This window comes from Amycolatopsis sp. SID8362 (genome assembly GCF_010550475.1).
Taxonomy (GTDB): domain Bacteria; phylum Actinomycetota; class Actinomycetes; order Mycobacteriales; family Pseudonocardiaceae; genus Amycolatopsis; species Amycolatopsis eburnea.
Window position 1 is genome coordinate 1 of the sequence record NZ_JAAGNB010001603.1, and the last position, 41,645, is coordinate 41,645.

Here is a 41,645-nt window from a genome sequence, read left to right on the forward strand (position 1 = left end):
GGGGCGCTGGCGGGCGGGGTGGGGGTCGCGGCCTTGGTGGGGGCGGTCGCGGGTGCCTACCCGGCGGTGCGGGCGGCTCGGCTGCCGCCGACGCAGGCACTCGCCTGAGCCGGTTCCGCGCGGGGCCGGGATGCGGCGAAGTCGCGGTGGTGTCTTGAATGACTCATTCAGGTCTTCGGAGGTCCTGAATGACTCATTCAAGACACCCCGGGGCCGCCCGGTGCCGGTGCCGTGGCCGGGATGTAGTGAATGACTCATTCATGTCGCCGGAAGACATGAATGAGTCATTCACGTCACCCGGACCCAGGGCCCCGGCAAAGTCGGGCAGCACGGCCGATCCGCCCATCCGCGATGTCATGAAAGGGTCGTTCATCTCGCCAGACGACATGAACGCCCCTTTCATGGCATCCCCGCTCGCCGGCGCGACTTTGCCGGGACCCTGTCACCCGGACCGCGCGATGACACGGAATGGCCGGTGGCGGGTTACACATCCCCCGACATTCAGCACGTTGGAAGATCTCCCGCCCCATCGCCCCGCGTTGAATGGGCGCCGGGACGGGTGATCGAAGGGGTGGTGGGTCTGATGCGAGTCGAGGCGAACCGGCGGGATTTCCTGCGGTGGCTGGCTACGGCGGGCGCCGGGCTGGCCGCCGCCGGGATCGCGCCCGCGGTGTTCGCGCAGGAGGCCGCCGCGGCCGGGAGCGAGGTCGTGGTCGTGACCGGGGTGACCGTCGTCGACGGGACCGACGGGCCGGCCCGGCCGAACTCCGCGGTCGTGCTGGTCGGGGAGCGGATCGCCTGGGTCGGGCCCGCCGCCGAAGTGCCGCGTCGCGGGACAGCGCGGGTGATCGACGGCCGTGGCCGGTTCCTCGTGCCCGGGCTCTGGGACATGCACACGCACGGCATCGAGCTGGAAGACGTGTGGCCGCCGCTGTTCCTCGCCAACGGCGTCACCGGGATCCGCGAGATGCAGGGCTACGACGAGAACCGCGCCACCCGCGACAAGATCGTCCGCGGTGAGCTGCTCGGCCCGCGGGTCGTGCTGGCCAGCGCGATCCTCGACGGCCCGGTGTCGCTGCTCGGCCCGCCGATCACCCAGGTCGCGAACGCCGAAGAGGCGCGCGCGGCGGTGCGGACCGCCGCGGCGCAGGGCTCGGACTTCATCAAGGTCTACTTCTACCTGCCCCGCGAGTGCTTCACCGCGATCGCCGACGAGTGCGACCGGCTCGGCCTCACCTTCGCCGGGCACTGGCCGTACCGGATGGGGCAGCTGGAAGCCGCGCGGTACGGGCAGCGCAGCTTCGAGCACTCCTTCGGGCTGCCGATCGCGACCTCGGGCCGCCGCGACGAGTTCCTCGCCCGCCTCGACGCGAAGCCGTTCGACCCGGCGGCCCCGCGCGACTTCTTCAACCTCGCCCGAGAACTCGACCGGCAGGCCGCCCAGGCCTACGACCCGGCCACGGCCGGGCGCCACTTCGCCGGGCTCAACGCCGTCGGCAGCCGGTTGACCCCGACGTTCGCGGTCAACCGCGTCATCTCCAAGCCCGCCGACGCCTACGCGCACGACGAGCGGCTCAAGTACATCTCCCAGGACATCCGCGCCTACTGGGCCGACCGGGTCCGGCTCTTCACGCCGGTGACGCCCGAGCAGGTAGCCCAGCAGGAGGACTACTTCCAGGCGCAGCTGCGGCTCACCGGCGAGGCGTACCGGGCAGGCGTCGGCATCCTCGGCGGGACCGACTGCCAGAACCCGTACGTCTTCCCCGGCTTCAGCCTGCACGACGAGCTGGAGTTCCTGGTCGAGGCCGGCCTCACCCCGAAGCGGGCGTTGCAGACCGTGACCCGCGACGCGGCCGCGTTCCTCGGCCGGGCGGACACCTTCGGGACGATCGGCGCCGGCAAGGCCGCCGACCTGGTGCTGCTGGACGCCGACCCGCTCGCCGACATCGGCGCGGTCCGGCGGATCGACACCGTCGTCACCGCGGGCCGCGTGCTCGACCCGGCCGCGCGGGCCCGGATGTTCGCCGACGCCGAGGCCGCGGCGAGCCGTCCACCCGCGGCGAACGCCAGGTCAGTGCGCTTGCCGGTGCGCGGCTGCTGCTGAGCGCCCGGTAATCTCGGCCGGTCGAGGACTGGTTCGAGGGGGACGCGGTGGCTGGGCGGAAACTGGCGGCGGTGCTCGGGGCACTCGAACTCGCCGCGATCGTGCTGGTTCTCGTCCTCAAGCGGTTCGACGGCCTCGACCTGGAGGTCTACCTGGGCGGTGCCAAGGCGCTGGCCGCGCAGGGCTCGCCGTACGACGCCTGGGTGCCGACCACGCACCAGATCCTGCTGCCCTTCACGTACACGCCGTTCGCCGCGGCGGTGTTCCTGCCCGGCACGCTCCTGCCGTTCGCCGTGACGATGAAGCTGGTCAGCATCGCGTCGATCGTCGCGACCGGGGTCGTCGCCTACCTCTACGTCGCGACGCTCAACGGCTCGCTCACCGACTCCTCCAAGGTCACCGGCCGCGCGGTGGCCGCGCTGGTCGCGATCGGCGCGCAGCTGGCCGGCGCGCTGCTGGAGCCGGTGCGCTCGACGCTCGGGTTCGGGCAGATCAACGCGCTGCTCATGGTGCTGGTGGTGCTCGACGTCCTGCTGCCCGGCGAGCGGAAGCGGACGAAGGGGCTGCTGATCGGCGTGGCCGCGGCGATCAAGCTGACGCCTGCCGTCTTCGTCGTCTACTTCCTGTTCCGCCGCGACTTCAAGTCGGCCGCGCGGGTCGTCGGCGGCTTCCTCGCGGCCGGCGCGCTGCTGTGGCTGGTCCGGCCGTCGGCGTCCTTCACGTACTGGACGAAGCTCGTCTTCGACGCGGGCCGCATCGGCGGCGTCGACTACGTCGGCAACCAGTCGCTGAAGGGGCTGGTGACGCGGCTCGGGCTGCCGGAGCCGGCGGGGAACATCGTCTGGCTGCTCGCCGCCGTGGCCGTGATGGCCGTGGTCGCGGTGGTCATCGTGCGGGCCGGGGAACCGGTGCTCGCGCTGACCGCGTGCGCGCTGGGCGGGCTGCTGGTCTCGCCGATTTCCTGGACCCACCACTGGACCTGGTGCGTGCCGATCCTCGTCCTCGCCGGGTGGTACGCGTGGCGCTTCGACCGGGCGGTCCGGTGGGTGGCGGCCGCGGTCGTCGTCGCGGGAGTGGCGTTGTTCATCGTCGGCCCGATGTGGTTCGCCCCGCGGCCGGCGCCGTCCGCGAGCTGGTGGCTCGCCACCGAGTCCTACGAACTGTTCGGCCTGCTTCTGCTGGCCCTCGCCGCCGTCGCCGCACCCCGCCTGAAAGCCGTGAAGGCCTCCTTACCGGTCGAAAATGCCGGTAAGGAGGCCTTCACGGACGTCTGACGGTCAGGACAGGCGCTCGACCACGTACTCGATGCTCTGCGTGAGCTTCGTGATGTCGTCCGGGTCGATGGCCGGGAACAGGCCGACGCGCAGCTGGTTGCGGCCCAGCTTGCGGTACGGCTCGGTGTCGACGATCCCGTTGGCGCGCAGCACCTTCGCCACCGCGGCGGCGTCGACGTCGTCGCTGAAGTCGACCGTGCCGACGACCTGCGAGCGCAGGTCCGGGTCCTTCACGAACGGCGTGGTGTAGCTCGTCTTCTCGGCCCACTCGTACAGCCGCGACGACGAGTCCTTCGTGCGCGAGGTCGTCCACTCGAGGCCGCCCTGGCCGTTCATCCACTCGATCTGCTCGGCGAGCAGGAACAGCGTGGCCACGGCCGGCGTGTTGTACGTCTGGTCCTTGCGGGAGTTGTCCAGCGCCGTGGTCAGCGACAGGAACTCGGGGATCCAGCGGTCGCTCCCGCCGATCTCGCCGATCCGCTCGACCGCGGCCGGGGAGGCCAGCGCGATCCAGAGGCCACCGTCCGCGGCGAAGGACTTCTGCGGCGCGAAGTAGTAGACGTCGAAGTCCTCGGCCTTGACCGGGAGACCGCCGGCGCCGGAGGTGGCGTCGATGGCGACGAGCGCGCCGTCGCTGCCCTCGGGGCGGCGGACCGGCACGGCGACACCGGTGGACGTCTCGTTGTGCGCCCAGCCGACCAGGTCCGCACCGGCTTCGTAGGCGATGTCCGGCGCGCTGCCCGGCTCGGCCTTGACGACGATCGGGTCGGCGAGGAACGGCGCGCCCTTGGTCACGGTGGCGAACTTCGAGGAGAACTCGCCGTAGGTGAAGTGCTGCGCGCGCTCGCGGACCAGGCCGAAGGCGGCCGCGTCCCAGAACGCCGTGGTGCCGCCGTTGCCGAGGATCACTTCGTAGCCCTCGGGCAGCGAGAACAGCTCGGACAGGCCGGCCCGGACGCGCCCGACGAGGGACTTGACCGGCTTCTGCCGGTGCGACGTGCCGAGGTAGGTGGAGCCGGACTCCGCCAGTGCGCTCAGCTGCTCGGCGCGGACCTTCGACGGTCCGCAGCCGAAGCGGCCGTCGGCCGGCTTGAGGTCTGCGGGGATGGTCAACTCAGCGTCGGTCATGTGGCCAGTCTCTCAGGTCGGGATGCAGCAGCTAACACAGGTGGTCAGGTGTCCGACATGTGGAATCGATGAAGCCTCGTTGGTACTTTTTCGCCTGGTTCGCGGTGGTGGCCGCGGTGCACCTCCTCGTCGAGGGGTGGACCGGCACCACCGCCATCGGGCTGCCCGTCGGCTTCGCCGCGACGCTGGTGCTGGTCTTCGTCCCCCGCCTGCCGCGGTGGGCGACCGGCGAGGAGCGCCCGGAGCGCGTCCGGCGCGTCCGCGTGCGGAAGCGGTCCTGGGTGCCGGTGCGGCTGCTGGCCCGGACCGCGGCGGCGTGGACGGCCGGTGTCGTCGCCTCAGCGGGGGAGGTGGCGGCCATCGTCTTCGATGGCGGCTGGCTGCCGTGGCTGGTGCCGGTCCCGAGCCTGCTGGTCGTGCTCGGCCTGGTGGGGTGGCGCTCGGACCTCGCCGAAGTCGCGCGCTGCCTGAAGAGCGACCACTGGACGCCGGTCGCGGCCGCGGCGTTCGTCGTGCGGCCCGGCGAGCCGGTCGACGGCTGGGCCGTGCTGCCCGGTGACGTGCGGATCAAGTTCCACCTGCGCGCGGTGCCGCCCGACGTCGCCGCCGAACTGGCCGGCCGGCGCCGGCTGTGGCTGGCGGGGTGGCCTTCTCACGACCTCGTCGTCGGCCTTCCGGACGGCGACGGTTACGCCGTCGGCCTGGTCGGGGTCCACCGAGGTGGGGGTAAAAACGCCGTTACCGCGGAGCCGTCGACACGGTAGTTTGCCCGTCATGACGACTGTGCAGCAGAGCTTCCCGGTGCCACCCCAGGCGCTGTGGAACGCGCTCCCCGCCGGGGTGACGGCGATCGGCGGGCAGGGCCCGTTCTACGACGCCCAGCGCGGCTACGTCACCTGCCGCACCGGGATGACGTTCCTCAGCTGGGGCCAGGTCATCACCGCGATGGTCTCCCCGGCAGCGCAGGGCGCCACGCTCACCATTCAGACCCAGCTGAAGTTCGGGCTGTTCGACTGGGGCGAGGGCAAGCGCATCGCCACCCGGTTCGCCGCCGCCGTCGCGTACGCGGCGGGCGCCCCTGCGCTGACGTGAGGGCCCCGCTCACCACCACGCTGGGGGTGTGAGCGGGGCCCGGTCCTCAGCGCCAGTTCTCGACGCCGCCCGGGACCGGCGCGGCCGGGTCGTACGGCGTGCGCGTGAAGACGAACGTCGCCAGGTCGAGGTGGGTGGCCACGCCGTCGGCGTTGCGGCCCACTTCGAGCGTCTCGCCGGAGTAGTAGCCGTCGAGACCGACGTAGGTGTCCTTGCCGGTCGCGCGGAAGCGCGAGCTGCGCCCGGCACCCTCGACCGGCGCCAGCAGGAGCTGCCCCTCGCCCTGGACCCGCAGGTGGTACGGCGTCGGGCCCCAGTGCCAGAGCCCGGTCAGCGCCAGCAGTTCCGGGTCGACGGCGGTGGGCTCCCACTCGGCGGCCACGCGGGGTTCCAGCTCGTCGGTCGTCGTGATGAGGTCGAGGCAGAGCTGGGTGATGCCGACCCCGGACGTCGAGTTGGTGAGCACCAGCGCGCCGGTCTGCGCGGCCGGGTCGACCAGCGTGACGGCGAGGAAGCCGGGCATCGAGCCGGTGTGCCCGGCCAGCCGGCGGCCGCCGTAGCGCACGAGCATCAGGCCGAGGCCGAAGCCGGTCGTCCACACGTCGGTGTCGTCGACGGTGATCACGGTCCGCATTTCCTCGATGGTGTCCGGGGACAGGACCCCGCCGCCGTAGCCGCCGAGGAACGCCGTCCAGCGGCCGAGGTCCTTCGCCGTCGACCACAGCTGGCCGGCGGGGGCCATCGCGCCGGCGTCCGGGCTCGGCTCGGGCAGGAGGACGTCGGCGAAGGGGTGCACGGCGAAGCCCTCGGCGTGCGCGCCGGTCGGGTGCGGGGTGGTGCGGGTCATCCCGAGCGGGCCGAGGACCTCCTCGTCCAGCACGGAGAGCCAGCCCTTGCCGCGGTGGCGCGAGACGAGCTCGCCGAGCACGCCGTAGCCGACGTTCGAGTAGTGGAACCGCGCGCCCGGCCGGTGCTTGGTCGCGCCCTCGGCGAGGCTGCCGACGAGCGCGTCCCAGTCGGCGCCCGGCGTCCGCTCCCACCACAGACCCGGCGATTCGGACGTCAGGCCGGAGGTGTGCGACAGCAGCTGGGCCACGGTGGCGGCCCCGAACGGTGTGCCGGGGACGTGCTTTTCGAGCGGGTCGTTGAGGTCGAGCAGGCCTTCGTCGCGCAGCCGCATGACGGCGGTGGCGACGAGGGTCTTGGTGATCGAGCCCAGCCGGTACTGCGTGTCGGTCCCGGGCCGCGTGTCCCCGACCCGCCCCCGGCCACCGGACCAGACGATCTCACCGTCCCGCACCACAGCGGCAACCAGCGACGGCGCCCGGCAGGCGGCCTGCTCGTGGGCGATCCGGCGGAGCAGGGCGTGTTCGGTCGACTCAAGCATGGGGGCATTCTGCCGCGCGGAGGCGGGAGAAGCAGGTCCCGGGGTTCAGCCGAGCAGGTTCCGCGACATCGCCGTCGTCACCGCCGCTGTCCGGTCGGACACGCCCAGCTTGCCGAAGACCCGCAGCAGGTGCGTCTTCACCGTCGCCTCGCTGATGTGCAGCGCGCGGCCGATGTCCGCGTTGGTCCCGCCCTTCGCGACCAGCCGCAGCACCTCCACCTCGCGCGCCGAAAGCGGTTGCGGCTCGGGGTTGCGCACCCGGTTCACCAGCTTGCCCGCCACCGACGGCGCCAGCACCGTCTCGCCGCGGGCTGCCGCGCGGATCGCGTTCGCCAGTTCCGTGCGGGACGCGTCCTTCAGCAGGTAGCCGGACGCGCCGGCCTCGACCGCGCGCAGGATGTCGGCGTCCGTTTCGTACGTCGTGAGCACGACGACCCGTCGCGTCGGCCGGTCGCGCAGGATCCGCTTGGTGGCGCCGACGCCGTCGAGGCCGGGCATGCGCAGGTCCATCAGCACGACGTCGGGTTCGGCGACCCGGTCGAGCGCGACCGCCTCGTCGCCGGAGCCCGCTTCGCCGACCACCGTCAGGTCGGGTTCGGCTTCGAGCATGCCGCGGAGGCCTTCGCGGACGACCGGGTGGTCGTCGACCAGCAGGACGCGGATCAAGCGGGCACCTCCAGGGTGAGTTCGGTGCCGCTGGGGCCACTCCGGACGCTCAGTCTGCCACCGACCTGCTCCGCGCGGGATCGCATGCCCCGCAGCCCGAACCCGTCGGCGTGGTCCGGGTCGAAGCCGGCGCCGTCGTCGCGGACGGACAGCCGGACGGCATCGTCCACAACGGACAGCGTGACCGATACCGTCGACGCGGCCGCGTGCCGGCGGACGTTGTTGAGCGCTTCCTGCGCGCCCCGCAGCAGGACGACTTCGCCGGCCATCGGCAACGCGGGCAGCGCACCGTCCACTTCGTACCGCACGGCGAGGCCCGCCTCGTCCGCCAGCCGGTTCGCCTGCCGCCGGACGGCGTCGACGAGCGAGCCCGAGGTGAGGTCGGCCGGGGCCAGCGCGGCGACCATCCCGCGGGCCTCGGTGAGGTTGTCGCGCGCGGTACGGGCGGCCAGCTCCGCGTGCCGCCGCGCCGCGGCCGGGTCGGTGTCCACTTCGGACTCGATGGCCTGGGCGAGGGTGACGATGCTGGTGAACCCCTGCGCGAGGGTGTCGTGGATTTCCCGCGCCAGGCGTTCGCGTTCGGCCGCCGTGCCCGCCTCCCGGGAGAGGCGGGCGACTTCGGCCTGGCTCGCTTCGAGCCGGGCGATCAGGTCCGCCCGCGCCCGGCTTTCCTCGATGACGTGCAGGATGAACTTGCCAGAGAGGATCCCGAAGACGATCAGGATCGCGGTCATCGGCAGCAGGATGTGCAGTGTCGGCCCCCGCAGCCCGTCGTTGACGACCGCCGACGCCGGGCTCAGCAGGATGGCCACCGTGGTGAACGCCGCGGCCGGGCGGAACTCGAGCGTCGAGAACAGCAGCGGGCACACCATGAACAGGATGAAGCTGGCCGTGGTGGCGGCGAACACCGAGACCCCGACCAGCACCAGGACCACCACGGCGAGCGTCCACCGCTGCGGGAGGTGGCCCTCGTCGCGGACCACCCCGCGGCCCCACAGCAGGTACGTCAGCGCGAGCGCGGTGAGCGCCCCGACCGCGACGGCGGTGCGCAGCGGATCGGCTTCGTCCAGCACCACCAGCACCGTCGTGGCCAGGTACGCCACCGCGAAGAGGATCTCCCAGAGCCAGTTGAACCGGTCCCAGGCGTCCTTCACCTCGCGTCGGTCCACCGGAACGTCAGCCGCGCCAGCACCGCGCCCACCACGCACCAGATCCCCAGCACCAGCGCCACCCGCGGGAGCTCCCATGACCCAGCCATCTCCATCCGCACCGCGGCGTCCGGCAGGAACACCGACCGGAAGCCCTGGCAAATCCACTTCAAGGGGAAGAACGAAGCGATGTCCACCATAACTTTCGGCAGGTTGGTGATCGGCGAAACGAACACCCCCGAGATGAACTGCAGCACCAGGTACAGCATCTGCACGATGGCGACCGCGCCGTTGGTGGACTTGGCGAGCGCGCTGATCGCGATCCCCAGGAGCGTGCAGGAGACGATGCCGAGCGCGAACACCCACAGCAGCGTCAGCCACTTCTCCGGCGCGGTGGGCAGCTTCAGCCCGAACAGCAGCACGGCGACCGCGGCCATCAGCACGGTCTGCGCCAGGCTGGACACCGCGACGAGCACCATCTTGCCGATGAAGTAGGACGACGACGGCATCGGCGTGCCGCGAAGGCGTTTGAGCGCCCCGGTTTCCCGGTCGGCCGAGACGCCGGTCGCGATGCTGTTGAACGACGTCGAGACGATGCCGGAGCCGATCATCCCGGCCGCGAGCAGCTGCCCGGACGTGACGCCTGCCAGCGCGGTCGGACCGTCCAGGATGGACCCGAGCAGGATCATCAGCACCGCGGGCAGGGAGAAGGTGAAGACCACCTGTTCCTTGTGCCGGAAGAACTGCCGCAGCTCGGTGCCGCCGCGGGCCAGCCCCAGTGACAGTGGGCCGGGTAGGGCGAGCGTGGTCATGCCTTGTCTCCGATCAGGTCCAGGTAGATGTCCTCCAGGCTCGGCCGCGTCACGGTCAACCCGGCGAGCTCCCTACCCCCAGCGGAGAGCTCGGTGACGAGCTTGGTCGGGTACGCGGTGCGCTCGACGTGCTCACCGCGCTCGTCGGTCCACCGCACGGTCGCCTCCGCGGCGGCGCGGCCACCGAGGTTCTGCGGGGTGTCCTGCGCGACGATCTCGCCGCGCGCGATCACCGCGACGCGGTCGGCGAGCGCCTCGGCCTCGTCGAGGTAGTGGGTGGTGAGCAGGATCGTCGTGCCTTCGGCGGCGAGGTCGCCGATGAGCGTCCAGAACTGCCGCCGCGCCTCGGGGTCGAAGCCGGTGGTCGGCTCGTCGAGGAAGAGCAGCTCGGGCCGCCCGACGATGCCGAGCGCGACGTCGACGCGGCGCCGCTGCCCGCCGGAGAGCGACTTGACCCGCGCGCCGGCCTTCGCGGTGAGCCCGACCTTGTCGATGACCTCGTCGGGGTCGCGCGGGTCGGGGTAGTACTTCGCGAAGTGCCGCACGGTCTCGGCGACGCTCAGCTCGGCGGCGTCGTTCGCGGTCTGCAGGACGATGCCGATGCGCGACCGCCAGGCGCGGCCGGCCTTGCCGGGGTCCGCCCCGAGCACGGTGACCTCGCCGGCGGTGCGCTGCCGGTGGCCTTCCAGGATCTCGACGGTCGTGGTCTTCCCGGCGCCGTTCGGGCCGAGCAGGGAGAACACCTCGCCCGGGGCGATGTCCAGGTCCAGCCCGGCCACGGCCAGGTGACCGGGGTACTGCTTGCGCAGGCCGCGCACGCTCACTGCTGTGGTCATGGCTCCAGCGTGGTCGACCGGGGGCTTGATCGGGAGCAACGCTCAGCTGAATCCGGCTGTCCACCGTTCGGTGGACACGGTCGTCGACCGCCGCCGCTTGGTTCCACGGGAAACCACGAAAACGCTGTCATACAAGCAAAAACCCGAACTTCTCGACACGCGTAACCGCCGCGCGGGTGAACACGGCTGTTGACAAGTTGTCTAACATGACAGGATGTCTCACAAGTGGGTGACCGCCAGCGACGGTGTCCGCCTCTCCGTCCACATCGACGGCCGGGAAGACGGGCCCACGGTCGTGCTCGTGCACGGCTACCCGGACAACAGCTCGATGTGGGGCGGGGTGGCCGCCGAGCTGACGGCGAAGCACCGCGTCGTCACCTACGACGTGCGCGGGGCCGGGCAGTCGGACAAGCCGTCGGGTCGCGCGTCCTACCGGCTGGACCAGCTGGCCGACGACCTGCGCGCGGTCGTCGAGGCGGTGCAGCCGACGGGCAAGGTGCACCTGGTCGCCCACGACTGGGGCTCGATCCAGACGTGGCACGCCGTCACCGGCGACGGCCTGCGCGGCCGGGTCGCGTCCTACACGTCGATCTCCGGGCCGAGCCTCGACCACGCGGGCGCCTGGTTCCGCGCGCAGCTCACCCGCCCGACGCCGAAGCGCCTCAAGAACGCGCTGAGCCAGTTCCTGCACTCGTGGTACATCCTCGCGTTCCAGTTCCCGCTGGTCCCGGACGTGCTGTGGCGCACCGGCCTGCTGGGCAAGCAGATCCAGCGCATGGAACCCGACGCGGCGCCCCCGGACAAGTCCGACGGCCTGCACGGGCTCCAGCTCTACCGCGCCAACATGTTCACCCGGCTTTCGCGGCCCGCGCCGAAGCCCGCCGACGTCCCGGTGCAGGTGCTCGCCCCGACCGGCGACGCCTACGTCACGACGCCGCTGCAGACCGAGGTCGCCCGCTGGGTGCCGGACCTGCGGATCCGCCGGGTGGTCGGGACGCACTGGGTGACCCGCGCCAAGCCCGCGGTGGTCGCGCGCGCCGCCGCCGAGCTGATCGAGTACGCCGAGACTGGCGCCGAAAGCCGGGGCCTGCGCCGCTCGCGCGTGGGAGCCGGGAGGTTCGCGCACAAGCTGGTCGTCGTCACCGGCGCCGGCAGCGGCATCGGCCGGGCCACCGCGCTCGCGTTCGCCGCCGAGGGCGCCGACGTCGTCATCACCGACATCGATCCCGCGACCGCCGCGGAAACCTTGAAGCTGCTGGAAGACCACGGCGTCGCCGAGTACACAGTGGACTCTTCGGACGGCGAAGCCGTGCACCGCTTCGCCCGTGAGGTCCGCGAAAACCACGGCGTCCCGGACATCGTGGTCAACAACGCCGGCATCGGGATGTCCGGCCCGTTCCTCGACACGTCCGTCGAGGACTGGGAGCGCGTCATCGACGTCAACCTGTGGGGCGTGATCCACGGCTGCCGCGCGTTCGCGCCGATGCTCGCCGAGCGCGCCGAGGGCGGCCAGATCGTCAACCTCGCTTCGGCGGCCGCCTACCTGCCGTCGAAGATCCTGACCGCGTACGCCACGACGAAGTCCGCCGTGCTGACGTTGAGCGTCTGCCTGCGGGCCGAGCTGGCCGAGCACCACATCGGCGTCACGGCGGTGTGCCCGGGCATCGTGAAGACCAACATCACCAACACGACGACGTTCGTCGGAGTGTCCGAAGAGGAGCAACGCCGCCGGCAGAAGGAAAGCTCGAAGCTCTACGCCCGGCGCGGGTTCGGGCCCGAAGGAGTCGCGCGCGACATCCTGCGCGCCGTGGAGAAGGACACGGCGATCGCACCGTCCACTCCGGAGGCGAAAGCCGCGCTGGTCCTTTCGCGACTGACGCCGGGATTGCTGCGCGCGGCGGCGAAACTGGACCTGACGCCGTGAGCCGCCCGCGGCGGATGTCGCCGCAGGCCCGCCGCGACGACCTGATCCAGGCCGCGCTCGACCTGTTCGGCTCGCGGGCGCCGGAACTGGTCACAGTGGACGACATCGTCGCGCGCGCCGAGGTGTCGCGGCCGTTGTTCTACCGGTACTTCCCGAACCTGCGCGAGCTGCAGGTGCAGGCCCTGCGCACGGTCACCGACGGCCTCATCGACGGCCTGGCCGGCCTCGAGGAGGGCCCGCCCGAAACCCGGCTGCGGGCGGCCGTCCGCGGACTGATCGACGTCGCCGACCACTACCGGGCCGGGTACATCGCGTTGCTGCGCAGCGGGTCGGTGATCGCGACGTCGGACACGGACGCGGCGATCGACGAGGTCCGCAACCGCGCGGTCGCCCTGATCCTGGACGCCCTCGCCGTCACGGACCCGTCGCCCCTGCTCTCGCTCACGCTCCGCTGCTGGACGGCGGTCGTCGAGGGCGCCTTGTTGTCCTGGCTCCAGGAGCGCACGGTCCCGCGCGAGCACCTGGACACGTGGCTGGTCGACCAGCTCACGGCCATGCTCGCCGCCACCTCCGCCCACGAAGAAGCGGCACTTTCCCTATGAAAGTGATGTGGAGGAAGGCCCTCCGGATCACTTTCCCTATGAAAGTGCCGCTTCCGTCGTAGCGTGCGTCAGTGCTTGGTGACCAGTTCCCAGCCCTCGACGTCTTCGGGGGTGCGGGGCGCCGGGCCGACGTACTTGGCCGACGGGCGCACCAGGCGTCCGGTGCGCTTCTGCTCCAGGATGTGCGCGGCCCAGCCGGCGGTGCGGGCCGAGCTGAACATCGCGGGCATCATGTGCGGCGGGACCTGGGCGAAGTCCAGGATCACGGCGGCCCAGAACTCGACGTTGGTCTCGATCGGGTGATCCGGACGCCGCTCGCGCAGCTCCGCCAGCGCCGCCTGCTCCAGCGCGGCGGCCGCCTCGTAGCGGGCCGCGCCGAGCTCCTGGCACGTGCGGCGCAGCACGCGCGCCCGCGGGTCCTCCGCGCGGTAGACGCGGTGGCCGAAGCCCATCAGGCGTTCCTTGCGGTCGAGGATGCCCTTGACCAGGCCCGCCGGGTCGCCCGAGCGTTCGACTTCTTCGATCATCGGCAGCACGCGCGCCGGGGCGCCGCCGTGCAGCGGGCCCGACATCGCGCCGATCGCGCCCGACATGGCCGCCGCGACGTCCGCCCCGGTGGAGGCGATGACGCGGGCGGTGAAGGTCGAGGCGTTGAGGCCGTGCTCGGCGGCCGACACCCAGTACGCGTCCAGCGCCTTGACGTGCGCCGGGTCCGGCTCGCCGCGCCAGCGGATGAGGAACCGCTCGGTGATCGAGTGGGCCTCGTCGACGCGCGCCTGCGGCACCGCGGGCTGGCCGATGCCGCGCGCCGACTGCGCGACGTACGACAGCGCCATCACCGAGGCGCGGGCCAGCTGCTCGCGGGCCTCTTCGTCGGTGATGTCGAGCAGCGGGCGGTAGCCCCAGATCGGCGCGAGCATGGCCAGCGCGGCCTGGACGTCCACCCGGACGTCGCCGGTGTGCACCGGCAGCGGGAAGGGCTCGGCGGGCGGCAGGCCGTGACCGAACCGGCCGTCCACGAGGAGGCCCCAGACGTCACCGAAGGTCACCTTGCCGGCGAGGTCCTCGATGTCGACGCCGCGGTAGCGCAGCGCACCGCCGTCCCGGTCGGGTTCGGCGATTTCGGTGTGGAAGGCGACGACGCCCTCCAGACCCGGTCGGAAGCCGTCGTCGGGTTGGCCGGACGGCTGTGGCTTGCTGATCGTGGAGGTAGTCACTGTTTCGCGGAACCTTTCGGTGCGCTTTTTTCCCCGTCTTGGTGGTGGTGCACGCGCGGACGGAAATGCGCACGGAACGCGCGCGCCATCGCACGGATGGATAGACCTTGCTCCCTCGATCGCCACGGGGCAATCGAAAGAAGCGGTGGTTTCGGTCACGATTACGAGAACGATTCAGTCACCGAGGCCGTCCGGCGGGAGAATTTTCACCACTCAGTGTGACGAAGCCCAGGTTAAAGGTATGTTTCCGAACCAGGCGCCGCCCTGGTCCGGGTGATAGACCTAGCGGATGCACCTCAGTCCGCAGGAGCGCGACAAGCTGCTCATCCACGTGGCGGCGGACGTCGCGCGCAAGCGGCTGGACCGCGGCGTCCGGCTGAACTACCCCGAGGCGGTCGCGCTGATCACCGACCACGTCCTCGAAGGGGCCCGCGACGGGCGCACGGTCAGTGAGCTGGTCGCGAGCGGCCGGAGCGTGCTCTCGCGTGCGCAGGTGCTCGACGGCGTGCCCGAAATGGTGGACTCCGTGCAGGTCGAAGCCACGTTCCCGGACGGCACCAAGCTCGTCACCGTGCATGACCCGATCGTGTGAAGGCGGACCGATGCACCCAGGTGAGATCATCCCCGGCGACGAGCCGGTCGAGCTGAACCCCGGCCGCGCGCGCGTGCGGCTGCTGGTCCGCAACCTCGGCGACCGGCCGGTCCAGGTCGGCTCGCACTACCACTTCGCCGCGGTGAACCCCGGCCTGGAATTCGACCGCGATCTCGCCCGCGGTCATCGGCTGGACGTCCCGGCGGGGACGTCGGTGCGCTTCGAACCCGGCGTCGAACGCGAAGTCGATCTCGTCCCGCTCGCCGGCGCGCGCCGCGTTCCGGGGCTTCGGTCCGAATTCTCGGGGGAGTTCTGAAATGCCGCAGATCGACCGCGAGCGCTACGCCGAGCTGTTCGGCCCGACCACCGGCGACCGGATCCGGCTCGCCGACACCGACCTCCTGATCGAGGTCACCGAAGACCGCTCGATGGGCCCCGGCGGCTCCGGCGACGAGGTGCTCTTCGGCGGCGGCAAGGTCATCCGCGAGTCGATGGGCCAGGGCACGGCGACCCGCGCCGAGGGTGCCCCGGACCTGATCATCACCGGCGCGGTGATCCTCGACCACTGGGGTGTCGTCAAGGCCGACGTCGGCGTGCGCGACGGCCGGATCGTCGGCATCGGCAAGGCGGGCAATCCGGACACGATGGACGGCGTCGACCCGGCACTGGTCATCGGGCCGTCGACCGAGGTGCTGGCCGGCAACGGCAAGATCCTCACCGCGGGCGGCATCGACTGCCACGTCCACTTCATCTGCCCGCAGCTGGTCGACACCGCGCTGGCCGCCGGATTGACCACCCTGGTCGGTGGCGGCACCGGTCCCAACGAGGGCACGAAGGCCACCACCGTCACGCCCGGCGCGTGGAACCTGGGCCGGATGCTGTCCGCCATGGACGGTTACCCGATCAACGTCCTGTTGCTGGGCAAGGGGAACACCGTCCGGCACGACGCCCTGCGCGAGCAGCTCGCGGCCGGCGCGGGTGGCTTCAAGCTGCACGAGGACTGGGGCACGACGCCCGCGGCCATCGACGCCTGCCTGACCGTGGCCGACGAAGCCGGTGTCCAGGTGGCGATCCACACCGACACGCTGAACGAGGCCGGGTTCCTGGAGTCCACTGTGGACGCCATCGGCGGGCGCTCGATCAACGCCTACCACACCGAAGGCGCCGGCGGCGGGCACGCGCCGGACATCATCCAGGTCGTCTCGCTGCCGAACGTGCTGCCGTCGTCGACGAACCCGACCCGGCCGCACACGGCGAACACCCTCGACGAGCACCTCGACATGCTGGTCGTCTGCCACCACCTCAACCCGTCGGTGCCGGAGGACCTCGCCTTCGCCGAGAGCCGCATCCGGCCGACCACGATCGCGGCCGAGGACGTCCTGCACGACCTGGGCGCCATCTCGATGATGAGCTCGGACTCGCAGGCGATGGGCCGGATCGGCGAGGTGATCATCCGGACCTGGCAGACCGCGCACGTGATGAAGCGCCGCCGCGGCGCGCTGCCCGGCGACGGCGCGGCCGACAACCTGCGGGCCCGGCGCTACGTCGCCAAGTACACGATCAACCCGGCCATCGCGCACGGGATGGAAACCGAGATCGGCTCGGTCGAGGTCGGCAAGCTCGCGGACCTGGTGCTGTGGGAGCCGAAGTTCTTCGGCGTCCGCCCGCACGTCGTGCTGAAGGGTGGCTTCCCGGCGTGGGCGGCGATGGGCGACGCGAACGCGTCCATCCCGACGCCGCAGCCGGTCCTGGCCCGCCCGATGTTCGGCGCTTCGATCGGGGCGGCGCTGAGCCTGCATTTCGTCGCGCCGTCCGCTTTGGACAGCGGCCTGCGCGAGACGTTCGGCATCACGCGGCCGCTGGTCGCCGTGTCGAACATGCGCGCGCGAACGAAGGCGGACATGGTGCTCAACGACGCCACGCCGGACGTCCGCGTCGAGCCGGACAGCTTCGCGGTGCACGTCGACGGCGAGCTGGTCGAACCGCAGCCGGTGACGGAACTGCCGATGGCGCAACGGTACTTCCTCTTCTGATGGACCTCTCGGCACTGATCCTCGCGGACTCCCGCTTCCCCGGCGGCGGGCACGTCCACAGTGGCGGGCTGGAGGAAGTCGTCGCGCGGCGGCTCGTGACGTCCGTGCGTGACCTGCCCGGCTTCCTGTCCGGGCGGTTGCGGACCGCGGGTTTCCTGGCCGCCGTTTTCGCCGCCGCTTCGGCGCACGCGGCCGTCGACGGCGGTGATTGGTCGCTTTTGGATGGTGAGCTGGACGCGCGCACCCCGTCGCTCGCGCAGCGCGAGGCGTCCCGGGCTCAGGGGCGCGGTACCGCGCGAGCCGGGCGGATCGCCTGGCCGTCTCCCGTGCTGGACGCGCTGCTGGCCGCGACCCCACGGCCGCACCACCCGGTGGTGCTCGGCGCGCTCGTCGGGGTCGCGGGCGGTTCGCCGTACGACGCGGCGATGGCGGCCGCGTACCTGGCGGTGAGCGGGCCGGCGAGCGCGGCGGTGCGGCTGCTGGGGCTGGACCCCTTCGCGGTCAACGCCGTCGTGGCGCGGCTGGACCTCGCTTCGGTTTGTACGGAAGCGGCGGCGGTGGCGGGGGACGACCCGGCGTCGCTGCCGTCGCCGGGCTCGCCCGCGTTGGATCTGTTCGCCGAGGCGCACGCCCGGCACCACCAGGAAGAGGTGCGTCTCTTTGCTAGCTGAACACGGACACGGTCACGGCCACTTCCACGAGGTCAACTTCGACCCGACGGCCGCCGACCCCGACCACTACGACGCGGCGCCGACGGCCGGTCGCGCGTACCGGATCGGCATCGGGGGCCCGGTCGGCTCCGGCAAGACGGCGCTGACCGCGGCGCTGTGCCGCGCGCTCGGCGACGAGATCGACCTCGCGGTGGTGACCAACGACATCTACACGACCGAGGACGCGGACTTCCTGCGTCGCGCGGGTGTGCTGGACCCGGCCCGGATCGAGGCTGTCCAAACCGGAGCGTGCCCGCACACGGCGATCCGCGACGACATCACCGCGAACCTCGACGCGGTCGAGCGCCTGGAGGAGAAATTCCCGGGCCTGGACCTGGTGATCATCGAGAGCGGCGGCGACAACCTGACGGCGGTGTTCAGCCGCGGGCTGGCCGACAGCCAGATCTTCGTGGTGGACGTCGCGGGTGGCGACAAGGTGCCGCGCAAGGGCGGCCCCGGCGTCACGACGGCGGACCTGCTGGTGATCAACAAGATCGACATCGCGCACCTGGTGAACGCGGACATGGCGGTGATGACGTCGGACGCGCACCGGATGCGGGGCGAGCTGCCGGTCATCGCGCAGTCCCTTGTGGACACCCCGGACGCACCCGAGGTCGCGGCCTGGGTCCGTTCCCTGCTGTGAAGGCCCACGCCCGGTTGACGGCGTGCTTCGACGGCTCGCGGACGGTGCTGCGCGAGCTGCGCTCGATGGCGCCGTTGACGTTGTTCCCCCGCCGGGGCCGCGGCCCGACAGCGGTGGTCCACCTGGTCAACTCGGCGACGGCCCCGCTGGGCGGCGACGACCTGCTGCTCACCGTCCACGTAGGACCGGGCGCGTCCCTCCGGCTGTCCGGCGTGGCGGCGACCCTCGCCTTGCCGGGCCTGCACGGCGAACCGTCGTTGTCCACTGTGGACGTCGTCGTGGAACCGGGTGGCTCGCTGGAGTACCTGCCGGAGCCGACGGTGGTCACCTCCCGCGCCCGGCACACGGCGGTCTTCCGCGGAGAGCTCGCCGCGGACGCGTACCTGCACACGCGGGAGGTGCTGGTGCTGGGTCGCGCGGGCGAGGCACCGGGATCCTTGACGACGTCGCAGTCGGTGACCCGCGGCGGGGTTCCGGTGCTGCGCCAGACGCTTTCGGTCGGCTCTCCGCTGGATCGGAGCCTGGCGGTGCTGGCGGGCCGCCGGGTGCTGGCGACCGACCTGGTGGTCGGCGGCCCGGAACTCCCGGCGGAGTCGGGCGAGTGGTGGTCCCGCACGCCGCTCGCCGCGGGCGGCACCCTCACGACGTCCTTGGCCCCCGACGCGGTGACGGCGTTGCGCGTGTTCTAGGCCTTGTGGTAACAAAAATTTTCACAAAGTAGCCGAACCGGTAGGATCTGGCAATCCCTCAGGAGGAGGAGTCAACCGGTGGCTCGCACGTACGGCGGCGTCGCACCCGAGCAACGCCGCGCCGACCGCCGGGAGCGGCTGCTCACGGCCGGTCTCGAGCTGTTCACCTCCACCGGCTTCCGGCACACCAAGATCACCGAGGTGTGCGGCCGCGCCGGCGTGTCGACGCGGAACTTCTACGAGGAGTTCACCGGCAAGGAGGACGTGCTCCGCATCCTCCACGACCGGATCAACACCCTCGCGCTCGAACACGTCACGGTCGCGCTCGACGAGGTCGCCGACGCCGACGCCGTGACCCGCATCGCGACACTGCTCGACGTCTTCATCGACACGGTCACCGTCGACCCCCGGCTGCCGCGGCTCAACTACGTCGAAGCGATCGGCGTCAGCGCGGAGCTGGAGGAGCAGCACCAGGTCTGGGTCGACCGCTGGGCGGCCTTCATCGAGACCGAAGCGCGGCGCGCGGCCGAACACGGCGCCGCGCCCGACCGCGACTACCGGCTGACGGCGATCGCCCTGGTCGGCGCGGCGACCGGGCTGCTGCGCGCGTGGCAGGCGCACGAGCCGCCGCTGCCGGTCGAAGACGTCGGCGCCGAGCTGCGCGCGCTGATGCTGGCCGCCATCCTGCGGCCGGAAAAGATCTCGGAACTCCCGGGCAACCCCGGCGCCGCCCCGGACGTGAAGGAGTCGAGCCGGGAGGGGGACCAGGGGGGAAGCCGGCCAACGTGAAGGCCCGTCACCTGCCGCGGACGCGGGTGACGGGCCTTCACGGATTTTACGGCGTCCGGACCGTCGGCAGGCCCAGTGAAACGGGGCCGGCCGTCTGGCAGACGTCGTGGCAGGTGTTGTCGAGCGTGCAGCACAGCGAGCAGATCGGGCCGTCCTGCTTCGCGCAGTCCGCGACGTCCGGCAGCTCGTACGGGTCGCCGCAGACCGAGCAGGTGTGCGTCGCGCGCGGGTCGGCCTCCGGGGTCAGGACGGTGTTCTCCCGCGCCAGGTAGTACTTCCCCTTCGTCGCGACGGCGAGCGCCGGCACCAGCACGACGGCGATGACCAGCGCGAGCAGCGGGCTGAACGCCGCCAGGAACGGCCCGAACGCGCCGAAGTACGCCACGATCGACACCGCCGACGCGACCAGCATCGAGCCGAACCCGACCGGGTTGATCTTGTGCAGGTAGGCCCGCTTGAACTCGATGTAGCGCGGCGAGAGCCCGAGCGGCTTCGCGATCACCAGGTCCGCGCACACCGCGCCGATCCACGCGATCGCGACGTTCGAGTAGAAGCCGAGGATCTTGTTCAGGAAGCCGAACGCGCCGAACTCCATCAGCGCGAGCGCGATCCCGCAGTTGACCAGCACGTACCAGACGCGGCCGGGGTGCTTGTGCAGCACGCGGGAGAAGAAGTTCGCGAACGACAGCGAGCCCGAGTACGCGTTCGTCGTGTTGATCTTGATCTGCGAGACGACGACGAACAGCGCGGCGAACGTCAGCGCCACCGGGCCGAGCGCCGGCTTCACCGCTTCGAGGTACGGCGCGATCGGCTCGAGCGCGTGCGTCTTCCCGACGACGCCGAGCGCGAGGAACGCCAGCAGCGCCCCGCCGATCTGCTTCGCGGCGCCGAGGATCACCCAGCCGGGGCCGGCGGCGAGCACCGCGGCCCACCACGACCGCTTGTTCTCGGCCGTCTTTTCGGGCATGAACCGCAGGTAGTCGGCCTGTTCGCCGATCTGCCCGATCAGCGACAGCGCGACACCCATGCCGAAGCCGAACCCGATCGCGGAGAACCCGGCGCCGGCGCCCTCGGTGCCCGCGAAGTGCGTGAACTCGGCGAACTTGCCCGGCTCGCGGACCAGCACGACGACGAACGGCAGCACCAGGCCCGCGATCCACAGCGGCTGCGTCCAGGTCTGCATCTTCGCGACCGCGCCCATGCCGTAGAGCGCGAACGGCAGCACGATCAGCGTGGCGAGCAGGTAGCCGACCGGCAGCGGGATGCCGAGGGCCAGCTCGAACGCCTGGCCCATGATCGAGCCTTCGAGCGAGAAGAAGATGACGGTGAAGCTCGCGTAGACGAGCGACGTCAGCGTCGACCCGAAGTAGCCGAAGCCGGCTCCGCGGGTCAGCAGGTCCATGTCCACTCCGGACTTCGCGCAGGCGGCCGCGATGGGCACGCCGGTCACGAAGATGACGACCGCCGCGGCGAGGATCGCGAGGAGCCCGGACGTGAAGCCGTAGGAAAGGACGATGCTGGCGCCGATCGCGAAATCGGCGAGGTAGGCGATGCCGCCCAGCGCCGTCGTCGCGACCACGAACGGTGACCATTTCCGGAACGAATGAGCGGCGAAGCGCAGTGAGTAGTCCTCGCGGTTTTCGTTGGCCGCGAGCGGGGCGTAGCGGCGTTTCGGCGGGGCGCTTTCTTCGGCGCTGGACAGGGTGTCGGTCATGCCTGCCTCCGGGGTGGTGGGGAACGGGCCGAAGGTAGGTGCGTCCTGTATCGATCCTGGTCCGGCGGGTAACGCGGGGGTTACGGCTTGTTGTCCTGCGGTTACGGGCTGGTGGCCGCGACGTGGTGGCGGGTGTCACCGTTCAGTGGGTTCCGCTGCAGCTCGCGAGGCCTTAACGTGCCTAGAGCCGAAGTCGACTGATGCCCCGACCGGGCGTGGAGGTTTGGCCGTGATGCCGGGAATCGAGGACCAGGTGGAAGACGCCGTAGTACGGCTTCCGGGAATGCGCGTGGCCTACGACGGCGCCGCGTTCGACGAATCCGCGCTCGCCGCCACGTGGACCGACCAATTGCAGGGCTGGCTGAACCAGGCCGTCGCCGCCGGCATCGCCGAACCGAACGCGATGGTCCTCGCGACGGCGGACGCCGAAGGCCGCCCCTCGTCGCGCACCGTGCTGTGCAAGGGCCTCGACGACCGCGGCGTCGTGTTCTACACGAACTACACGTCGACCAAGAGCCACGACCTGACCGCGACCCGGTACGCGTCGGTCACGTTCCCCTGGTACCCGCTCCAGCGCCAGGTCCACGTCCGCGGCGAGGTGGAGAAGGTCGGCACCAAGGAGACGGCGGAGTACTGGGCGAAGCGCCCGCGCGGTTCGCAGCTGGGGGCGTGGGCTTCCCCGCAGTCCCGGGTGGTCGACGGGCGTCGCGCGCTGGACAACGCGTTGAGCGGGATCGAGCGGCGCTTCGCGGACGTGGAGCACATCCCGGCGCCGCCGCACTGGGGTGGGTGGCGGATCCGGCCGGACCTGGTGGAGTTCTGGCAGGGGCGGGAGGACCGGATGCACGACCGGTTGCGGTACGTGCGGACTGACGACGGGTGGCACGTGGAGCGCGTCGCCCCCTGATCTCGGACGTAGTGAATGACTCATTCATGTCGTCCGACGACATGAATGAGTCATTCACGACATCGCCGGGCCGGTCCGGAAGCGCTGTCACCTGATCGCGGGCGACGTAAATCACGAGACCCGAGATAGTTAGCCGAGCTAAGCTCGTTGGTTGTGACTGGTGAACCGGGGACCATGCCGCCCCGCTCGGGCGTGCGCAAGGTCCTCGGACGCATCATCGTCGACACCCGGCCGCTGAAGATCCCGGCTTTCCGGCGGCTGTGGCTGTCCACTGTGGTCACCGCCGTCGGGACGCAGCTGACCGCCGTCGCGGTGCCGAAGCAGGTTTTCGACCTCACCGGGTCCTCCGCCTACGTCGGGCTCACCGGGCTCGTCGCGCTCGTGCCGCTGCTCGTCTTCGGGCTCTGGGGCGGGGCCGTCGCCGATGCCGTCGATCGGCGGAAGCTGCTCTTCGTCACCAACGTCGGGGTCGCGATCACCTCCGCGCTGCTCTGGCTGCAGGCCTTCGCGAACTTCGGGTCCGTCTGGCTCGTCCTCGGCCTGCTCGCCGTCAACCAGGCGTTCTTCGCGATCAACATGCCGACGCGCGGCGCGGTCGTCGCGCGGCTCGTGCCCGCCGAGCTGCTGCCGTCCGCGAACGCGCTGAACACCACCATGTCGACCTTCGGCGCGGTCTTCGGCCCGCTGCTCGCCGGTGCGCTGATCCCCGTCCTCGGGCTCTCGACGCTATACCTGATCGACGTCGTCGCCCTCGCGATCACGCTCATCGCCGTCTGGCGGCTGCCGTCGATCCCGCCGCTCAACGGGCCGTCGCGGCGCGCCGGGCTCAGCGACGTCGTCGACGGCTTCAAGTACCTCGCCGGGCAGAAGATCCTGCTGGCGTCCTTCGTCGCCGACATCATCGCGATGGTCTTCGGCATGCCGCGGGCGCTGATCCCGGAGATGGCCGAGCGCACGTTCGGCGATCCGCCCGGCGGCGGGCCCGCGCTCGGCTGGCTCTACGCCGCGCTGCCGCTCGGCGCGATGCTGATCGGCCTGTTCAGCGGCTGGCTGACACGCATCCACCGCCAGGGCGTCGCGGTGGTCGTCTCGATCTGCGCGTGGGGCGCGGCGGTCGCCGGGTTCGGGCTCGCGCACTCGCTGTGGCTCGCCGTCGTCTTCATGGCGCTCGCCGGCGCCGCGGACATGGTCAGCGCGGTCTACCGGATGGCGATCCTGCAGGTCGCGACCACCGACGAGATGCGCGGACGGCTCCAGGGCGTCTTCACCGTCGTCGTCGCGGGCGGCCCGCGCATCGCCGACCTGACGCACGGTTGGGGCGCCGCCGCGTTCGGCACGACGGCGGCCGCGACCGGCGGTGGCCTGCTGGTCATCGTGCTGGTCTGCGCCGCGATGTTCGTGCTCCCGGCGTTCTGGCGGTACCGGGCGCCGACCGCGTAGGCCGTTCGGGCTAGGGTGCGGACATGCGTACCGTAGCCGTCGTTTTGGTCGCTTTTGCCGCTTTGACCGCCTGCTCTTCGGGGGACAAACCCACCACCGCGACGTCGTCATCCGCGGCCCCGAAGCCGGCGCCGAGCACGAACGCCGCCGCCGCGTCGCTGGACCCGTGCAAGCTGCTGCCCGCCGCGGCCGTGTCGAAGGCGCTGTTCCTGGACAACCTCACGGCGGTCCCGGGCCCGGTGCAGGACAACGCGGCCAACGGCGGCAAGGCCCGCAGCTGCGAGTACCAGCTGGACGGCAAGGCCGCGGGCGCGCTCGCGGTGACCCGCTACGAGGGCAAGCAGGGCAAGCCGGCCGAGATGGTCGCGTCGATCAAGAAGGCCAAGCCGGCCGCGAAGGACGTCGCCGGTTTCCCGGACGGTGCCGTCTACTACGTCGACGAGCAGAAGACGGCCACCCTCGCCACGGCGGAGCTGGTCGCGGGCACGCCGGTGCTGGTCAACTACACCGGCCCGGCCAAGATGACCCCGGAGCAGATGGCGCCGCTGGTCAAGCAGGCCGTCGACGCGAGCTGATCAGGCCCAGCCGACGAGCTGCCGCTCCGACAGCGTCCCGGTGGACTTGAGCTGACCGAGCGCGGGCCGCGCGATCGCGCCCGGCGTGGCCGGCGATTGGAACCACTCGTCCTGGTCGGTCTGGTAAAGCACGGCGGCTTTGTCCGGGGCCGCCGCGGTCTTGGCGATCCTCGGCTCGGACCGGTCGACGAGCTTGGTGAGCTGCGGCGTTCCACCGGCGAGCGAGAGGCGCATCAGGACGCCGTGCTCGTCCGAGCCGGTGATGGCGGACATCAGCACGGTCGTCGTGTCGAGCGCGGTGACGAACTGGTAGACGGCGTCGGGTTCTTCGTAGACGGCGTAGGCGATCGCGCCCGCCGAATCGGTCAGGTAGGACAGTTCGCCGGCGTGCCGGGCGTCCTTCCAGGTCAGCACTTCGCCCTGCGAGCCGATCGCCCAGTCCTCGACGTGCTGGTCGGAGCTGCTGTTCGGCACGATCTCGGCTTCCTTGACCGGCTGCCCGAGCTGCCGGTAGTCGACGGAGTACACCGCCGTGTCGTCGTCGAAGTACAGCTTCGACCCGGCCGGTCCGAACCGCGGGTTCTGGAACCTGGCCGCCTTCTCGCTCATCGACCGCTCCGGGGCCGGCACGATGCCGGTGCGTTCGTACCGCCGGTCGGCGGCGTTGAGCTTGAAGACGTCGACGCCGTCTTGGGTTTCGAGCGTCGCGTACTGACCGTCGGGCGAGACGAGGTCCAGCTTGGTGGCCGGCCCGTCGAACCGGTTCAGCGAGCTGTCGTACCCGGGCAGCGACAAGGTCGTCTTCGCCGCGCCGGTGGCGGGATCGGCGAAGACGACGTCGTCGAGACCGGTCTCCGCCGAATGCTGCAGCAGGACGACCCCGGACAGGTCGAGCGGCGGCGCTTCCGGCGCCGCGGCGGCGGCCGGTGCGGGCGGGGTGCCGCTCCCGCACGCCGTGACCAGCACCGCGACCGCCCCGGTCAAGGCCGCACTCCACCACTTCTTCGTCACCGCTGAGCCTCCTTCGTCGTGGCTCAGATGTGCCGGGAGATCATCCGGTTCCCTCAGCGGCGCAACGCGGCGAGTTCGACCGGGCTGTGCGCGGAGAACACCTTGACCTCGTCGTGGTGGTCCCGCGCCAGCTCGTGCAGCCGCGCCAGGTTCTCCAGCCGCGGCCGGCGCAGGGTCTGGACGAGGTTCTGGAACGCCGTCAGCCCCGGCGGGCAGTGCGGCGCGACCGGGTCGAGCTGGCCGTGGAAGAAGTACGCGTCGCCCGCGTGCAGGAGCCAGCCGTCGCCGGTGTCGACCGCGACGCCGGTGTGGCCGCGCGTGTGGCCGGTGAGCGGGACCAGCAGGATCTCCTCCGGCAGCCCCTTCAGCGAGCGGACCGCTTCGAAGCCGAACCACGGCTCGCCCGTCTCGTCGTACGTGCTCCACAGCGGCCGGTGCGCGAACTGGGCCGCCCGGTAGCGGTTCTTCTCCGCCGCGTTCGCCGGGGCCGTCGCCGCGCGGTGCTCCTCGGCGCGGACGTGCACGACGGCGTTGGGGAAGTCGGCCAGGCCGCCCGCGTGGTCGACGTCGAGGTGCGTCATCACGATGTGGCGGACGTCGGCGGGGTCGAGGCCGAGTGCCTTGATCTGCGCGACCGCCGTCTCGGCGGCCACGGGCTTGGCGCCGACCATCGTGAGGAACGGACGGCCCAGCCACTCGCCGGGCCGGGTCACGCCCGCGCTGCCGAACCCGGTGTCGACCAGCACCAGCCCGTCGCCGGTCTCGATCAGCAGGCAGTGCGCGACCAGCTCCGCCCGCCGCAGCAGGCCGGGCTCGCCGTCGAGCAGCTTGCCGCCCGCCGGGCGCATCGATCCGCAGTTCAGGTGGTGCACCTTCATACGCTGCTCCTGGTGCTCAGCCGGAGGAAGTCGGTCTCGTCGTGCGCGGCGAAGACGGTGACCTCGTCGCCGTGCTCCTGAACAAGCTGGCGCAGGCGGCGGTGATTGTCCAGCCGGGCACCCCGCACCGTCTCCATGCGGCCTTCGAACCACTTGAGCCCGGGCGGGCAGTTCGGCGCGGCCGGATCGACCTGGCCGTGGAAGAAGTACGAGTCGCCGGCGTTGAGCAGCCAGCCGCTCCCGGTGTCGACGGCGACGCCGGCGTGGCCGCGCGTGTGCCCGGAGAGCGGGACGAGCAGGATCTCCGGCGGCAGGCCGTCGAGCCGGCGCACCGCGTCGAAGCCGAACCACGGCTCGCCGGTGTCCGCATAGGACGTCCATTGTGGACCGTGGGCGAACTGGATCCGGCGGTAGCGGCCGCGTTCGGCGGCGTCACGCGGTTCGGTGAACGCACGCAGCTCTTCGGCGTAGACGTGCACGCGCGCCCACGGGAAGTCGATCAGCCCGCCCGCGTGGTCGAGGTCGAGGTGGGTCAGCACGATGTCGCGGACGTCCGTCGGGTCGAACCCGAGCGCGCGGATCTGCGCGATCGCGGTCTGCGCCGGATCCGGGACGGGGTTCGACTGGCGGACGAACCCGGCGCCGAGCCAGGCGGCGCGGTCGACCGCGGCCGGCGTGCCCATGCCGGTTTCGACGAGCACGAGCCCGGTGTCCGTCTCGAGCAGCAGGCAGTGGCAGACCATGGTGGCGCGCCGGAACAAGCCCGGCTTGCCGTCGATCAGCCCGCCGCCGAGCGGGCGCATGGTGCCGCAGTTCAGGTGGTGGACGCGCATCAGGAGAACTCCCGGTCGAGGGTGGTGTGCAGGTGGGTGGCGACGGCGCGCAGCGGCGCGAGGTCGCGGCGGGTGCGGGCCAGCAGCAGCCCGCCTTCGATCGCGGCGAGCACGACGGTGGCGAGCTCGTCCGCGCGCTCGGCCTGAAGGCCTTGCGCGGCAAAGTAATCCGCGAAGATCGTGTGCCACGACGAGTAGCCGTCCGCGCAGGCTTCGCGGATCGGCTCGCTCGCCGCGGCGGCGTCCAATGCGACCGTCGCGAGTGGACATCCGCGCTGGAAGTCCGACTGGGTCAGGAAACTCGCCAGCGCGTCGATCGCCCGGGTGACGGCGGTCGGCGCGTCGGGCGCGTCGCGGAGGATCGCTTCCAGGATCGCGCCGGTGCGCTCACCGGAAAGCCGGACGGCTTCGGCGGCGAGCTGTTCCTTGCCGCCGGGGAAGTGGAAGTACAACGAGCCCTTGGGCGCGCCGCCCGCCGTCGTCAGCTGGGTGAGGCCGGTGGCGTGGTAGCCCTGGGTCTGGAACAGGTCGGCGGCGGTGTCGAGCATCCGCTGCCGCGTGTCGGTGCGACGGACCATGGCACGACCGTAGCGCAAACTATGACGACCGGTCTAGTGATTTCGCGGATCGGTAAGGTCGTGCCATGGGCAACCCCACCGGTCAGCAGTTCGAGATCACCCGCGGCAACGCGCGCGCCGTCGTCACCGAAATCGGCGCCGGGCTGCGCGCTTTCGAGGTCGGCGGAGTGCCGTACGTCGAGGAGTTCGGCGAAGACGAGAAGCCGCCGAAGGGCGCCGGCCAGGTGCTGCTGCCGTGGCCGAACCGGACCAAGGCCGGGAAGTGGACCTTCCAGGGCGAGGAGCAGCAGCTCGAGATCACCGAGGAGGCACGCGGCAACGCCATCCACGGCCTGACCCGCCACCTCGAGTGGGAGCTGCTCGAGCACGCCGAGTCGTCGATCACCCTGGCCGTCGACGTCGAGGCGCAGCCGGGCTGGCCGGTGCCGCTGCGCGCGACGGTGACCTACGAGCTCGCGCCGCGCGAACTGACCGTGACGCACGAGATCCGCAACGAGGGCGAGCAGCCGATCGGCGTCGGCGTCGGCACGCACCCGTACTTCCGGATCGGCGACGTCCCGACCGACGAGCTGACCCTGACGCTGCCGGCGAGCCGCGTCCGCCCGTACGAGGGCGACCAGCAGATGCCGTACGCGCCGGAGCAGGACGTCGAGGGCACGGAGTACGACTTCCGCGGCGGCCGCGTGCTCGAAGGCGTCAACCTGGACACGGCGTTCGGCTCGCTGTCCGCTTCCGACGGCGAGCACCAGTTCGTGCTGTCCCACGAAGACCGGCAGCTGGTCGTCTGGACCGGCCCCGACTTCCGCTGGGCGCAGGTCTTCACGCCGGACGACCTGGTCGGCCGAGGCCGCGCCGTCGCCATCGAGCCGATGACCTGCCCGGCCGACGCGCTCAACACCGGCACCGACCTGATCGAGCTGGAGCCGTCGGCGTCGTGGTCGGGCAGCTGGGGCATCCGCGTCCGGTGAACCGGCTGGGTCCCGCCGACGCGGGCGAGGTGCTGACGCTGCAGCGCGCCGCGTACGTCACCGAAGCCCGCGCGCACGGCGACCTCGACCTGCCGCCGCTGCTGGAGACGCTCGACGAGACGCGCGCGGCACTGGCGGGCCTGTCCTGGGGCATCCGCGAGAACGGGCGGCTGGTGGCGTCGGTGCGCCTGACGGTGACCGGGCACGTCGGCGTGATCGGCCGGCTCGTCGTGGCGCCGGACCGGCAGGGCGCCGGGCTGGGGAGCGGGCTGCTGCGGTTCGCGGAGTCCTCCGCGCCCGCGGAGGTGACGGTTTTCCGGCTCTTCACCGGGTCGAACAGCGTCGGCCCGCTGCACCTGTACGCCAAGCACGGCTACCGCGAGACGCACCGGACGCCCGAGCACAACCACGAGCTGGTGCACTTGGAGAAGGCCCGCGTGCACCCGCCCGGAGGAGTTCGTTAGCGTGGCGAACTATGGCGAAGGCAATTGTCGGGGGCTACGTCGTCCCCATCGACGGTGAACCCATCGACGGCGGCACGGTCCTCATCGACGGCGGCAAGATCGTCGCGATCGGCGCCGAAGCCGACGTCGACATCCCGGAGGACGCCGAGCTCGTCGACGCGGCGGGCACCTGGGTGCTGCCCGGCTTCATCGACGCGCACGCCCACCTCGGCGTCCACGAGGAGGGGGAGGGCTGGTCCGGCAACGACACCAACGAGATGACCGACCCGAACGGCGCCCGCTTCCGCGCGATCGACGGCATCGACCCGTACGAGCCGGGCTTCGACGACGCGCTGGCCGGCGGCGTCACGAGCGTCGTCATCAAGCCGGGTTCGGGCAACCCGATCGGCGGCCAGACGATCGGCGTCAAGACCTGGGGCCGCAGCATCCTCGACATGGTCTTCGCGGAGCAGGTCAGCGTGAAGAGCGCGCTCGGCGAGAACCCGAAGCGCGTGTACGGCGACAAGAAGCAGACGCCGTCGACGCGGCTGGGCGTCGCGGCGATCCTGCGCGAGGCCTTCACCAAGGCCCGCAACTACCAGGCGAAGCGCGCGCACGCCGAGTCCGAGGGCAAGCCACACGAGATCGACCTGACGCTGGAGACGCTGTCGAAGGTCCTCGACGGCGAGCTGTACTGGGACCAGCACGTCCACCGCGCGGACGACATCGTCACGGCGCTGCGGCTGGCCGACGAGTTCGGCTACAAGCTGGTGATCAACCACGGCACCGAAGGCCACCTGATCGCGGACCTGCTCGCTTCGCGCGACGTCCCGGTCATCCTGGGCTCGCTGTTCACCACGAAGTCCAAGGTGGAGCTGCGCAACCGCACCCTCCGCTCGGCCGGCATCCTGGCCCGCGCGGGCGTGAAGATCGCGATCACGACCGACCACCCGGTGATCCCGATCAACTTCCTGGTCTACCAGGCGGCCCTCGCGGTGAAGGACGGCCTCGACCCGGCAACGGCGTTGCGTTCGCTGACCGTCAACCCGGCGTCGATGCTGGGCCTGGACGAGCAGATCGGCTCGCTGAAGCCGGGCCTGGACGCGGACGTGGTCCTGTGGTCGGGCGACCCGCTGGACGTGATGAACCGCGCCCTGAGGGTCTTCGTCCGGGGTGACGAGGTGTACCACTTCGACGAGACGCTGGGTGAGGGCGTTTCGAAGGACCGCCGCTACCGCGAGTCCCGCTGAGCTTCGAGCAGCACGCCGGTTACCGGGCGGTTCCGGCGTGCTGCTCGATCAAGGCGTTCAGGTCGATCTTGACCGGGAACGGTTCTTCGGTCGCGAAGGTGCCGATGACCGCGGCGGCGTCCTGGTAGCCCTGGCAGGCGATCAGGGTGACCGGGTCGGCGAGGTCGACGATCCAGTAGTGCGGGATGCCCGCGTCGGCGTACTCGTCGTGCTTCACGCGGTAGTCGGTGCGCTTCGAGCCCGGCGACACGATTTCCACGACCAGGGCTACCTCTGTGGCCCGAATCATGTCTTTGTCCTGGTGAACGCGGGCAATCGCGGCTTTGTCGACGAGCATCAGGTCAGGTCGGCGGGAAGAGCCGGGTCCGCCGGGTGGCGCCAGGCCGAGATCCACATCGGTGCCAGGAACGACCCTGAGGCTGCCTGGGGCCTGCCTGTCGAGTTGCCGCGCCAGCTCGAACTGCGCGAGGTTGTGCCCGGGCTTCTGGCTGGGTGACAGCACGATGCGGCCTTCCACGAGTTCGGTGAAGCCTGTGTCGGTTTCACCGAGCGCCGCGTATTCCTCGATCGTCAGCAGCTCGTCGGGGATCTCCCACCGCCGGCCAGGGTCTGGCTCGGGAAGTGCGGCCACAGCTGCTCCTCAGGTTGTTCGTACTGGTGACAGCAGTCCGTCGAGGTCGATCTTGACCGGGAACGGTTCTTCGGTCGCGAAGGTGCCGGTGACCGCGGCCGCGTCCTGGTAGCCCTGGCAGGCGATGAGGGTGACCGGGTCGGCGAGGTCGACGATCCAGTAGTGCGGGATGCCCGCGTCCGCGTACTCGTCGTGCTTCACGCGGTAGTCCGTGCGCCGCGAGCCCGCTGTCGCGATCTCGACGACCACCGCGACGTGCTCAGCGCGGATCGGGTCGGCGGCCGTCCGGTCGAAGATCAGCAGGTCCGGGCGGCGGGAGAAGCCCGGCTCGCCGGGTGCCGCCAAGCCGAGGTCCACGTCGGTGCCGAGGGCGAACGCGAGGTCGCGCGGCAGCTGGCGTTCCAGCTGCCCGGCCAGCCGGCAGGCGGCCATGTTGTGCGCGCGGCCGGCGCCGGGTGAGGGCACCACGCGGCCTTCCACCAGTTCGGTGAAGCCGCGGTCGGTCTCCCCGAGCGCGCGGTACTCCTCGACGGACAACAGCTGGTCGGGCATGTGCGAAACGGTATCCGTCCCGCGGGTGGGACGGGGTTCGCTCGACCGGGTCGGGTCAGTCGAGGAGGGCGTCGAGGTCGATCTTGACCGGGAACGGGACGTCGGTCGTGAAGGTGCCGGTGACCGCGGACGCGTCCAGGTAGCCGAATTCACCGGCTTGGTGGCAGGCGACCAGGGAGATGGGCTCGCTCGTGTCGATGATCCAGTAGTGCGGGATTCCGGCGTCGGCGTACTCGTCGTGCTTGACGTGGTAGTCGGTGCGTTTCGAACCCGGCGACACGATCTCGACGACCAGGACCACCTCGTCGGCGCGGTACATGCCGTTTTGTCGATCCACGCGAGCACGCGCCTCGCGGTAGGTGACAAGGAGGTCGGGGCGGCGCGAGAAACCCGGTTCACCGCGAGGCACCAAACCGAGGTCGACGTCGATGTCCGGCGTGAAGTCGAGTTCCGGCGGCAGCTGCGGTTCCAGCTGCCGGCCCAGCAGGTAAGCGGCTCTGTTGTGCTTTCGGCTGGGACTGGGGGACATCACGACGCGGCCTTCCACGAGTTCGGTGAAACCTGTGTCGGTTTCACCGAGCGCCGCGTACTCCTCGATCGTCAGCAGGTGATCGGGGATCTCCCACTTGCGAGCGGGGCCCGGCTTGGGAAGTGCAATCACAACGGCTCCTCACGTCGCCCGGCATTGTCTCACGGCTCAGGTGCAACCAGGAGTAACCGTAGGTGTCCCAACCGTGTGACAGAAGCTGCCCGATCAGGCCTTCTTCAGCTCCCGCGCGATCACCATCCGCTGAATCTGGTTCGTCCCCTCGAAGATCTGCGGCACCTTCGCCTCCCGCATGTACCGCTCCACCGGGAAGTCCCGCGTGTACCCGGCCCCACCCAGGACCTGGACCGCGTCCGTCGTCACCTTCATCGCCCCATCGGTCGCCACCAGCTTCGCGATCGACGCCTGGCGCTGGAACGGCAGCCCGCGGTCACGCCGCCGCGCGGCCTCCAAATACGTCGCCCGCGACGACTCCACCGTCGCCGCCATGTCGGCGAGGAGGAACTCGACGCCCTGGAAGTCGATGATCGCGCGGCCGAACTGCGAGCGGCCCTTCGCGTACGCCACCGCCTCGTCCAGTGCCGCCTGGGCCAGGCCCACCGCGCACGCCGCGATGCCGAGCCGGCCCGAGCTGAGGGACGCCAGGGCGATCCGCAGGCCGTCGCCCGCCGAACCCAGCAGGCGGGACGCCGGCACGCGGGCGCCGTCGAAGATCAGCTGGGCGGTGGGGGAGCCGGTGAGGCCCATCTTCCGCTCGCGCGGGGCCGCCGACAGGCCTTCGGTGGCGCCGTCGACCAGGAGGCACGAGATCTCGTCGGCACCCGTGCGGACCATCGTCGTGTAGAAGTCGGCCACGCCCGCGTGCGTGATCCACGCCTTAGTCCCGTTCACCACGTAGTCCGCGCCGTCGAGCCGGGCGCGGGTCGACAACGCGGCCGCGTCCGAACCCGCGTTCGTCTCCGAAAGCGCGTACGCGCCCAGCAGCGAGCCTTCGAGCATGTCCGGGAGCCACTCGGCGCGCTGGGAATCCGTGCCGTACTCGGCCAGCGCGTAGCAGGACATCGTGTGCACCGACAGCCCGACGCCGACCGTCATCCACGCGGTCGCCAGCTCCTCCAAGACCTGCAGGTACACCTCGTACCGGACGTCGCCGCCGCCCCAGCGCTCCGGGTACGGCAGGCCCAGCAGGCCGGACTTGCCGAGCAGGCGGAACTGCTCGCGCGGGAACTCTTCCGCCTCTTCGGCCGCCGCCGCGCGGGGAGCCAGCTCGTCGCGGGCGATCTCCCGGGCCAGGTCGACCAGGGCTTCGGCCTCGGAAGAAGGCAGCAGGCGTTCGGCGGGCATCGTCGTCCTCCAAAGCGGTACTGAAAACAGTACTGTGGGCTCGATCAGAGTACAGTACGACAGGCCTGGGGTGGCCGGAAGACGTAGGAGATAGTGAGCCGATGCGCCCCGAACCCCGCCGACGGCCGACCGCGCGCCAGCGCGCCCTGCTCGCCGACCTGGAGGCGCTCTTTCTCGCCGAGGGCTTCGTCGCCTTCACCCTCGACGACCTCGCCGGGCGCCTGCGCTGCTCGAAGTCGACGCTCTACGCGCTCGCGCCCAGCAAGGAGCAGCTCGCCGTCAAGGTCGTCACGCACTTCTTCCGGGGCGCCGCGGAGCGGATCGAGGAGCGCATCGCCGGGATCGACGACGCCCGCAAGCTCATCGGGGAGTACCTGGCCGGGGTCTCCGAGCACCTGAACCGGGCGTCGGCGGCGTTCATGCGCGACCTCGCCGAGTTCGGGCCGGCGCGCGAGGCCTACCAGGTCAACAGCCGGTTCGCGGCCCAGCGGCTCCGGCGGTTCATCGACAAGGGCGTCGCCGACGGGGTGTTCCGGGACGTCCACGCCCGGCTGGTGGCCGAGATGACCGGGCTGATCATCGAGGGCATCCAGACCGGCGTGCTCGGCCAGCGCACCGAAGTTTCCGACGCCGAAGCGTTCACCGCTCTGGGTGAGTTGCTGCTCGGCGGGCTGAACAAATAGCGGACAGGAATTGTCAGCCCGCAATGGATAAACTCCCCGCGTGATCGTCGTAGGCGGAGAAGCTCTGGTCGACCTGGTTCCCGGCGACCCCCTGGATTCCACTATGGACGGTGGGCTGCGCGCGCTGCTGCCCCGGCTGGGCGGTGGTCCGTACAACGTCGCCCTCGCGGCCGGACGGCTCGGCGTGCCGGCGGCGTTCCTGTCCCGCGTGTCGACCGACCGCTTCGGCGATGCCATGGTCGAGCGGCTGCACGGCTCCGGCGTCGACACGGCGCTGCTGCAGCGCGGGGACGAGCCGACGACGCTCGCCGTCGTCGCGCTCGACGCGAAGGGTGCCGCGCGCTACACGTTCTACGTCGAGGGCACGGCGGACCGGCTCGTCGCCGACCCGGGACCGCTTCCGGAAAACGTGACCGCGCTCTCCCTCGGCACCCTCGGCATGGTCCTCGAGCCCGGCGCTTCGGTGTACGAGGCGATGCTGCGGCGCGAGGCCGCGCGCGGCGTGCTGACGGTCCTCGACCCGAACATCCGCGAGGCGCTGATCACCGACCCGGCGGCCTACCGCGCCCGGTTCGCGTCCTGGCTGCCGGACGTCCGGCTGCTCAAGATCTCCGACGACGACGCCGCGTGGCTGACCGGCGGCGCCGACCCGCTCGCGGCCGCGAAGACGTGGGTCGAGTCCGGTGTGGACGCCGTGGTGCTCACCCGGGGCGCCGACGGGCTCGCGGTGATCACCGCCGCAGGTGAGCTGGCCCACGTGCCGTCGCGGAAGGTCGAGGTGGTCGACACGATCGGCGCCGGCGACACCGTGCAGGGCGCGCTGCTGGCCTGGCTGCACACCCGGCAGGTCGCCGACCTGGCTTCCCTCGACGCGGACGCGTGGCGCGACGCCCTCGCTTTCGCGGCGAAAGCGGCGTCGATCACGGTGTCCCGCAGCGGTGCCGAGCCGCCGACGTCCGCGGATATGGCGTCGAGCGTGTGAACCTGGTCCCAAAGGGCCCCCCAGGAGCAACGCCACCGCTGCGCGAACACCGGTTCCTCGACTAGCGTAGAGGGGCATTCTTCATACCCCAGCGGGGCGGTGTGCAGCGAGGCGCCAGTGTTTCCTCGCGTGAACACGTGGCTACCTGTGAAACGTACAGGCGCCGCCGCTCCGTGCCGAACGTGAGAGGGACTTGCATGTCCGACGCGACGACTGCGGGGCAGTCCGGCGGCGATACCGCGAAGCTGACCCTGCCGAGTGGCGAGCACGAGTTCAAGATCGTCCACCCGGTCGAGGGCGCGCCCGGGATCGAACTGGGGAAGCTGCTGGCGCAGACGGGGTACATCACCTACGACCCCGGTTTCGTCAACACCGGCTCCGCGTCGTCCGCCATCGCCTACATCGACGGTGACGCCGGCATCCTCCGCTACCGCGGTTACCCGATCGAGCAGCTGGCCGAGAAGTCGACCTTCGTCGAGGTCTCGTACCTGCTGATCTACGGCGAGCTGCCGACCCAGGCCCAGCTGGCCGACTTCACCGAGAAGATCCAGCGCCACACGCTGCTGCACGAGGACCTGAAGGCCTTCTTCAGCGGCTTCCCGCGCGACGCGCACCCGATGCCCGTCCTGTCCAGCGCGGTGTCGGCGCTGTCGACCTTCTACCAGGACTCGCTCGACCCGTTCGACGAGCCGAACGTGGAGCTGTCCACCATCCGGCTGCTCGCCAAGGTCCCGACCCTGGCCGCCTACGCGTACAAGAAGTCCGTGGGCCAGCCGCTGCTGTACCCGGACAACTCGCTCGGCCTGGTCGAGAACTTCCTGCGCATGACCTTCGGCTTCCCGGCCGAGCCGTACGAGGTCGACCCGGACATCGCGAAGGCGCTGGACCTGCTGTTCATCCTGCACGCCGACCACGAGCAGAACTGCTCGACGTCGACCGTGCGCCTGGTCGGCTCGTCCGAGGCCAACCTGTTCGCCTCGATTTCGGCGGGCATCAACGCGCTGTTCGGCCCGCTGCACGGCGGCGCGAACGCGGCGGTCCTCGACATGCTCGAGGGCATCAAGAACGACGGCGGCGACGTCGCCAAGTTCGTCGAGCGCGTGAAGAACAAGGAAAAGGGCGTGAAGCTGATGGGCTTCGGGCACCGGGTGTACAAGAACTACGACCCGCGCGCGAAGATCATCAAGAACACCGCCGACGAGATCCTCGGCAAGCTGAAGGGCGGCGACCAGCTGCTCGACATCGCCAAGAAGCTCGAAGAGGTCGCGCTTTCCGACGAGTACTTCGTTTCGCGCAAGCTGTACCCGAACGTGGACTTCTACACCGGCCTGATCTACCGGGCGCTGGGCTTCCCGACGAAGTTCTTCACGGTGCTGTTCGCGCTGGGCCGGCTCCCGGGCTGGATCGCGCACTGGCGCGAGATGATCAACGACCCGGCCACCAAGATCGGCCGCCCGCGGCAGATCTACACCGGCCACGCTTCGCGGGACTACACCCCGATGTCGGAGCGTTAAAGGCTCACCCCGGTAACCGCCCCGTCGTGCACCCGCACGGCGGGGCGCTTATCGTTGGACCGCGTGACCAGAGAAGCGCCCGTCGTCCTGTGGTTCCGCCGCGACCTGCGGCTGGGCGACCACGCGGCCCTGCTCGAAGCCTCGAAGCACAGCAAGCACGTGCTCGCGCTGTACGTCCTCGACGAGGCCTTGCTCAAGCCCGGCGGTGCCCCGCGTGAGGCCTTCCTATACGGGTGCCTGGAAAAGCTGGACGAGCAGCTCGGCGGACGGCTGATGCTCGTGCGCGGCGAGCCGGCCGTGGAAGTGGTCCGCGCCGCGAAGAAGATCGGCGCGGCCGCGGTGCACGTCAGCGCCGACACCGGCCCGTACGGCCGCCGCCGGGACGCTTCCGTGGCGAAGGCGTTGGCGGAGCACAACATCGACTGGGTCGAGACCGGTTCGCCGTACGCGGTGACGCCCGGCCAGGTCACCAAGCCGGACGGCGACCCGTACCGCGTCTTCACGCCGTTCCACCGGGCATGGACAGCACGCGGCTGGCACTCGCCGGCGGACACCGGACCGTCCCTTGTGGACTGGGTCGAACCGCCGCGGTCGCTGAAGATCCCTCGCGCGCCCCGGGTTTCCGCGACCCTGCCCGAGCCGGGCGAGCGGGCCGCGCTCGACGTCTGGCACGCGTTCCTCGACGACGGCATCGAAACCTACGACGAAGACCGCGACCGGCCGGACCGCGCGGGCACCACGCGGCTTTCGCCGTACCTGCGCTGGGGGAACATCCACCCGCGGACCATCCTGGCGGACCTGGCGGGCGACGACCGCGCGGGCGCGAAGTCGTTGCGCGGTGAGATCTGCTGGCGCGAGTTCCACGCCGATGTTCTTTGGCACCGCCCGGAAACCGCGCGGGAGAACTACGACAAGCGGTTCGACGGGATGCGGCACGACGACGACCCCGAGGCGTTCGAGCGCTGGTGCGCGGGCCGGACCGGCTACCCGATCGTCGACGCGGGGATGCGGCAGCTGCTGGCGGAGGGCTGGATGCACAACCGGGTGCGGATGGTCGTCGCGAGCTTCCTGGTGAAGGACCTGCACCTGCCGTGGTGGCTGGGCGCGCGCCACTTCATGAAGCACCTCGTGGACGGCGACCTGGCGTCGAACCAGCTGAACTGGCAGTGGGTCGCGGGCTGCGGCACCGACGCGGCACCGTACTTCCGGATCTTCAACCCGACGACGCAGGGCGAGAAGTTCGACCCGAACGGCGACTACGTCCGGAAGTACGTGCCGGAGCTGAGGCCGGTCCAGGGCAAAGCGGTGCACCAGCTGAAGGAACGGCCGGAGGAGTACCCGGAGCCGATGGTCGACCACGCGCACGAGCGCCAGGTTTCCCTGGAGCGGTACGGAAAGATCACGTCGTGATCAGCGGGCGGGCGCGCCACACGACGGCGAGCCGGGGGTCGCCGGTGGGGCTCGGCTCGATCCGATCCACGGTGAAGCCCTCGCGCTCGTAGAACGCGCCGGCCCGCACGTTGGCCGCGAAGTGCTCGATGAGGAGCCGGCCAGCGCCGGCGGGCAGCTGCCGGACCAGGGCGTCGAGCAAGCGCGGGCCGAGTCCGCGGCCCCGGCGCTCGGGATGGACGTAGAGCTTGTAGACCACGGGGTCGGTCCCATCGTGGCCACGCTGCCCGACGCCCACGAGCCCGCCGTCGTCCTCGGCGACGACCACCCGTCCGGCGGCCACCGCCGCGGCGAGGTGCGGTTCGTTCCACCAGTCGCGGACCTGTGCATCCGCGGCGGCCGCGCCGATCAACGGCGTGTAGTGCGGCCGGATGTGCGCCTCACCGAACGGGACGATCGCCGCGACGTCGTCCGGCCCGGCCGTCCGCACGTCAGCCACGCAGGGCCTCCGACAGCTTGATGCGGCTGCCGATCCGCAGAACGCTGTTGCCGTAGATCTTCCCGCCGACCCACGTCAGCAACGCGACGAGCGCGAGCGTCAAAGCCAGCGACAGCCCGATTTCCCAGCCCGCCGCCGCGCCCGTCGAGATGCGGGCCGGCATCAGGATCGGGGACAGCAGCGGGATCAGTGACACGACCTTCGCCGCCGTGCCCGAGGGGTCCTGCAGGAGCAGGTTGATGCCCGCGACGAACCCGACGATGAGGATGATGTTCAGCGGCCCGACGACCGCCTGCGTGTCCTCCTGCCGGGACACGAGCGAGCCGAGCGCGCCGTAGATCGTGGCGTACAACAGGAAGCCGAGCAGGTACCAGAGCAGGCCCCACAGCACCGCGCCGGTCGCGAAGCCGGACAGGGTGAACACGCCGGTCGCCGTCGCCGCCAGCAGGCCCGCCGCGCCGAGGATCACCAGCTGGGTCAGGCCGACCAGGCCGATGCCGATCACCTTGCCCAGCAACAATTGCCACGGCCGGACGCTGGCGAGCAGGAGCTCCACGACCCGGCTCGACTTCTCCTCGACCACGCCCTGGGCGACCATCATCCCGTAGGTGATGATGCTCATGTAGAGCAGGAACGCGACGATCAGGCCGAGGACCAGCCGCTGCGTGTGGTCCGCCGGTTCGGGCGAGAGCGGCTCGTCCTGCACGTGGGTGCTGTTCACCTGCGCCATCACGTCGGCCGGTTCGAGCTGCGCGGACGACAGGACGCCGTCGAGCACCTGCTGCTGGGCGACCTGGTCGAGCACCCGGCGCAGCTGATCGTCCAAACTGGACTTGTAGGTGGCGGTCAGCTTCGCCGCGCTGCCCGAGACGAGCGCGTCGAGGTCGCCGTCTTCGACCTGCTCGCGGCCCTCGGCGGGGTCGGTGACGGTGACGGTCTCGACCTGGCGGCCGGACTGCGCGGCGGCGACCTGCAGCTGCTTGGCGATCCCGGTCGCCTGCCCGGTCAGCCCGACCTTGCTCCGGTCCGCCGAGCCGGCCAGCGCGGTCTGGAACCCGACGTAGCCGAGCAGCAGCACGAGCAGCACCGCGGTGCCGATCACGAACGACCGCGTGCGCAGCCGCGTGTTCAGCTCGCGCTTCAGCACGAGCCAGACGGCCCGCCGTCCGGTCAGCTTCTTCATCGTTCTCCCTCGTCGGACACCGCGTCGCGGAAGAGCTCGGTCAGCGACCGGCGACGGCGGCTGAACTCGGTGACCGGCCCGGTGCTCAGCGCCGCGGCGAGCACGGCCTGGTCGTCGGCGCCCGGGTCGAGGTCGAGCACGGTGGTGGCGCCGCGGTCCTCGACGACGCGCACCCCGGGCACGCTCCCGGCCCAGCCGGGCCGCGCGGCCGGCGCGGTGACCACGAGCTTGCTGCTCGCGCCCGCGGTCAGCTCGCCGACCGTGCCGACGGCGACCATCCGGCCCCCGCGGATGATCCCGACCCGGTCGCAGAGCCGCTCGACGAGGTCCAGCTGGTGGCTGGAGAACACCACCGGCACCCCGGCGGCCGCCTTTTCCCGCAGCACCCCGCTCATCACGTCGACGGCGAGCGGGTCCAGGCCGGAGAACGGCTCGTCCAGGACGAGCACGGCCGGGTCGTGCACCAGCGCGGCTGCCAGCTGGACGCGCTGCTGGTTGCCGAGGCTGAGCTTCTGCACCTCGTCCTTGCGGCGCCCGGCCAGCCCGAGCCTGCCGATCCAGTCCTCGGCGTTGCGGTGGGCTTCGTTCGTGCTCAGGCCGTGCAGCTCGGCGAGGTAGACGAGCTGGTCCAGCACCTTCATCTTCGGGTACAGGCCGCGTTCTTCCGGCATGTACCCGAAGTGCGTGCGGGTCTCGTGGGTGACCGGCGTGCCGCCGAAGCGGACTTCCCCGCCGTCGGCGGCGAGCACGCCCAGCGCGATCCGCATCGTCGTGGTCTTCCCGGCGCCGTTGCTGCCGACGAAGCCGAACAGCTCCCCGGCGCGGACGTCGAACGAGACGCCGTCCAGCGCGACCTTCGTGCCGTAGCGCTTGGAGATCCCGTCGATCTCGAGCGTCCCCTCGGTCATGTCCTCACCCTAGGCCACGTGAACGCCCGGCAAGCTCGTCGGATGGCCGGCGTGGGGCTGGTCACCGCGCTCAGGCGAGCCCGGCCAGCGATTTGTCGACCAGTTCGGCGACCCTGGCCCGAGCGGCTTCCGCGTCCGCCGGGATCAGCGCCAGCCGCGTGCGGCGCTCCAGCACGTCCGAGACGTCCAGTGCGCCCTCGTTCCGGACCGCCCACACGACTTCCGCCGCCGTGATCTCCGTGCCCGGGGCCACCGGGGCCGCGAACTCGGCGTCCAGTTCGCCCAGCGCCGCCACGCGCGGAGCCTCGGTCCCGTACCGCGCGACCAAGCGCGCCGGGGCGTCCACAAGGGACAACTCCGCCCGGGGAGCGGCGCCCAGCAACGGCAACCAGGCCGTCCGGCACGGCGTGACGGCGAGACCGGCCAGGCGGATGGCCGCGTCGACGGCGTCTTCCGCCATCCGCCGGTACGTGGTCAGCTTGCCGCCGACCACCGTCAGCAGCCCGTCGGAACCGGCCAGCACCGCGTGCTTGCGGGACAGGTCGGCCGAGCGGCCGCCGCTGCCTTCGACCAGCGGGCGCAACCCCGCGTACGAACCCGCGACGTCGGCGCGGGTCAGCGGCCGGTCCAGCACCGAAGAAGCCAGTGCCAGCAGGAAGTCCACATCGGACTCGGGCACCGATGGCACGTCGGGGATCGCGCCCGCGACCGGCTCGTCGGTGAGTCCCAAGTAGACCCGGCCGTCCGGCTGCGGGAGCAGGAAGACGAACCGGTTGGTCTCCCCGGGCACGCCGATGTTGACCGACGTCGTGCCCATCGGCACCGTCCCCGGCGCGAGCACCAGGTGCGAACCGAGGGACGGCCGCAGGCGCACCGAGCCGGTCAGGGTGCCCGCCCACACGCCCGTCGCGTTGATCACCTGGCGCGCGTGGATGTCGAACGCGTCGCCCGAAACGCCGTCGACGACCGAGACGCGGTCCGCCGAAAGCGAGGAAGCCGACAGGCGCGTCAGGATGCGCGCGCCGAACGACGCCGCCGTGCGGGCCAGGGAAACCACCAGCCGGGCGTCGTCGACCAGCGCGCCGTCGTAGGCCAGGAGGCCGCCGCGCAAGCCGTGCGGGGACAGGCCGGGCGCCAGCGCCAGCGCTTCGGCGGGCGGGACCGACCGCG

43 protein-coding genes are annotated in these 41,645 nt (G+C 71.1%); 23 read left to right on the forward strand and 20 right to left on the reverse strand.

The genetic code is table 11. The features are described from left to right. The first annotated feature begins 583 nt into the window (after nucleotides 1-583). Nucleotides 584-2,104 carry an amidohydrolase family protein gene (locus G3I65_RS49135; RefSeq protein WP_160702504.1) on the forward strand — a complete coding sequence of 507 codons (1,521 nt, stop codon included), beginning with the start codon at nucleotides 584-586 and terminating at the stop codon, nucleotides 2,102-2,104. Between the two features lie 47 nt (nucleotides 2,105-2,151). Then, the gene (locus tag G3I65_RS49140) at nucleotides 2,152-3,378 is read left to right on the forward strand and encodes a glycosyltransferase 87 family protein (RefSeq protein WP_309236055.1); all 1,227 of its coding nucleotides are present in this window, start codon (nucleotides 2,152-2,154) and stop codon (nucleotides 3,376-3,378) included. Between the two features lie 3 nt (nucleotides 3,379-3,381). Here the strand turns inward: G3I65_RS49140 and serC are convergent, their stop codons facing one another. After that, nucleotides 3,382-4,506 carry a phosphoserine transaminase gene (gene serC / locus G3I65_RS49145; protein WP_125307969.1) on the reverse strand — a complete coding sequence of 375 codons (1,125 nt, stop codon included), beginning with the start codon at nucleotides 4,504-4,506 and terminating at the stop codon, nucleotides 3,382-3,384. Between the two features lie 68 nt (nucleotides 4,507-4,574). Here serC and G3I65_RS49150 point away from each other — a divergent pair, with 68 nt between their 5' ends. Further along, complete coding sequence (locus G3I65_RS49150; protein WP_239071913.1) at nucleotides 4,575-5,270, forward strand: hypothetical protein; 696 nt, start codon at nucleotides 4,575-4,577, stop codon at nucleotides 5,268-5,270. A 10-nt stretch (nucleotides 5,271-5,280) separates the two neighbouring features. Further along, the gene (locus tag G3I65_RS49155) at nucleotides 5,281-5,598 is read left to right on the forward strand and encodes a hypothetical protein (protein ID WP_160702506.1); all 318 of its coding nucleotides are present in this window, start codon (nucleotides 5,281-5,283) and stop codon (nucleotides 5,596-5,598) included. Between the two features lie 46 nt (nucleotides 5,599-5,644). Here G3I65_RS49155 and G3I65_RS49160 read toward each other — a convergent pair whose 3' ends face one another. Genes G3I65_RS49160 through G3I65_RS49180 form a run of 5 tightly spaced genes read right to left on the reverse strand, consistent with a single transcriptional unit; the run spans nucleotide 5,645 to nucleotide 10,447 of the window. Continuing rightward, nucleotides 5,645-6,985, reverse strand: a complete 1,341-nt coding sequence (locus G3I65_RS49160; RefSeq protein WP_160702508.1) for a serine hydrolase — start codon at nucleotides 6,983-6,985, stop codon at nucleotides 5,645-5,647. A 45-nt stretch (nucleotides 6,986-7,030) separates the two neighbouring features. Further along, nucleotides 7,031-7,651 carry a response regulator transcription factor gene (locus G3I65_RS49165; RefSeq protein WP_160702510.1) on the reverse strand — a complete coding sequence of 207 codons (621 nt, stop codon included), beginning with the start codon at nucleotides 7,649-7,651 and terminating at the stop codon, nucleotides 7,031-7,033. Continuing rightward, nucleotides 7,648-8,805, reverse strand: a complete 1,158-nt coding sequence (locus tag G3I65_RS49170; RefSeq protein WP_160702593.1) for a sensor histidine kinase — start codon at nucleotides 8,803-8,805, stop codon at nucleotides 7,648-7,650. Before G3I65_RS49170 ends, G3I65_RS49165 begins: the two co-directional genes overlap by 4 nt. Then, nucleotides 8,802-9,611: an ABC transporter permease gene (locus G3I65_RS49175; RefSeq protein WP_160702512.1), complete on the reverse strand. Its 810-nt coding sequence runs from the start codon at nucleotides 9,609-9,611 to the stop codon at nucleotides 8,802-8,804. The genes G3I65_RS49170 and G3I65_RS49175 overlap by 4 nt, the downstream gene beginning before the upstream one ends. Next, complete coding sequence (locus G3I65_RS49180) at nucleotides 9,608-10,447, reverse strand: ABC transporter ATP-binding protein (RefSeq protein ID WP_160702514.1); 840 nt, start codon at nucleotides 10,445-10,447, stop codon at nucleotides 9,608-9,610. Before G3I65_RS49180 ends, G3I65_RS49175 begins: the two co-directional genes overlap by 4 nt. 229 nt (nucleotides 10,448-10,676) lie before the next feature. On the opposite strand from G3I65_RS49180, the gene G3I65_RS49185 reads away from it, so the two are divergent. Both G3I65_RS49185 and G3I65_RS49190 read left to right on the forward strand, forming a co-directional pair. After that, nucleotides 10,677-12,371, forward strand: coding sequence for an SDR family oxidoreductase (locus tag G3I65_RS49185; RefSeq protein ID WP_160702594.1), 1,695 nt, complete (start codon nucleotides 10,677-10,679; stop codon nucleotides 12,369-12,371). A 14-nt stretch (nucleotides 12,372-12,385) separates the two neighbouring features. Next, nucleotides 12,386-12,973 carry a TetR/AcrR family transcriptional regulator gene (locus G3I65_RS49190; protein WP_160702595.1) on the forward strand — a complete coding sequence of 196 codons (588 nt, stop codon included), beginning with the start codon at nucleotides 12,386-12,388 and terminating at the stop codon, nucleotides 12,971-12,973. A gap of 68 nt (nucleotides 12,974-13,041) precedes the next feature. Here G3I65_RS49190 and G3I65_RS49195 read toward each other — a convergent pair whose 3' ends face one another. Beyond that, complete coding sequence (locus G3I65_RS49195) at nucleotides 13,042-14,190, reverse strand: citrate synthase 2 (RefSeq protein WP_160702516.1); 1,149 nt, start codon at nucleotides 14,188-14,190, stop codon at nucleotides 13,042-13,044. A 289-nt stretch (nucleotides 14,191-14,479) separates the two neighbouring features. Here G3I65_RS49195 and G3I65_RS49200 point away from each other — a divergent pair, with 289 nt between their 5' ends. From G3I65_RS49200 to G3I65_RS49230, 7 genes are all read left to right on the forward strand, one after another. Further along, nucleotides 14,480-14,782: an urease subunit gamma gene (locus G3I65_RS49200; RefSeq protein ID WP_125307962.1), complete on the forward strand. Its 303-nt coding sequence runs from the start codon at nucleotides 14,480-14,482 to the stop codon at nucleotides 14,780-14,782. Nucleotides 14,783-14,792: 10 nt separating this feature from the next. Continuing rightward, entirely contained in the window at nucleotides 14,793-15,098 is a 306-nt protein-coding gene (locus G3I65_RS49205; RefSeq protein ID WP_160702526.1) for an urease subunit beta, read from the forward strand. 1 nt (nucleotide 15,099) lies between these two features. Next, the gene (locus G3I65_RS49210; RefSeq protein ID WP_160702528.1) at nucleotides 15,100-16,815 is read left to right on the forward strand and encodes an urease subunit alpha; all 1,716 of its coding nucleotides are present in this window, start codon (nucleotides 15,100-15,102) and stop codon (nucleotides 16,813-16,815) included. Beyond that, a complete protein-coding gene (locus G3I65_RS49215) occupies nucleotides 16,815-17,486 on the forward strand; it encodes an urease accessory protein UreF (protein ID WP_160702530.1) in 672 nt (223 codons plus the stop codon). Before G3I65_RS49210 ends, G3I65_RS49215 begins: the two co-directional genes overlap by 1 nt. Beyond that, on the forward strand, nucleotides 17,476-18,168 hold the full coding sequence (gene ureG / locus G3I65_RS49220; protein WP_160702532.1) for an urease accessory protein UreG: 693 nt from the start codon (nucleotides 17,476-17,478) through the stop codon (nucleotides 18,166-18,168). The genes G3I65_RS49215 and ureG overlap by 11 nt, the downstream gene beginning before the upstream one ends. Continuing rightward, complete coding sequence (locus G3I65_RS49225) at nucleotides 18,165-18,857, forward strand: urease accessory protein UreD (RefSeq protein ID WP_160702534.1); 693 nt, start codon at nucleotides 18,165-18,167, stop codon at nucleotides 18,855-18,857. Before ureG ends, G3I65_RS49225 begins: the two co-directional genes overlap by 4 nt. A 78-nt stretch (nucleotides 18,858-18,935) precedes the next feature. After that, nucleotides 18,936-19,646, forward strand: coding sequence for a TetR/AcrR family transcriptional regulator (locus G3I65_RS49230; protein WP_160702536.1), 711 nt, complete (start codon nucleotides 18,936-18,938; stop codon nucleotides 19,644-19,646). Nucleotides 19,647-19,692: 46 nt separating this feature from the next. On the opposite strand, the gene G3I65_RS49235 is transcribed toward G3I65_RS49230, so the two are convergent. After that, a complete protein-coding gene (locus G3I65_RS49235) occupies nucleotides 19,693-21,360 on the reverse strand; it encodes a cytosine permease (RefSeq protein ID WP_160702538.1) in 1,668 nt (555 codons plus the stop codon). 232 nt (nucleotides 21,361-21,592) lie between these two features. Between G3I65_RS49235 and pdxH the strand changes: the two genes are divergently transcribed. The 3 genes from pdxH to G3I65_RS49250 all read left to right on the forward strand — a co-directional run bounded on the left by pdxH (nucleotide 21,593) and on the right by G3I65_RS49250 (nucleotide 24,282). Beyond that, entirely contained in the window at nucleotides 21,593-22,267 is a 675-nt protein-coding gene (gene pdxH / locus G3I65_RS49240; protein WP_166641542.1) for a pyridoxamine 5'-phosphate oxidase, read from the forward strand. Nucleotides 22,268-22,441: 174 nt separating this feature from the next. After that, nucleotides 22,442-23,707 carry an MFS transporter gene (locus G3I65_RS49245; RefSeq protein ID WP_166641548.1) on the forward strand — a complete coding sequence of 422 codons (1,266 nt, stop codon included), beginning with the start codon at nucleotides 22,442-22,444 and terminating at the stop codon, nucleotides 23,705-23,707. 23 nt (nucleotides 23,708-23,730) lie between these two features. Continuing rightward, nucleotides 23,731-24,282, forward strand: coding sequence for a DUF3558 family protein (locus tag G3I65_RS49250; RefSeq protein ID WP_160702542.1), 552 nt, complete (start codon nucleotides 23,731-23,733; stop codon nucleotides 24,280-24,282). Here G3I65_RS49250 and G3I65_RS49255 read toward each other — a convergent pair whose 3' ends face one another. From G3I65_RS49255 to G3I65_RS49270, 4 genes are read right to left on the reverse strand one after another with little or no spacing between them, the layout of a single operon-like run. Continuing rightward, entirely contained in the window at nucleotides 24,283-25,293 is a 1,011-nt protein-coding gene (locus G3I65_RS49255) for a hypothetical protein (protein ID WP_160702544.1), read from the reverse strand. 53 nt (nucleotides 25,294-25,346) lie between these two features. Beyond that, nucleotides 25,347-26,171 carry an MBL fold metallo-hydrolase gene (locus tag G3I65_RS49260; RefSeq protein WP_160702546.1) on the reverse strand — a complete coding sequence of 275 codons (825 nt, stop codon included), beginning with the start codon at nucleotides 26,169-26,171 and terminating at the stop codon, nucleotides 25,347-25,349. Beyond that, nucleotides 26,168-27,004, reverse strand: coding sequence for an MBL fold metallo-hydrolase (locus tag G3I65_RS49265; RefSeq protein ID WP_160702548.1), 837 nt, complete (start codon nucleotides 27,002-27,004; stop codon nucleotides 26,168-26,170). Before G3I65_RS49265 ends, G3I65_RS49260 begins: the two co-directional genes overlap by 4 nt. Then, entirely contained in the window at nucleotides 27,004-27,582 is a 579-nt protein-coding gene (locus tag G3I65_RS49270; protein ID WP_163046889.1) for a TetR/AcrR family transcriptional regulator, read from the reverse strand. The genes G3I65_RS49265 and G3I65_RS49270 overlap by 1 nt, the downstream gene beginning before the upstream one ends. Nucleotides 27,583-27,647: 65 nt before the next feature. Between G3I65_RS49270 and G3I65_RS49275 the strand changes: the two genes are divergently transcribed. The 3 genes from G3I65_RS49275 to G3I65_RS49285 are packed head-to-tail and all read left to right on the forward strand — an operon-like array spanning nucleotide 27,648 to nucleotide 30,243. Then, the gene (locus tag G3I65_RS49275; RefSeq protein WP_160702552.1) at nucleotides 27,648-28,550 is read left to right on the forward strand and encodes an aldose 1-epimerase family protein; all 903 of its coding nucleotides are present in this window, start codon (nucleotides 27,648-27,650) and stop codon (nucleotides 28,548-28,550) included. Beyond that, the gene (locus G3I65_RS49280; RefSeq protein ID WP_160702554.1) at nucleotides 28,517-29,014 is read left to right on the forward strand and encodes a GNAT family N-acetyltransferase; all 498 of its coding nucleotides are present in this window, start codon (nucleotides 28,517-28,519) and stop codon (nucleotides 29,012-29,014) included. Before G3I65_RS49275 ends, G3I65_RS49280 begins: the two co-directional genes overlap by 34 nt. Before the next feature lie 11 nt (nucleotides 29,015-29,025). Beyond that, the gene (locus G3I65_RS49285) at nucleotides 29,026-30,243 is read left to right on the forward strand and encodes an amidohydrolase (RefSeq protein WP_160702556.1); all 1,218 of its coding nucleotides are present in this window, start codon (nucleotides 29,026-29,028) and stop codon (nucleotides 30,241-30,243) included. A gap of 19 nt (nucleotides 30,244-30,262) precedes the next feature. On the opposite strand, the gene G3I65_RS49290 is transcribed toward G3I65_RS49285, so the two are convergent. The 4 genes from G3I65_RS49290 to G3I65_RS49305 form a co-directional block, all read right to left on the reverse strand. Beyond that, complete coding sequence (locus G3I65_RS49290; RefSeq protein ID WP_160702558.1) at nucleotides 30,263-30,874, reverse strand: Uma2 family endonuclease; 612 nt, start codon at nucleotides 30,872-30,874, stop codon at nucleotides 30,263-30,265. A 9-nt stretch (nucleotides 30,875-30,883) separates the two neighbouring features. Beyond that, nucleotides 30,884-31,426 (reverse strand): Uma2 family endonuclease, encoded by a 543-nt coding sequence (locus G3I65_RS49295; protein ID WP_160702560.1) that lies wholly within the window; start codon nucleotides 31,424-31,426, stop codon nucleotides 30,884-30,886. A gap of 55 nt (nucleotides 31,427-31,481) precedes the next feature. Next, nucleotides 31,482-32,087, reverse strand: a complete 606-nt coding sequence (locus tag G3I65_RS49300) for a Uma2 family endonuclease (protein WP_160702562.1) — start codon at nucleotides 32,085-32,087, stop codon at nucleotides 31,482-31,484. 93 nt (nucleotides 32,088-32,180) lie between these two features. Further along, nucleotides 32,181-33,317, reverse strand: coding sequence for an acyl-CoA dehydrogenase family protein (locus tag G3I65_RS49305; protein ID WP_160702564.1), 1,137 nt, complete (start codon nucleotides 33,315-33,317; stop codon nucleotides 32,181-32,183). A gap of 101 nt (nucleotides 33,318-33,418) precedes the next feature. On the opposite strand from G3I65_RS49305, the gene G3I65_RS49310 reads away from it, so the two are divergent. The 4 genes from G3I65_RS49310 (at nucleotide 33,419) to G3I65_RS49325 (ending at nucleotide 37,906) form a co-directional block, all read left to right on the forward strand. Next, the gene (locus tag G3I65_RS49310) at nucleotides 33,419-34,000 is read left to right on the forward strand and encodes a TetR/AcrR family transcriptional regulator (RefSeq protein WP_160702566.1); all 582 of its coding nucleotides are present in this window, start codon (nucleotides 33,419-33,421) and stop codon (nucleotides 33,998-34,000) included. 40 nt (nucleotides 34,001-34,040) lie between these two features. Continuing rightward, nucleotides 34,041-34,982 carry a carbohydrate kinase gene (locus G3I65_RS49315; RefSeq protein ID WP_160702568.1) on the forward strand — a complete coding sequence of 314 codons (942 nt, stop codon included), beginning with the start codon at nucleotides 34,041-34,043 and terminating at the stop codon, nucleotides 34,980-34,982. 197 nt (nucleotides 34,983-35,179) lie between these two features. Then, complete coding sequence (locus G3I65_RS49320) at nucleotides 35,180-36,496, forward strand: citrate synthase (protein WP_160702581.1); 1,317 nt, start codon at nucleotides 35,180-35,182, stop codon at nucleotides 36,494-36,496. Nucleotides 36,497-36,559: 63 nt separating this feature from the next. Then, nucleotides 36,560-37,906 carry a deoxyribodipyrimidine photo-lyase gene (locus tag G3I65_RS49325; RefSeq protein WP_160702583.1) on the forward strand — a complete coding sequence of 449 codons (1,347 nt, stop codon included), beginning with the start codon at nucleotides 36,560-36,562 and terminating at the stop codon, nucleotides 37,904-37,906. Here G3I65_RS49325 and G3I65_RS49330 read toward each other — a convergent pair. The 4 genes from G3I65_RS49330 to G3I65_RS49345 all read right to left on the reverse strand — a co-directional run. Continuing rightward, nucleotides 37,896-38,384: an N-acetyltransferase gene (locus G3I65_RS49330; RefSeq protein ID WP_160702585.1), complete on the reverse strand. Its 489-nt coding sequence runs from the start codon at nucleotides 38,382-38,384 to the stop codon at nucleotides 37,896-37,898. The two genes, G3I65_RS49325 and G3I65_RS49330, sit on opposite strands and share 11 nt — an antisense overlap. Further along, a complete protein-coding gene (locus G3I65_RS49335) occupies nucleotides 38,377-39,567 on the reverse strand; it encodes an ABC transporter permease (protein ID WP_160702587.1) in 1,191 nt (396 codons plus the stop codon). Before G3I65_RS49335 ends, G3I65_RS49330 begins: the two co-directional genes overlap by 8 nt. Continuing rightward, on the reverse strand, nucleotides 39,564-40,475 hold the full coding sequence (locus G3I65_RS49340) for an ABC transporter ATP-binding protein (RefSeq protein ID WP_160702589.1): 912 nt from the start codon (nucleotides 40,473-40,475) through the stop codon (nucleotides 39,564-39,566). Before G3I65_RS49340 ends, G3I65_RS49335 begins: the two co-directional genes overlap by 4 nt. Nucleotides 40,476-40,545: 70 nt before the next feature. After that, the coding region (locus G3I65_RS49345; RefSeq protein ID WP_160702591.1) for a glycerol-3-phosphate dehydrogenase/oxidase at nucleotides 40,546-41,645 on the reverse strand (1,100 nt) is incomplete at its 5' end.

What these genes read in the sequence shown, in the direction of transcription:
- G3I65_RS49320 (WP_160702581.1), top strand. Translation starts at nt 35,180, where the DNA reads ATGTCCGACGCGACGACTGCGGGGCAGTCCGGCGGCGATACCGCGAAG.
- G3I65_RS49275 (WP_160702552.1), top strand. Translation starts at nt 27,648, where the DNA reads ATGGGCAACCCCACCGGTCAGCAGTTCGAGATCACCCGCGGCAACGCG.
- G3I65_RS49245 (WP_166641548.1), top strand. Translation starts at nt 22,442, where the DNA reads ATGCCGCCCCGCTCGGGCGTGCGCAAGGTCCTCGGACGCATCATCGTC.
- G3I65_RS49200 (WP_125307962.1), top strand. Translation starts at nt 14,480, where the DNA reads ATGCACCTCAGTCCGCAGGAGCGCGACAAGCTGCTCATCCACGTGGCG.
- G3I65_RS49270 (WP_163046889.1), bottom strand. Translation starts at nt 27,582, where the DNA reads ATGGTCCGTCGCACCGACACGCGGCAGCGGATGCTCGACACCGCCGCC.
- G3I65_RS49335 (WP_160702587.1), bottom strand. Translation starts at nt 39,567, where the DNA reads ATGAAGAAGCTGACCGGACGGCGGGCCGTCTGGCTCGTGCTGAAGCGC.
- G3I65_RS49265 (WP_160702548.1), bottom strand. Translation starts at nt 27,004, where the DNA reads ATGCGCGTCCACCACCTGAACTGCGGCACCATGCGCCCGCTCGGCGGC.
- G3I65_RS49205 (WP_160702526.1), top strand. Translation starts at nt 14,793, where the DNA reads ATGCACCCAGGTGAGATCATCCCCGGCGACGAGCCGGTCGAGCTGAAC.
- G3I65_RS49215 (WP_160702530.1), top strand. Translation starts at nt 16,815, where the DNA reads ATGGACCTCTCGGCACTGATCCTCGCGGACTCCCGCTTCCCCGGCGGC.
- G3I65_RS49295 (WP_160702560.1), bottom strand. Translation starts at nt 31,426, where the DNA reads ATGCCCGACCAGCTGTTGTCCGTCGAGGAGTACCGCGCGCTCGGGGAG.
- G3I65_RS49150 (WP_239071913.1), top strand. Translation starts at nt 4,575, where the DNA reads ATGAAGCCTCGTTGGTACTTTTTCGCCTGGTTCGCGGTGGTGGCCGCG.
- G3I65_RS49285 (WP_160702556.1), top strand. Translation starts at nt 29,026, where the DNA reads ATGGCGAAGGCAATTGTCGGGGGCTACGTCGTCCCCATCGACGGTGAA.
- G3I65_RS49175 (WP_160702512.1), bottom strand. Translation starts at nt 9,611, where the DNA reads ATGACCACGCTCGCCCTACCCGGCCCACTGTCACTGGGGCTGGCCCGC.
- G3I65_RS49260 (WP_160702546.1), bottom strand. Translation starts at nt 26,171, where the DNA reads ATGAAGGTGCACCACCTGAACTGCGGATCGATGCGCCCGGCGGGCGGC.
- G3I65_RS49135 (WP_160702504.1), top strand. Translation starts at nt 584, where the DNA reads ATGCGAGTCGAGGCGAACCGGCGGGATTTCCTGCGGTGGCTGGCTACG.
- pdxH (WP_166641542.1), top strand. Translation starts at nt 21,593, where the DNA reads ATGCCGGGAATCGAGGACCAGGTGGAAGACGCCGTAGTACGGCTTCCG.
- G3I65_RS49235 (WP_160702538.1), bottom strand. Translation starts at nt 21,360, where the DNA reads ATGACCGACACCCTGTCCAGCGCCGAAGAAAGCGCCCCGCCGAAACGC.
- G3I65_RS49160 (WP_160702508.1), bottom strand. Translation starts at nt 6,985, where the DNA reads ATGCTTGAGTCGACCGAACACGCCCTGCTCCGCCGGATCGCCCACGAG.
- serC (WP_125307969.1), bottom strand. Translation starts at nt 4,506, where the DNA reads ATGACCGACGCTGAGTTGACCATCCCCGCAGACCTCAAGCCGGCCGAC.
- G3I65_RS49180 (WP_160702514.1), bottom strand. Translation starts at nt 10,447, where the DNA reads ATGACCACAGCAGTGAGCGTGCGCGGCCTGCGCAAGCAGTACCCCGGT.
- G3I65_RS49155 (WP_160702506.1), top strand. Translation starts at nt 5,281, where the DNA reads ATGACGACTGTGCAGCAGAGCTTCCCGGTGCCACCCCAGGCGCTGTGG.
- G3I65_RS49310 (WP_160702566.1), top strand. Translation starts at nt 33,419, where the DNA reads ATGCGCCCCGAACCCCGCCGACGGCCGACCGCGCGCCAGCGCGCCCTG.
- G3I65_RS49210 (WP_160702528.1), top strand. Translation starts at nt 15,100, where the DNA reads ATGCCGCAGATCGACCGCGAGCGCTACGCCGAGCTGTTCGGCCCGACC.
- G3I65_RS49340 (WP_160702589.1), bottom strand. Translation starts at nt 40,475, where the DNA reads ATGACCGAGGGGACGCTCGAGATCGACGGGATCTCCAAGCGCTACGGC.
- G3I65_RS49305 (WP_160702564.1), bottom strand. Translation starts at nt 33,317, where the DNA reads ATGCCCGCCGAACGCCTGCTGCCTTCTTCCGAGGCCGAAGCCCTGGTC.
- G3I65_RS49250 (WP_160702542.1), top strand. Translation starts at nt 23,731, where the DNA reads ATGCGTACCGTAGCCGTCGTTTTGGTCGCTTTTGCCGCTTTGACCGCC.
- G3I65_RS49190 (WP_160702595.1), top strand. Translation starts at nt 12,386, where the DNA reads ATGTCGCCGCAGGCCCGCCGCGACGACCTGATCCAGGCCGCGCTCGAC.